The following is a 43,947-nucleotide window of genomic DNA, read 5'->3' as shown; positions in this document are numbered from 1 at the left end:
AAAGGGAGCAATTTCCTTTTAAGGATAATTACTCCCGGGGTTTTTTAAACTTCCACTTTTTTGGGGCTAGACCAATCATTCTCTGAGCGTTTTTGTTTATTGGTAAGCGATTTTTACTGTGAATTAAAGTGTTATTTGATATGTTTTTAAAGATTTTCACCACATTATCGGAACTACTAATTTTAAAAACTCATTTTCCTGTTCAAAAAATAATAAAAATTCAAAAGGATTATGTAAATAAATATTAAATATATTGTCGATAAAAGAAGAATGTTTCCAAGGCTGTTCGAGAAAACCCTCATTACTAATCAGTGTGGTGTAGAACATGAATACTTTAAAAGATTTTCCGTTCCCGTTTACGAAATCCTCCTATCAATACAGCAACAATTCAAAGCAAGTTTTCCCACCAAGGTGTCTAACGGTTACGGATAAGTATAAGGAAGAAATCGAGTTAAAAAGAAAGCTGTTAACTCAACATAATGAAAGGTGTTATCAATCATTGCCGCACTCCATAGAAGCTCAATGGGAAATTATGATGGTACTTATGGAGGAACTGGCAACATATGAGCCATCATGTTTTTCGTTTGAAAGGAAAGGGAACGAGTATCGTTTTGTCAATCATCTTTTAGAAGAAGAAACATTTATTTTTCGTGATATGAAGACCATCAGTCTTGAACCGCTTGACCTGATCGGACGTCATACCCAAGAAGATCTGATTCTGATGGGTGACCGTGATGCTGATCTGTATTTGGATGCCGGCCAGTTATGTTTCCCGTCTAATTGGTCATTATGTTTCACTTTAGGTATGGACTTTAAGTCGATTCATTTTCCTGTTCCTGGTATTTCCGAAAATAACTTTATCGATAAAGTACAGCGCTTTATTAAACATATTCGACCGGGTCATACATGGGAACGGAAAAATTGGTCCATCACCATCGGGTCTAAGCTTGATACTCCTTTAGAAACCTACTCGGAATGGGGAACTCGCCGGTTGGAAGTGACCGCTGAAAATGCGGGAGAGTTAGTCCATCTGAGAGTGGAGGTTCAACGACTTCACCGTCTTCCGATATCCAATGATGTGTTGTTTACGATACACACGCATTTGTTACCTGTTAAGGCATTACAGGCAAACCGCGAATGGCTGCAATTGTTCTATCAAAATATCAAATCCTTGCCGGCAGACATTTGTGAATATAAAGGAATTTACATGTTCCAACAACCGTTACTCGCTTATTTGGAAAATATGTTCATGAAGGAATGAATGATGATATGCGGGAGATTGAAAACTTTTTAATAGATAAAAAGCATGTACTACTGTTTGCAGATGACAAAGGGATTTCCTTTATTCAACCCATTACCGATCAAATCAAAGAAAAAAACCTATCTTTTGAAATTGTGTATTTACCATTCGAGCCAAGTGAGAAAAAGCTTACCGGATGGTTATCGAACCAACAAATCGGTACGGCTTTGTTTATTTTTGCCGCTTCCAATATAGCTCAAAAAGTTTATCAGCTTGCCCGACAAGCAGGGTATTTCAACGAGGATATTTATCTACAAAAAATAGGCAATGGTCACAAACGAGTATTTTGTTCCAAATGTCATTTTATCAATGAAGTCAAAAACGAGGAACCGTTACATTGTCAAAACTGCCAGCTAAGAATCAAGCCTTCTAATCATTATTCGTCCTATCATCATGCCTACCTAGGATACCCTGTGCTCTCAAGAACGGAGGAGTGTAATGGAACATTTAAGCAATCATAACCTGTTACTGACGGTCAAGAAAATCATACCGGAAACGCGTGATGTGAAAAGATTTATTTTAGCTCCTAAGAATCAACCTCTTCCTTCCTTCGGCGCAGGTGCGCATATTACGTTACATTTGCCGTTGGAACATTCAATCGTATCAAGACAATATTCCATCATCAGTAACCCGCTTAGTTTCAATCATGAGTATGAAATTGCGGTGAAAAAAATAAGCGTCGAAAAAGGCGGCTCATGGTATTTGCATCATAAGGTTAAAGAAGGAGATACGCTTTTAGCGTCACCTCCAGATAACTTTTTTCCACTACGGTTTGAAGCTCGCCATCACGTACTGTACGCGGCAGGGATAGGAATAACGCCGATCTTATCCATGATGGCACATCTAACTTCTCTCAATTCTTCATTTGAATTACATTATGCAGCTAAATCGATCGAAACTTGTCCGTTTTATCAAATGATTAAATCCGATTATGAAGACAAAGCCACCTTTTATTTTATGGAACGGACGAAAAAAAGGGCTTTATTAAAAGAATCGTTAAAAAACCAACCGATCGGTACACATGTTTATATTTGCGGTCCGGAATCTTTTATAGAAGATATGAAAGTTTTTGCTAGAAAAGCTGGTTTTAAAGAGCAAAATATCCATGTTGAACGGTTTCGAGCTCATATACAGCCTGAACTTACCCGTCCCTTTTCTGTTTACTTACAAAAGTCAAAAAAAATGGTCGAGGTTCCTAAAAATCGTTCCTTACTAGAGGTTCTTAGAGAAAATGAGATCCCCATTCCCTATTCTTGTAAAATGGGGATTTGTGGGACATGTGAAGTAGATGTGATTGATGGGAACGTACTGCATTTTGATTCTTTCTTAACCGACGAAGAAAAAAAATCTAAACTATTGGCATGTGTTTCAAGAGGAGTCTCTCAATTAACACTTGATTTGTAGCTTTGGAAAGGGAGAAGGGTAAGTCTGCAATTTATAGCATTAATGGATGTAAGATTTATCATCCATTAATGCTTATTTCATTTTCTTCTAAAATGAAATCCCCACTCTTTATCGCTGATCTGAAATGGAACAGTAGAATTAGTATCATTCTGAATTTGAACAACAAGACTCAAAACGGCACGGTCTATTACAACCGGTCCTGTAGTAAATGTATCCATTTTCTTCCTCCTTTTTTAAAATGAAGAGCGAGTTGCAAAACTAAAAAACATTCTAGAGTATTTATAAGAATACGAATAAGATAACGATGAATCCGAAGAGGGGTATTAAACTTACTTCCAGCGACTTTCCTAGACTGTGTATGTTTTTTCGTTTTTGCAACATGTTCCTATTTTATTAAATGCAAAAGTAGTATTTTTGAAACGGACAAGCGTATAAGGATATTTCATCAAATTTTATAGATTTATGAGGTTTGTAAGGTTGTATACGAGTTTGTGAACGTCAAGCCCTAATATGGTTCGTTAATCGCTGGCTATAAATATATAGATGAAATAAAAAGATGTAGATAGCGTGATTCTATCACTCTTTAAAAAGGAAAATCCTCCCTAAAGAAACGTTTGTGTTTCATTTTTAACATAATTGTACGTTCTAGCCGAATAAGATGAATAAATAATTTTTTCGGTTGTTTGAAGAGTACTTATAGGGGAGGAAAATATGTCAAGTTATGTATTTCCTAAATTGTCATATGAACAAATGATTTCAATCATTAGAAATGGGCTCCCGAAAACTAAAAATCCTAAGAAGATCATTGTTGTAGGGGCAGGTATGGCAGGACTAGTCGCAGCCTCTTTGTTGAAGGAAGCTGGACACAACGTGACAATCATTGAAGCTTCTCAGAGGGTAGGAGGACGAATCTATACACTTAGATCCGATTTTCGTGATGAACAGTATCTTGAAGCTGGTGCGATGCGAATCCCTCATACTCATTTGTTGACTTGGTAATATATTAGAAAATTTGCCCTTCCGGTAAATAGATTTTTCAATAGTACTCCTAACGACATTCTTTATGTTAGAAATATCAAAACCCGTTTGAAGTTTTATGAACGGAACCCTGACATTTTCGGTTTTCCAGTTGCCCCGCATGAAAGGGGTAAAACCGCTACGGAGTTGCTTCAATTCGCAATAAAACCGGTCACAGATTTTATTAACCATAACCCACGTAACAATTGGCCTTTGGTCATAAAAGAATTAGATAAATATTCGATGGATGCTTATTTAAGATACAATCCATTTGGAGTAAGGTTATCCACGGGTGCCATTGATTTAATTAAAGTTATTCTTTCACTAGGAGGGCTTCTTCATCTTTCTTTCCTGGAATTGTTAAGGGAATTAATGATTTTGTTTACCCCTAATATTCAATTCTATGAAATTACAGGAGGAAACGATAAACTCCCTAAAGCGTTTATGACTCAACTGAAAGAGAATATTATGTTCGGTCAAAAGGTAAGGAAAATTGTACAGCACGACAATGGAGTTACGATTCATTCTGTCCATACGAGAATCTTAGAGCCATTTCAAATCACCGGTGATCTTGCCATTGTGACCATACCATTTTCTATCTTACAATTTGTGGAGATTGAACCACGCAACTCTTTTTCCTACAACAAATGGAAGGCGATTCGTGAACTTCACTATGCTGGCTCAACGAAGACCGGTATCCAATTTAAAAGCAGGTTTTGGGAAAAAGAAGGGATGTATGGTGGGAGAACAGTTACTGATCTCCCAATCACGTATACTCAATACCCGAGTCATGATCTTGGTCAAGCAGGGCCGGGTGTTATATTAGCAAGTTATACATGGGAGAATGATACGATACCATGGGATAGTTTAGGCGATGAATTTCGTTTGGAATATGCATTAAAAAACTTAGCTACGATTCATGGTAAACAAGTATTTCTCGAATTTGAAACAGGAACGAGCTTCAGTTGGGTTCGTAATCCTTACTCTGGCGGAGCATTCACGATATTTAAACCTGGACAGGTAACTGAACTATCTCCTTATATTTCCACTCCAGAAGGAAGGGTTCATTTTGCTGGAGAACATGCCTCAACTAATCACGGTTGGATTCAAGGAGCAATCGAGTCCGGTATACGTGTAGCACATGAGGTAAATGATTTACCAAGAACTTTCTTCCAGACAACTGCCTAGCTAGCAAGAGAGCCATGCCCTGATAAGTTCCAGTGAAGTGCAAGCCGAAATAGGCTACATGTATAGGAAATTCCAAAATATGAATGATAAGAAATAGAAAAATTTAGGGGTAAAAAATATTTTTTTACTATCTGGCCGCACTTCTTAAGCAAGAAGGCGCATTTTTATTTAGATCAAATTACCAAATTGCACCAACAGTCGTCGGAAAGCAGAAACAAAAATCCACAGCGTACACCATCAATTTTTTCAAAATGATGATTGACCCTCACGTTGCGTGATACTTTAAAGTGAAAAGGGAAGGGAGGTCAAAGGGATGGCAATGAAGGTAAAAGAAGTGGCCGATTTAGTTGGGATTAGTGTGCGCACACTCCATTACTATGATGAAATCGGATTGTTAACTCCCGAAGAGACGACGGAAGCGGGGTACCGTCTCTATTCGGATCGAAATCTTGAGATGCTGCAGCAAATTTTATTTTTTAAAGAGCTTGGCTTCCCTTTAAAGAAAATTAAAGAAATTATCAGCGATCCGTCATTTGATCGAAAAAAGGCATTGGAGCTCCATCGAAAAAGATTGGTTGAAAAACGGCGGCAGTTGGATCAAATGATTGCGACGATTGATAAGACGATTCAACATATGGAAGGGGAAATTGAAATGGCGAAAAAGGAAATGTTTGAAGGATTTGATTTTAGCCAAAATCCGTATGAACAAGAAGCACGTGAACGTTGGGGCGATGACGCGGTCGACAAAGCGAACGCTAAAATTGGGAAGATGTCGAAAGAAGATCAGAAAAAATTAGCCGATGACATGAATGCGATTTATCAACATTTAGCTTCCCTTCGCCATGGTGCCCCAAACTCTGATGAAGCGCAAGCCGCGATTAAAGAATGGTACGATTTATTAAATCAAATTGGTCATTATTCCCTCGATGCGTTCAAAGGATTAGGCCAATTGTACGTAGATGATGAACGTTTTACAAAAAATATCGACCGATTCGGCGAAGGCTTAGCCCAATTCATGTGTGAAGCGATGGCCATTTTTGCGGATAAAAACAAACCATCTTGAGCAGGGGTGAACCCTGCTTTTTTTTGTTAAGAGGAAACTTGTGAATAATGTCGAACATGTTTAAATAAAAAGTATTCGAAATTAGGTGATCGACATGAACATTGTGATTGCTCCAGACTCATTTAAAGGAAGTTTATCCTCATTAGAAGCCGCAACGATGATGCAAAAAGCGTGTCTTCATGTTTTTCCAGAAGCCGATGTCATTTTAAAACCAATGGCTGACGGTGGGGAGGGGACGCTTGATACCTTGTTATTTGCAACTAAGGGGAACCGACGACTCGTAGCTTGTACCGGCCCAAGAGGAGAATCCATTCATGCACCGATAGGGGAATTACTAACACAACAAACAGCGATTATTGAAGTGGCTACAGTAGCTGGCCTTACGCAAATTCCAATAGACGAAAGAGACCCTTACAAGACAACGACATATGGGATTGGAGAATTAATTCGCTTTGCGGTAGACAACGGATGGAAAAAGATCATTGTGTGCTTAGGAGGAAGTGGGACGAACGACGGTGGATTAGGGATGCTGCAAGCACTTGGCGTAAAATTTTTTGACCAGACCGGAACAGAAATAGGAACGTACGGCGCTGATTTATTGAACGTTCATGATGTAGATGTGTCTGGCTTGCATCCTCAATTATCCAACGTCAACTTAGTAGTTGCATGTGATGTCGATAATCCGCTTTGCGGGCCAAACGGGGCAAGCGCTGTCTATGGTCCACAGAAAGGAGCGACGACAGAACAAATCGAGGCTTTAGATGAAGCCCTGCACCGATACGCTACCTTATTGGAAGATGCACTCGGCGTACAAGCGCAACATTTACCTGGAGCGGGTGCAGCGGGAGGTCTTGGGTTTGCCTTAATGATGTTAGGGGCGAACATGCAATCAGGAGCTCAACTTGTCGGAGAACATATTGGTTTAGAACAAGCCATTCAAACCGCCGACCTTGTCATAACAGGTGAAGGAAAAAGCGACAAGCAAACATTTTACGGAAAAGCACCAGGGTACGTGGCGATGCTGGCGCAAACATATAAAGTTCCAACCATATTAATTTCGGGAAGTCTAGATGATTCGATTACCGATTTACATTCCTTATTTGCGGGATGTTTTTCGATTGTAAAGAAACCGATGAGTTTAGTCGAATGTATCGTTAATGCAGACAACTTACTGTATGAACAAACAATCAATGTCATGCATTTTTGGAAATCGATGATAAATAGATGAACTACTTAATATCCATAAAAGTGAGGACTAATGTTTACAACAAAAAGGGAGATCAAATTTAAACAAAGGGGAGTTCTTGTATGGAAGGTTGGGGCTTACTATTCGTCATTTTGTTAGGTGTGTTGTTTATTATTTATGCTACAGCTAAATTAAAGCTTCATCCATTTTTATCTTTATTGGTTTCTGCTTTTGGAGTTGGTATTTTAGCTGGATTGCCATTAGCTGATGTTGTGAATGCGATCAATTCTGGCTTTGGTGGTTTAATGGGAGGAATTGGCCTTGTCATTATCTTTGGTACAATTATTGGGGTTTTTTTAGAAAAAACAGGAGCTGCCTTAAGAATGGCAGAGGTAGTCTTACGTTTGGTTGGTGAAAAACGTCCGCAATTGGCGATGAGTTTGATTGGAGGTATTGTCAGCATACCCGTTTTTTGTGACTCTGGTTATGTCATTTTGTCATCATTAAAGAAAGCGCTCGCTAAACATGCGAAAGTAACCGTAGCTTCCATGGCGATTGCACTTTCAACGGGGTTATTTGCTACACATACTTTGGTTCCTCCAACTCCTGGTCCAATTGCAGCTGCAGGTAATATTGGGGCTGAGAGCTATTTAGGAACAATTATTTTGATCGGTCTTATTGTGGCCATTCCTGCCATCATGGCGGGATACTTTTGGGCAATAAAGGTGGGAACAAAGATTCATGTCAAAGGTGAAGAGGAGTTAAAATATAATTATGAGGACGTTGTAAAAGAGTTTGGGAAACTTCCTTCGACATGGAAGTCTTTTGCTCCTATTATTGTTCCTGTTCTACTAATTGCTCTCGGTTCAATTGTTCAATTTGCTGGTTGGACGGGAGATGGAGCGAATGTCCTTCTCTTTCTCGGATCTCCAGTCGTCGCTTTATTTATAGGTGTATTATTTGCTTTCTTATTAGTTTCTACATTGAATGAAGAGACATTGACGAATTGGATTGGGATCGGAATTAAAGAAGCTGCACCTATATTGCTGATTACTGGAGCAGGGGGAGCATTTGGTTCCGTGATTAAATCAACGTCAGTTTCATCATTTATTGAAGGATTCGCTAGTAGTGACATAGCAACTGGTTCATTTTTTGTTCTGATACCATTTTTGATTGCAGCCGCATTAAAAACGGCACAAGGTTCTTCTACTGCTGCCCTTATTATCACTTCTTCACTCGTCGCTCCATTACTCGGCGAAATAGGCATTACATCACCAACAGCTTTAGCGCTTGTTGTGATGTCTGTTGGTGCAGGAGCGATGGTCGTTTCTCACGTGAACGATAGCTATTTCTGGGTCGTAAAAGAATTTAGTGGAATGTCTGTAACCGACGCCTATAAAGCACAAACGGCAGCTACTCTCATCCAAGGTATCGTTGCTATGATAGTTACGATGATTTTATGGGTCATTTTTGTATAGGTTCTTAAAAAAAATGAGGCTGGATCCTTCTATGGAATCAGCCTCTATTTCATAAAAACAGTTTCTATCATTAATCGGTAAATATCTCAACAATTAAAAGCACATAAATAAAATCCATTTTCAAGATCAGCAATATATATTGCCTTCACTCGCTTTTCAATTGCCTAAAAATCGATGAACATGCCTTAAAACCAATACGAATATTCTTGATTACCAAATACAAAAAAAAATTTCGCCGTAAATCACATATATTCCACCAGCTGTAGTGTAATCACTAATCCCCAATAGAAGCACAGTTAGTTGTAGAAGGGAAAAAGACAGCTACCACTTCGGGATATATATTTTATGAATTAGAAAATGAAGCCTTACCTCAAGTAGGAGAATACAGTATCGTCTTAAATTCAAAAGACGAACCAGTAGCAGTCATTCGTACTGAATCTGTTGAGGTGCTGCCAATGAATGAAGTGTCTGAAGAATTTGTATTAGCAGAAGGAGAAGGCGATGATAAAACTTGGTGGGATGCACACGAAAAGTTTTTTACTGAAATCTTAAAGGAATATAATAAAGAATTTTCTCCTGATATGTTAGTAGTGTGTGAACGATTTAAAACGGTTTATACCACAAATTAATAAACGGGGGACTTTAGCGTGAAGTCCCCCAATTAAGGTTATTTCCAAACACGTTTCAATTGAAAAAATTCTTGCACGTACCCCCAAACAGATACTGGAGACATGATCATTTGATAAATAAGGACATACAAAAGAAATCCCATTTTATTTTTACGCACACGTAAATGTAATGGTTTAAATACTTGATCTCTTTGGTAAACATAAAGGATTCCATAGCTGATTAACGTTAAGGGAAGAACGAATAAAGTCATTGGACCGACAATCCAATAATATCCGAAAAAGGCGAGCAGAAGTCCAGGGATCCAAAACAACGTATAGGAAACGTCTAAAAAAGGCATGATGAAATTGATGCCGGTTAAATATTTGGTATACAGCATTGGTTGTTGCCACGGTTTAATCTCTTTTAATCCTTCGATCATTCCTCGTGCCCAACGTGACCGCTGCTTTATAAAATGGGAAAAAGTAGTTGGCACTTCTGTAAAAGCCACCGCTAGCGGTTCAAAATACACTTTCCACCTTTTTTTCAAAAAGCGCCACGTTAACACAATATCTTCGCCAATCGCATTCGGCCAACCGTCAACCTCTTTTACACACTCGGTTTTATAAAGACTAAATGCCCCTTGTGCGACTAATGTTCCTTGATACAATCCTTGTAATCTTTTAATCGACGCAATCCCTAAAAAATAATCCCACTCTTGGATTTTCGTCCAAACGTTTTCACGACTATTTCTCACTAGAACCGATCCGGCTACCGCACACACTTCCCGTGGGCTACTTTTCATTCGAGCTACTAAATAGCGCACAGCGGAAGGATGAAGGAGCGTATCGGCATCTAGTGTAATGACATAAGGAGTCATTACATGTGCGAGCCCGTGATTTAGTGCATGAAATTTTCCTTTTTTATATTCATGGAAAATACGCACGTTCATCCTTAATTCCTGACTAGCGTTTTGGATTTCTGAAACAGTATTATCATTCGAACCGTTGTTGATGACAATCGTTTCAATCGTTCCAGAATAGTCTTGATTTTTAATGTATCTTAACGTCTTCGCAATCGTTTTTTCCTCATTATAAACAGCGATTAATATCGTTACAGGGTCTGTTGGATATTCGATTTTTAATTTTGGTTGTCGATCAAGAAGGAGACTTGAAACAAGAAAGGCATTTAAATAACCGGGGATATAGGCAATACCGGTTATTATGATTACTGCCATCGGAAATGAAACGATGTCTGCTAATTCTTTTACCCAAGGGATAGAGAGATAGATAGAAAAGACCATCCACGTAAAGGCCGCACAATGACCAAGAAAAAATTTCGTGAGAACGGGAAGGTACCATTTTCTCGTTTCTAGCTCGATAGGTGGTTTGGGTGAAGGAATATTTGGTTGCACGTTACCATCCACCTTTAAACTGAATGAAAATGTGAAGATATCCTTATTCTGAAATAGTGTACAAAACTCTTATTCTATTTTCTATAGAGGGAAAAAGTTAAAAACGCCACTATATTCCATTGAATATAAGAAAGAGGCTGACTTTGAGCCAGCCTCTCTTTTATTAAAAGAAATCATAGAAAAACGGCTTGATCGGTGGGATGATGTTGTTCAACCGTTCGATGTCCTCTTCGCTTCCAGTTAAAAGTCCTAGTTGGTCAAGTTCGTGTGGTCGTTTGTAACCGAATAACAGAGTGGAAAGGTTATTAATGGTTAAATGAACACCTTGACCTTGCACTTCGTCTTTTGGAATCGGGGTAATTTGCTCCTTCGTTAAGACATAGGATTGATCATTCCATGGGGCGAACGTGTCAGTGACATGAAGAACGACCTCTTCTTTCACGTCGCCCCATTGAAATGGATATTGATATAAAAAGGACTCCACATCGACAATGCGCACCATAAAATATGGGATCATTTCTTGTTTGATTCGTGGTTCGTCGAGGGAAAAGAACAATGGTTCCTGTTCCCATGTGATCATCGTGAGCTCTTCAATCATCGAATCGTGCTGACAAATAAAATTCCACAACGCTTTTCGGGCCTCTTTCGTTAAAGCGACAAATTCTTCGACTTTCATTTTTTTATTGTTGACTTCGTATAAAAGATATCCATTTGGATCTCCGTTTGGATCATAATAAACGGCAGCAAAAAGGTCACTGTATACTGATTGTAGCCACCATTCACGGGTACGAACGAGCATGCCGCTAAAATTTTGAGCGTACTGTTCATACACACGTTCAATGTCTGTGTGGTGCTTCTCTTTTTGAAATCGTTTGATTGTTCCTTCGACTTCACCTTGAGGGATTAAGTCAGACTTTGTAAGCGTACTTTTTAACTGATTGGCAAACAATTCCCATCCGAATTTTCGGTAAAAAGCGACGTGAAACGGATGAAGCATGGAGATCAAATATCCATTTTCTTTTAAAAATGTTAACGATTCTTGTAGCATCTTTCGGACATACCCTCTTCGGCGGTACTCCGGATAGGTGCCGACCCCTGCGATGCCGCCCATTGGGATTTTTTCTTTTCCAAGATACACGTCAAAAGGGATGATATGCAGTTTTGCAGCAAGGAACTCTTCGTCCAAAATTCCTAACAAGTGATGCTGGTGAAACCGTTGCATTCGTTCCTCTTTTTGTTCTGCAGGCACTTGGTATTGAAAGGCGTACTCTGACATTTTCAACACATCAAGGAAATGTCGTTCGTCTAGTTTTTGAATATTCATCATTTGTTCCTCCTTAAAGGCAAGTAAAGCGGTAAAGGTGGCATGTAAATTTACGAATCCGGCAAGTAACATTGTAGGTTTGGCAAGTAACCCACGATTTTCAGCAAGTTAAGTGACATAATCCACTCAAAAGTCCGCCTATTTAATAAAATTAAACCAGCTCCTTGTTTAAAAACACCCCATTATCAAAAAGTGGGATAAAAAATCACTTCTTCGACACTCCCATTCTGCTTAAAAATCTAGTAAATTAAAAAAGCGGTCCTATCAATCTTTTACTTTCCATATTCGAGCTAGCTGTATCAATTTCCTTTTATTAAAAGAGGAAAGCCTTTACAATTTTGCTAATGTGAATATAATGGGGGCGGAAAAGAACGAAGGAGTGAATAGTATGATGAAGCAAATCCACAAATACCTCGTATTTGTCATGCTTGTTTTCGTGGCTGTCATCACCGCTTGCTCAAATGTTGGGGAACAAGAACGCGTTGTCGTCCAATTGGAGCAGGTCCATGACGGCGATACTATTAGAGTGATTTACAACGGTAAAGCTGAGAATGTGCGTTTTTTACTTATTGATACGCCAGAGACGTCACATCCTACGAAAGGTGAACAGCCATATGGCCAGGAAGCCAAGCAATTAACAAAACAACTGGTTGAAAACGCCAAAAAAATAGAATTAGAGTTTGACCAAGGACCGAAGCGGGATAAATATGATCGGCTTCTTGCTTATGTCTATGCGGATGGGAAAATGGTTCAGAAAGAACTTTTAAAACAAGGATTGGCAAGGGTTGCGTACGTATACGAACCGAATACGAGATACGTAGACGAATTTCGAGCGATTGAACAGGAAAGTCGTAAACAAAAAATCGGCGTATGGGAAGTAGAAGGCTATGCACAAAACGATGGGTTTCACCCAGAAGTGATGAAAGAAGAAAAACAAACCTCTGCCAATGGATGTGATATAAAAGGAAACATTAATTCTAAAGGAGAAAAAATTTATCACACCCCTGATTCCCCTTGGTACGAGCAAACGAAACCGGAAGTTTGGTTCTGTTCTGAAAACGAAGCGATTTCCTCTGGCTTTCGAAAGGCGAAATACAATTAAGATGTTAAATACATATCTTTTGAACAAAACCACGTGCTTCACGAGTTGGAGCAGGTGGTTTTTAAATAAGTTAAAAAGGAATCGTCCATCATCTTGACGATTCCTTTTATTATTTACTCCTCGTTTGACCGTACAACAAGCACGTCACATTTCGCATATCGGGCAATATGTTTAGTCTTTGAATGTGCAAAAAAAATTAAAGGGAATGAGTTAGTCAGCACCCTATCAACTGCTTATCGTACAAAAAGTACCTCAAAAAGAGGCACCTTTGTCATGTACAATCTTCAGCTTTATTTTGGTGTAATGGTGGAGGAATTAACCAACCTTTTTCTTTATTAAGTCGAAGAATCTTTGCACCTAGAGTTGCTTTTTGAATGTGAAATTGCCCAAACATCATTGCAATGTCTTCTCGGATTGATTGACCTATAATCTGACTACATGAAACTAATCCTGCTGCAATGTCTTTAGACAATGAAGCTGCTATTTCAGGGTCTTGAAAACGTGCACCTACAGGAATGTCTTCTAAACATGCTTTAGGGCGTTCTGGAGGTGATGGTGGTAAACCAATTCCGTTATTTTTTAGTAAAGTTTCAATTTCTTTAATTTCTTGTTGTCCACCTTGAATAGCTTCTTCAAGTAATTTCCGTAAATCTTCATCACCTGCATGGTTAAGATAAGTTTGGTAACCTGCAACTAATCCTTTAGTTGTCAAAAGAAACGCCCACGTTCCAAAAACTTCGCCATAGTGCATTGGTTCATTAGTTGGATTTCCACTTAAAATCCCCATAAAAACCCTCCTTATCGTTTTTGTAAAATCCATAGACTTCCTCCTTGCAGAGGAGTTAATAGTGCCATAACCCCTATATCAAGGGAGTTACATGTAAATTATTTGTATGGGGATTTAATTTTATTCATCCTTTAAGAAAGACTTATGCTATTAGATGCGAACGAATTTTATATAAATTTTGTCTAACTGTGAGGATAGTCATAGGACTTTTGTCGATTTCTTGGGAAATGTTCTCGACAAAGTCTGCAATTGCGTTTATTTCCTTCTTAAATAAAAAATGAAACACCAATATGACATTTGTCATGTAAAAACCATGACACCCTTTACTAACAGCAAACGATTTGCTCGAGTAAAATGTTGGTAAAAGGAGGAGAAAACATGGAGACGGTCATTCAAATAAAAGAAGTGTCCAAAATGTTTCGTGATCTGAAAGCGGTTGACAGGGTAAGTTTAATGATCGATCGAGGAGAAACCGTGGCCATTTTAGGTCCGAATGGGGCGGGAAAAACGACTCTGATTTCGATTATGCTTGGCATATTAAATCCAACATCTGGAGAAGTTCAACTGTTTGGAAAAAAGCCGAACCAAGTCCGCAACCGAATCGGGGTGATGCTGCAACATTCAATTATTCCCGATGATGTAAAAGTAAAAGAACTCATTGATTTATTCCGCAGCTACTATCCGCATCCTTTTTCTCACCAAGAACTGCTTCAAATGGTCCTGTTAGAAAATCAGGCTAACACGATGGCTCAAAAATTATCAGGTGGTCAAAAACGGCGACTAGCTTTTGCGTTAGCGATGGCCGGAAATCCCGATTTGATTTTTTTAGACGAACCGACTGTCGGCATGGACGTTACTTCAAGAAAGCTGTTTTGGGAAAAAATTCAATCGATGAAGCGATCAGGTAAAACCATTTTATTTACGACGCATTATTTAGAAGAAGCAGAGGCAGTGGCCGATCGAATTGTCGTCATTCATAAAGGAAAAAAGGTGTCAGAAGGTCCGTTAACATACATTCAACAAACATTTATGAAAAGGGCGGTAACATTTACGTGGAAACAAGAAGAAGTAGCGATGTTTTCAGATTTTCCATATGTAGAGAACGTCATGAAAGATGGGGATCGTGTAACGCTTTATACAAATGATTCGGATGCCTTGTTACGGGAGTTATTTTTACGAGATTTGCCAATATCCGATGTTTTTGTGGATAAGGGAAGCTTAAACGATTTATTTGATGATTTAACGAAAGGGGAAATGGTGGATGCACGCGCTTTGGATGCAGTGCAAAGTGGAGTTTCTGAAAACGTTTCGTAATCGGATGTTTCTCTTTTTTTCATTGTTTATGCCAATCATGTTTTATTATATATTTACCAATTTAGTTAATCGTGATCTTCCATTTCGTGAAGAGTGGGAAGCCCACTATTTGATGTCAATGGCTTTATTTAGTCTTATTAGTTCATCGGTGTGCTCGTTAGGAATTACGTTTGTTTATGAGAATAAATTGGGTTGGTCAAAAATGATTCGGCTTACTCCATTAAAAGAAGCGTTTTATTTTTTGGCGAAAATGATGGCACAACTGCTTATTAATTTGGTGTCAGTGATTCTTATTTTTCTTTTCGGATATGTGGTTAATGATGTGCAATTATCTATAAGTCAATGGGTAATGTGTATGGTTTGGATTGTGTTAGCATCTATTCCATTTATGGCCTTAGGAGCGATTGTTGGCAGCTTAAACAAAGTGGAAACAGCAACAGCGTTGTCGAACATTCTTCTCTTTGGGCTGGCCATTGTCGGCGGGTTATGGATGCCGGTAAATCAGCTTCCAGAATTTTTACAACAAATTTCAAAATGGCTCCCCTCTTATCGTGCGGGAGAAGGGGCATGGAATTTGATTAATGGGCAATCGATATCTTGGGAAACCATTATGATTTTAATGGTATATTTTGTTGTTTTTATGATACTATCAGTATATATACGTAGAAAACGACAAGAGCCGGTGTAGAAAAAATCACTCTCCAAGATGTTAAGAAGGGAGAGCGAGAGGGGAACATGATTCGCATTGTGATTGCGGAAGATCAGCGGATGCTTCGCGGTGCTTTAGGGAATCTTTTGAACTTAGAAGAAGATATCACGGTCGTTGGGGAAGCAGCGAATGGGGAAGAAGCATTGTCACTCATTCGTCAACTTCAACCAGATGTTTGTTTACTCGACATTGAAATGCCGGTCAAGTCCGGTTTGGAAGTGGCCGAGACCATTAAGAACGAACGGCTCCCTTGTAAAGTCTTGATTTTAACGACGTTTGCTCGTCCAGGCTATTTTGAGCGAGCGGTCCGTGCGGGTGTCCACGGATATGTGTTAAAAGATAGTCCCGTCGAAAAATTAGCTGATGCCATTCGTAACATTATGACCGGAAAAAAAGAAGTATCCCCAGAACTTGCCTTTGGATTTGTTCAAACGGAAAACCCATTAACCAATCGGGAACAGGATGTGCTTCGACTCGTGAAAGAAGGAAAAACTACGAAAGAAATCGCCGCCACTTTGTATTTGTCTCCAGGAACGGTACGCAATTATATGTCAGAAATTTTGGCAAAACTTGAGGTAAAAAACCGGATTGAAGCTATAACGGTGGCTGAAAAGAACGGATGGATTTAGTGGAACTCCAAATGATTATGAGCTAGAAGGATCAAACGCTTGGTTTATTGCCAAACGTTTGATCCTTATTCTTTATGATGGATCCCTCACTTTCGGTGTGTATCTTTTGGCCAACGAAATAATTGGTTCTTGTTCCACTATCCTTTTTTAAGGGAATAATTTAATTAATTTGAGCAAAACACATTAAATATGAGAAAAAATCCAAAATTTATGAGAAAAAATTGAACTTTTATGGGAAAAATCCTAACTTTTATGAGAAAATATCTAAATCTTATAGGAAAAAACCCACGTTTATGAGAAAAAATCCCCTTTGTGTCAAAAATAATGATTGTATGACCTCAAGATTTCGAACTGTTGAATTGTAATTCTCAATATTGGGTTTGAATAACGATATTACGGCATGTACGGTATGAGTACTTTTTTCATTTGAATCTCCCAAAAGAATAATACTTATTGTTAAATATGTTCTAAAGGGCTGTGAAGTTTCATAATATATTGTGTTCTTAGTTGATGTTTGACTCTGTGGGGGAAAGTTGGTCCTTTGGAAATAGGATTTGGCACATAAAGCATACAAAAAGGCCCATAGAGTACAGAAAATAAAACATAGAAGACATAATCTGGCTCATAGGTTAAAACACGTGAAAAGGAGCACGAACTATAGTTCTACAAACCAACTACGCCAATTGAGCATGTATAATCACTGCTAAAAAGATAACTGCTGGTAAACTAGAGATTACGTAGGTCACTGGATGGTCTTTTAATTTTCTTCCGAAGTAATAAGCCAATGCTCCAACGAAGATAGCCGAGAGGAAATAGAAGTTGCTGAAAGAAGGAGTAGTAATTAGAAACATGACCACGACAACTGAAATCCAAGTAGCATCGACTCCATCATATTTCCATTCCACATATTGAATGAGTAGTTCAAGAATGAAACAAGTAAGGTAAATGATCCATATAAGAAACGGAATGACGGCCACGGTATCACTACTTAAGTCAAACAGAAGGAGATAAACAGTTAAAAAACTAATAAAGGCAATAGCTGCTCCTTTGAATATTTTTTTCATAATAAAATCATCCTTTCCAAAGAGTAGTGATTATTATATTATTTTATTATTTAATGATCAGAATATTATTTAAAATTTAGGCTCTTCCCTAAAATAACTGTGGATAACTTTTACTGTTATTTCATTCATCGATGTGCCAATGGCAATTGGCATGAATGTCTGTTAAACATTTCGCTTGTGGCGGACGCTTTCCACGGGCAAGCCGCTTCCTTCGCTACGCTCGATTCCAGGGGCTTGCTTCGGTTCTTGTTCCCGCTGAAGTCGCCGCCGTGTGAATAACTTGCTAAACATAAACAATGACAGCCAAATTTTAAAATCAACAGGAAAAAGCGTGACCATAAAGGCCACGCTTTTGTTATGCAAATGAAGTGTTTAAATTTTCCACAATTTGTGACAACGATTGTGGATAAAAACACTGTAATTATCAAATAATTCGCAATGTTATTAACATTATCCACATAATTGTGGATAATTTATTCACAATTTAGAAGATATTACCTATTTTGCTTATTTAGTTGAACACGTTGATTAGCCGCATTCGCCCGTGCTTGTGCTTCTAAATCTTCTTGGTCGGCTAATTCTTGTGAAAATTCGACATCATATCCGTCTGATTTTTGATTTTTCGGAACTTGTGAAAGGGAATTTTTACTACGACCTCGTCCCATGACATGGCTCTCCTTTCAAAGTGAAAATGAAAAAAGTACGGAAGCGGATTTCCGTACTTATAGGATGAGCGAATTTTGACGACTTATGTTGGAAAATTTTACGGTAAGGTAGGCCGCTTATATCCACCCGCCCGGTCTGCCATTTTGAATTCATGGCGATAGGTTACTTCTTGTGCACTGGATAATTCTCGTCTCTTTTTGTCCCGTTTTTTCTTTTCCACCATTCACCCACATCCTTTCCACAAAGTTATTCTTATTTTTCCCTGTATAGGAGGAATTATGCAGAAAGAGGGAAAATAGTGGATAGCTAGTCCCCTTTTTCTTCTTTTAAAGCCGGCAATCACTTCTCTTGTCCTTGATGGGTGTTAAAATTAATCCCAACCTTCAGCGCCATAATGATTCAGCAGTTCTTTCATTTTCGTGTATTTTTCTGCCCAAAAGCCTTCTGTCGGAATCGTAATCGTTTTATATTCCCTTTGTTCGTCCACCTGTTTCTAACTGACGGACTGTGCCGATTTTTTCTCATGATAAATGTCTTCTAATGCTTCTTTTAGGGAAGGGTACTTAAACGTAAATCCATGCGAAACTAACGTGTTCGGTATTACTTTTTGTCCAGTAAGGACGAGGTCGCTCATTTCACCGAGAACGAGTTTTAAGGCGAAAGCTGGTGCTGGTAACCAATGAGGTCGTTTTAAAACAGTGGCTAACGTCCGACCAAATTCGTCCATGCGAACAGGATGCGGGGCGGTGAAATTCACAGGTCCTTGGATGTCTTCGTGTTGAAGGACGAACGCAATCGCTCGAGCGGCGTCTTCAATGTGAATCCATGACATCCATTGCGTTCCTGAACCAACTTTTCCACCGATAAACATTTTGTAAGGGAGGGCTATTCGAGGAAGCGCTCCTTCATTTTTTCCAAGTAAAACACCAAAACGGGCAAAGACGGTGCGTATGTTCAAGTCAGCTATTTTTCGTCCTTCTTGTTCCCATAGTTGAACGGTTTTGGCTAAAAAGTGATTCCCAGGCTCAGCGTGTGTTTCCGTATACGTCTTGGAATCAGAGGGTGGGTAAAAACCGATGGCACTCGCTTGGATGACGCCCCAAGGTTTTTTCGGCATCGACTCAATGATGCGACGAACTTCTTGCGTGGAATGAATACGACTATTCAAAATTCGCTTTTTTTGTTCATCCGTCCAACGACCGCTATTGATCGATTCACCTGCTAAATGGATAAACGCATCAATCACAGGAAGTTCGTTTTCAGGATGGCTTCCTTCGCGTAACCATTCAACGTAAGTTGCATTTTTCACAGGTAGTTGGGTTGGTATGTGCCGCGTTAAAATATATACATGATGCCCTGCACTTAATAAAAGTTTAGCGACTGCTTTCCCGATAAATCCGGTTCCTCCTGTAATGGCAATGTTCACTGTCAACGACCTCCTCCTTTTTTCTTTTCGGGCTGAACGTGTCTTTTCCCTTTTCTTATCAAATAAAACATTCTACAATTTTTATACAAAAGGAGGACGGATGATGCCTGTTATTACGAAAATTTCCGTACAGCAACAAAATAAGGAAAGGTACAACATTTATTTAGATGGACAATACGCCTTTAGTGTGGATGAAGAGGTACTTGCACGCTATGGATTGAAAAAGGGAAAAGAGTTAAATGAGCTCGACCTGACCGAAATTCGCTATCATGATGAGATCCGTAAAGGGGTAAATGCGGCGGTTCAATTTTTAGCTCATCGCATGCGATCGGAAAAAGAAGTCATGGACCACTTAAAGAAAAAAGAGTGGGACGACACGATTATTCAAGAAGTGATGCACAAACTTCGGGAATATCAATATGTCAATGATGAACAATTTGCTCAAGCATTCGTTCAAACGCAATGGAATACAACGGATAAAGGAACAGAGCGGATTCAACGAGAGCTGCGGGAAAAAGGAATCGCTGAAAGCATCATTGAACGAACAATGGCTACCATTGATTCTGCAGAAGAATGGGAGCGTGCGATGAAATTAGCGGAAAAATGGGCTCAAAAACATGCCTCTTTATCGGAACTGATGATTCATCGGAAGGTAGAAGAAGCGCTGCTTCGAAAAGGATATCCAAGTTCGATTGTGCGTGATGTCTTATCCGAACTGGTCATTGAAAAAAGCGAGGAAGAAGAGTGGGAAGCGGTAAAAAAAGAAGGGGACAAAGCCCACCGAAGGTATTCCAAATACGATGGATACGTGTACGAGCAAAAAATGAAACAAGCCCTGTATCGAAAAGGATTCTCCATGGAATGGATCGAGCGGTATTTATCTTATCGTCAGGAAGAGGAATGATTGGAAAAGCTTAGGATGAGTAAAACACTCTTATAATCGTCCGTTAAATAACAAGAACAAAAAAGGGGCTGTCCACTCAGCCCCTTACTGCTTTTACTTTTTGGATTCAATAACAATTTCAGACTCGGTTTCAAACCGTTGGACGATGAACTCAGCTACTTCTTTAGGCGAACGTAACCGGCTTTTATCAGAAATATGATCAGAATCGTCCCAGAATGGAGTGTTCATGCCACCCATATACGCTGCCACAAAGCGGATGCCTGTTCCTTCATATTCTTTTTGTAAGCTTTCGGTAAACCCACGTAAGGCGAATTTACTCGCCACGTATAAGGCTTCATTTTTCTTTCCGCGTAAGCCAGCTGTGGAAATAATGTTAAGAACAACACCATTGTTCCGTTCACGCATCGATGGTAACACAGCTTTTGTTAAAAAGATTGGTCCATACACATTGGTCGTAAACATTTGGTTCATTTCATCGTAGGTGCTTTGTAAAAATGGGCCGAAGAAGCCGACACCAGCATTATTGACCAATAGATCGATTGGACGTGAAAGTCCTGCAATCTTTGAAGACACATCTTCGAACGAACGAACGTCCAATGTGAGCGCTTCTCCTTGACCGCCATGTTCTGTGATTTCACGAATCGTTTCATTTAATGTTTCTTTGTTACGACCACAAGCATAAATAAAATATCCTTTTTCACTTAACAATAAAGCGAGTTCTTTCCCTAAACCAGTGCCTGCTCCCGTAATCAATGCCGTTTTCATACAAGTCATCCTTTCCGTTGTATCCTTTTCCAAACAAAAGTTCTTTTCTGAAGATACATTTTTTTCTATACTGTACATGATAAGGTGGTGGGAACAATGATACAAGAAAAAAGATACAGTGAAATGACTGAATACGAATTAAAACAAGAAATTGCTCGATTGAAAGAAAAAGCTCGCAAAGCAGAACAACTGGGAATGGTAAATGAATTTGCCGTTTTAGAAAGAAAAGCGGCAATGGCTCAAGCGTATTTGTTAGATCCAAATGATTTTCAACCAGGCGAAATTTATGCCATTGAAGGTGACCCTGGAAGTTACTTTAAAGTCGAATATTTAAATGGTGTTTTTGCATGGGGCTATCGATTAAACGGAGATGGACAAGAAGAGGGGCTTCCAATTTCTCTTTTGAAAAAATTAAATAAATAAAGAAAAAAGGGCTGACATGACGTCAGGCCCTTTCCTTCTTATGAGCGTTTCCGAGTTTCATTTTCTAAAATAATTAAGGATTGTGTCAAACTCGTTTCCCCATTAACTTGGTGATGGGCGTGTTTTGTGTTATACCAGCCACGGTTGAACGGACTGATGTAATGATCGGGAGAAAATTGTCCGGTTCTTTTTGCCATGTGAATGTCTCCTTTATCCTTCTTCAGGATACGGTTCTTCTGCACGTTGTCCAGATGCGTGCATACGCTCCTGAGGATGGGTATTAATCGTGCCATTCGCCCGTCTTGAAGCAAAGGCTTCTTTTGCTTGTGGTTCGCCTTCAAAGCGATTTACATCTTTGTTAGGAAACTTTTTTGCTTTGTTTCGCATAAGCCCCTCCATGGTTAAAAGGATGACAAAACCGTGAAAAGACCACCAATGAATCAATCATCTTTTCACGTATTAATAGTATGAACGGAACCATAACACCTATGAGCAATATTTATTGGAAAGGAGCGAACACAGATGATGATGGAAGAATATTATGAGCGTTTAACAGCAATTTTACTTGAAAAAAATCAACAACTTACGTATGAAAAAGCTCGCACGCTTGTTGAACTGCTTTGGGAAGATTTTGAAACAACGTACGCGAAAGCTGGTCGTTCGTATAAAGGAAGCGAAATGACGGAAAAAGTAGTTAGACAATGGATTGAAAACTATGGTCCACGACTCCATGAATTTGTGGCAACCAATCCAAAATATGCTCATCTTCTTCGTGATCCACACGTGCATTAACAAGAGCCGGCTTACAAAGAGTCGGCTCTTGTTTACGAATAATTTTCAATTGTGTCCAATTTTCTCTGTAAGCGATCTTCACTAAACACCCAGCCGGTATAAGAACGTATAATTTTCAAGTTGTCATCCAAATGAACAATGGCGACAAATGGATAATGTCCGTTGCTTCGGTAACGGAGATCGATAAATCGTACTTCTACGTAATCATCTGTTTCTTTTACTTCCCACCGATGCATCGGAGAAAACGATAGGAAAGCGGATATGTTTTTATCTTTTTTCGCTGCTTCCATTACCGGGGAGTCCGGTACGGCTTTTCGTCTAAATTCATCTAAAATGGTTACTGACCGTTTATGAGCTCTGCCGACATAAAATTTCGATGGTGTCATCACAGCTATGCGCCATTGGAAAAAGCGCATCGTCGGAATGATGATGATCTGTTTAGCATCGGGAATTTGCTGTTGGATGATATGCCGCAACATTCGTTGATAAAAATATCGGATGCCGTAGTAGCCGACGATTAAATGAAAAATCGACAAAAAGGTCCAACCCGGGTCACCGCCAATCCCCCAAATGATGAGTCCACCGACAAATGCTGTAAAAATGAACGGATCAAATGTGTTAATCCACCCTAAAGCGACCCATTTCGACGAAAACGGACGTAACGCTTGTGTGCCATAGGCGTTGAAGATGTCGACAAATACATGGAGGAAAACGGCAAGAAACGTCCAAATCCATAAGTGAAACATGTTGGCCTCAGGAAAAAAGATGATCAAACCAACCATAATCACAAGAGGCCAAATAATAACAGCTGGAATTGAATGAGTAACTCCGCGGTGATGTCGAATATATACGGCATTATTTTTTAGCTTCAATACGGTATCAATATCTGGAATTTGGGATCCAATAATCGTTCCAATTAATACACTTTGGGCGGTAATTGGATCGTTAGCAATAACCGGGTCTAATGTGGCTAGGCCGCCTAAAGCAACCCCCATCACGATGTGTGTACCAGTATCCACTAAGTCCCCTCCTTTAATTGATGTACATGGGAGTGGATTAAAAGGGAAGGAAACGCTCCCCTCTTTGGCTTTTTATGAAAAAATGGTAAGGTAAAAAGGAGTTTTTCAATATGAAACCATTCGTCCAAATGTTTCTTCAATATGAAGTTCATGAATCGTTTATTCCTCAGTATGAGCAACTGATGTACGACGTCGCTCATCATTTGGAAAATTACGAAGCAGCAAACATTCGGTGGGAATGGACATCGGATCACTTGAAGCAAATGACCGAATGGTTTATCGTACCGACCGAGTCGCATTACTTTGCTTTAAAAAAATTACGTACTTCGCGCCACCATGCTGTATTTGGTTTACTTGACCGATATGTGCATGGAGGGGTAAGGTGTATTCAGTGCTATGGTGTGAAACGATTCCGTACATAATATATTCCCAATTTGAAGAAATGGTAACATCATGGAGGTATACATGCAACCATTAAAGCAACTAGAAAATTTTCCAATCAAACAATTTCAACGCGATTTAATCCAATGGTTTGAACGAGAGCAGCGAGATTTACCATGGCGAAAAGATAAAGACCCATATAAAATTTGGGTATCTGAAGTTATGCTTCAACAAACACGGGTCGATACGGTTATCCCTTATTTTAACCGTTTTATCGAAAAATTTCCGACAATTGATGCATTAGCCGAGGCTGATGAAGAAGAAGTGTTAAAAGCTTGGGAAGGACTTGGCTATTATTCTCGCGTTCGTAATTTACAAACGGCAGTACGCGAAGTGAAAGAAAAATATGGTGGGGTCGTACCAAAAACAAGAAAAGAAATCTCGAAATTGAAAGGAGTGGGCCCTTATACGGCAGGAGCGATTTTAAGCATTGCCTATGATGTGCCTGAACATGCAGTAGATGGAAATGTTATGCGGGTACTTTCCCGGATTTTGACCATTTGGGACGACATTGCCAAAGCATCATCTCGGAAAGTGTTCGAACAAGCGGTAACGGCTCTTATTTCTCATGAAAATCCATCCTATTTTAACCAAGCATTGATGGAATTAGGAGCGCTCATTTGTACCCCAACTTCTCCATCTTGTTTATTATGTCCCGTACGCGAACATTGTCTTGGATTTCAAGAAGGCGTCCATGAACAGCTCCCAGTAAAAACGAAAAAACAAAAAGTAAAACGTGTTCAATTGCTAGTGGCAGTTCTTCGGGATGAGAAGGGACGTTTGGCGATTCATAAACGGCCGAAAGAAGGACTGTTAGCGAACCTTTGGGAATTCCCAACGGTAGAAACCGATCCCTTCCAAGCGCCGAACGATCGATTGACGTTTGAACTTAAAGAACGATACGGTCTTCATGTCAATCTTGAAGCAAAACCGTTTACCAAAATTGAGCACGTTTTTTCCCATCTCATTTGGAACATGGACGTATATGAAGGCACTGTTCAAGGAAACATAGATGAGGCTAAATGCGACCTGAAACTTGTAACAGAAGACGAACTAACCGAATATGCTTTCCCAGTTTCGCACCAACGAATATGGAAAGCCTACCAAGACCACAGAACGTAAAGTAAAAAGGTTCAAACAGAAAGTATTAAGCGCAGAACGTAAAGTAAAAAGGTCCAAACAGAAAGTATTAAGCGCAGAACGTAAAGTAAAAAGGTCCAAACAGAAAGTATTTAGCACAGAACGTAAAGTAAAAAGGTCCAAACAGAAAGTGTTTAGCACAGAACGTAAAGTAAAAAGGTCCAAACAGAAAGTATCGCACAGAACGTAAAGTAAAAAGGTCCAAACAGAAAGTATCGCGCAGAACGTAAAGTAAAAAGGTCCAAACAGAAAGTATCGCACAGAACGTAAAGTAAAAAGGTCCAAACAGAAAGTATTTAGCACAGACGTAAAGTAAAAAGGTCCAAACAGAAAGTATTCGCATAGAACGTAAAGTGAAAAGGTCCAAACAGAAAGTATTTAGCACAGAACGTAAAGTAAAAAGGTCCAAACAGAAAGTATTCAGCATAGAACGTAAAGTGAAAAAGTACTTAAAGCATAAGAAAAGGAGGGCAACAGCCACTCCTTTTTCATTTTAATCGTAACTAATTCTTGTTCCGTGCGTATAATCCGCTTCATTTCGTTTTAACCCGCCTCGTCTTTCAATTTCCTTCACAATATTCTTATGAATTTGCTGTCCTTCTTGATTTAAATACGGCACCATTTGTTGTAGTGAATGATGGAAAAAGACCAGTTCACTCTCTTTCCATTCGGAATATGGTGTCATAGACAATTCGGCCATATCTCGACCAACATACATCTTTCGTCACTCCCTTTCGTTATCATCGATATTTTTTGAGGAAACGTTGTTCGTTATTCGTGGAATCGGTACAATGAAATGGACGAAATGGAAAGGAAGGATTTGCATGAGTAATCAAGTTGCATTAGTCACAGGGAGTAGTCGTGGAGTAGGAAGAGCTATTGCATTGGCGTTAGCGGAAAAAGGATACGATATTGTCATTAACTATGCGCGTAGTAAGACGAAAGCATTGGAAGTCGCTTCTGAGGTGGAGGCGCTTGGAAGAAAAGCGTTAGTCGTGAAAGCCAATGTCGGTGATGTGGAAAAAATTAAAGCGATGTTTATCCAAATTGAAGAAACGTTCGGTCGGCTCGACGTGTTTGTAAATAACGCTGCATCAGGTGTGCTTCGTCCGGCGATGGAATTGGAAGAGTCTCATTGGGATTGGACGATGAACATAAACAGTAAAGCGTTGCTATTCTGTGCCCAAGAGGCAGCCAAACTCATGGAAAAAGTCGGCGGTGGAAAAATTGTCAGCATTAGTTCGTTAGGCTCGATTCGCTATTTAGATAACTATACGACAGTTGGTGTATCGAAAGCGGCATTAGAAGCGTTAACTCGTTATTTAGCCGTCGAGCTTGCTCCGAAAAACATTGTCGTTAACGCTATTTCAGGTGGTGCGATCGATACGGATGCGCTGACGCATTTTCCGAACCGGGAAGAGTTATTAGCCGACGCAAGGGAAAAAACACCTGCCGGCCGCATGGTGGAAATTGAAGACATCGTCAAAGCGGTATTATTTTTAGTTTCTGACGATGCGTTTATGATTCGCGGACAAACAATTATTGTCGATGGTGGACGCTCATTGTTAGTATAATTTTCCAAAAAATTTTTCGGATAGACACCCCACGTGTTGGTTACATTATAAACCGTGGAGGTGATAACAATGGCAAAACAGCAACGCCAACAACAAGCTCAACAGCAAGCTCAACAGCAAGCTCAACAACAATACGCGACTGAGTTTGGAAGTGAAACAAACGTACAACACGTAAAACAACAAAACCAACAGGCGGAAGCTCGTAAAAACCAAACGTCTGGTCAATACAGTCCGCAAAATCAACAACAAAACCAATAACCATTTGATAAAGAGGCTTCTTCCACCTGGAAGAGGTCTTTTTTTCGAACTCAAATATTCGACAAAAGAAATGGCGTTCAGACAGAAGTAGTCAAAGGAAAATCATCGCTTCATCAAGAACTTATATAGCGAAACGCAATCATGAGGGGTGTTTTTTTTAATGGCGCTATTTAATGAGCTTGTTCAAAAGCAAATGAAAACGATGGATAAACTACTCTATTTGCAGGCTGAAATTGAAAGATGTCAAAAATTAAAAGAAGAATTAACCGCCTTACAGGATGAGGCGAAAGTCGAAAGCATTAAACAAGAAATTGTTAAAATGAAAGAAGAATTGTATCAAATTCAAAAACAGTTTGAAGCCCAAACCGACGAAGTCATTCAATCCTATCGAGATTTCAATGCGATCGTGTAAGAGCCATTGTGAAAAACAAGGCTCTTTTGTTTTAAAATTTGTGTTGAACCGTTATAATAATAAAACATAGGTGTATTCTTGGACGTTTTTTTTCATTTATACAAAATTTTCTTGATACATATGGAAATCGGATTATAGAAAGAAAGTAGGGAGATTTAATGGGGGTTCCCGTTGAAGGCGAAGCGATTCAAATCCAAAGCTATAAACATAACGGTACCATCCATCGAATTTGGCAAGAAACGGTGGTGTTGAAAGGTTCGCGGCATATGGTGATCGGCGGAAATGATCGTACTATGGTCACCGAAGCTGATGGACGGACATGGATTACCCGCGAACCTGCTATTTGTTACTTCCATTCCCAACATTGGTTTAACATTATCGGGATGCTCCGGGAAGACGGAATTTATTATTATTGTAATTTAAGTTCACCTTTCGTATACGATCACGAGGCGTTAAAATACATAGATTATGATTTGGATATTAAAGTGTATCCCGATATGACGTTTACATTGTTGGATGAAGATGAATACGAAACGCACCGTAAGTCAATGGGGTATCCCGATGTGATCGACCAAATATTAAAAAGAAATGTCGATAAATTAATTCGATGGATTCGACAACGGAAAGGACCATTTGCCCCTGATTTTATCGATACGTGGTATGAGCGATATTTAATGTATCGTAAATAATTACATTTCAATGCCTGTTGGTTTTTCAACAGGTTTTTTCATGAGGACAACGCGGAAAGTGAGGTGAGGGCGTTGGGCAGCATCAAACGATATATGCAATTTGTCAAACCTTATAAATTGCAAATTGCTGCTACGATTGTGATTGGGATCGTTAAATTTGCGATCCCCCTCTTAATTCCTATATTAATTAAATACGTCATCGACGATATCGTTGGTAATGAATTTTTAACGGCAGACGAGAAAACAACCCGTCTGTTTTGGACGATGGCGGCGATGCTGTTCTTATTTATTGTGATTCGGCCGCCAATTGAGTATTACCGACAATATTTTGCGCAATGGACAGGAAATAAAGTATTGTATGACATACGCGACCGCCTGTTTACGCATATTCAAAAGCTTTCGTTTAAATATTACGCCAACACAAAAGCCGGTGAAGTGATCTCTCGTGTCATCAACGATGTTGAGCAAACGAAAAGCTTTGTGATTACGGGGCTGATGAACCTATGGCTCGATATGGCGACCATTTTTATCGCGATTGGCATTATGTTTACGATGGATTTGAAATTGACGCTCGTTTCGATCGTGGTCCTTCCGTTATATGCCGTATCCGTGAAGTACTTTTTTGGGAACTTACGAAAATTGACTCGAAAACGTTCTCAAGCGTTAGCGGAAGTTCAAAGCTATTTGCATGAGCGGGTTCAAGGAATGTCGGTTATTAAAAGCTTGGCGATTGAAGATTACGAGCAAAAAAACTTCCGTGAACATAACGGTCGATTTTTAGAGAAAGCGCTGGAACATACGAGCTGGAACGCTAAAGCATTTGCGGTGGTAAACACGATTACGGATGTCGCTCCGCTTCTCGTCATTTTGTATTCTGGCTATCATGTCATTCAAGGGAATTTGACGCTAGGGACGATGGTTGCCTTTATTGCTTACATTGATCGGTTGTACAATCCGCTTCGTCGTCTTGTCAACTCTTCGACGACGTTAACACAGTCGATTGCCTCTATGGATCGGGTGTTTGAATTTTTAGATGAAAAATATGATGTTGTCGACCATGAAAATGCGGTGGAGTGTACGAACGTAAAAGGGCGCATTACGTTTGAAAATGTTTCGTTTGCATACGATGATAAAGAACTCCCCGTTTTGAAAAACATTCATCTTGACGTTAAACCTGGAGAGACCGTTGCGCTTGTTGGGATGAGTGGGGGAGGAAAATCGTCATTAGTCAGCTTAATTCCGCGGTTTTACGATGTGACAGAAGGACGAATTTTGCTCGATGGAACGGATATTCGGGATATAAAAATTCGCAGTTTACGCGACCAAATTGGAATAGTGTTGCAAGATACTATTTTATTTAGCGAATCTGTCAAAACAAACATTTTATTAGGAAAACCAGATGCGACAGACGAAGAAGTAATTGCCGCTGCTAAAGCAGCGAATGCCCACGAATTTATTATGAACTTGCCGAACGGTTACGATACAAAAGTCGGTGAACGTGGCGTTAAACTATCCGGCGGACAAAAGCAGCGCATTGCGATTGCGCGTATTTTCTTAAAAAATCCGCCAATTCTTATTTTAGATGAAGCGACCTCTGCTCTTGACTTAGAAAGCGAACAATATATTCAAAAGGCACTAGATGAGCTGGCAAAAGATCGAACCACATTTATTGTGGCCCATCGATTGTCTACCATTACTCATGCGGATCGTATTGTGGTTATGGAACACGGTCTAATTGTGGAAATGGGAACGCATGAAGAATTGATGGCTAAACGCGGCTCATACTACGATTTATTTACGATTCAACAATTACATCATGAAGAAGTATCACAAACGTAAAGCCAGATGGAAATGTATCCGTCTGGCTTTGTTATATTATTACAATTTTTTTGAGTCTATTTTATACGAAATAATTTTTCCAAAATAGTAAATATATTCTATTTACAATTTAACAACCTAAAACATGGATAAAATTACTATTTTAAAATAATATTCAGAAAATTTAGTATTGAAAAATTTTTTAGGTCGAGTATAATGTTCATATAAAGTTACCAAATATTCTAAAAAATGAATCTTCAAGGAATTTTTCACCGAGAGGAGGACAGGCTGGATGGGAGAACGACTATTGTCCGTTGAAGGATTGCGAACCTCATTTTTTACCGATGATGGGGAGATTCCAGCAGTAGACAATGTAGATTTTTACGTCAACGAAGGGGAGATTCTCGGAATCGTTGGGGAATCTGGATGTGGAAAAAGCGTAACGTCCCTTTCCATTATGGGGTTAGTTCCGCATCCACCCGGGAAAGTGGTCGGAGGAAAAATTTTATTTAAAGGAGAGGATTTAACGAAGGCCTCGGAACGAAGGATGCGGCAAATTCGCGGAAATGAAATCGCGATGATTTTCCAAGAGCCAATGACATCGTTAAATCCATTATTTACGATTGGTGACCAATTAGTCGAGGCTATTCGCATACATAAAAAATGGAGTAAACAAAAAGCGCGAGAACGTGCGATAGAAATGATGAAACACGTGGGTCTTCCACGGGCGGAAGAGTTGATGAACGAATATCCCCACCAATTATCAGGGGGAATGAGGCAACGCGTCATGATTGCGATGGCGATGGTGTGTGAGCCAAAGTTACTCATTGCCGATGAGCCAACCACCGCCCTTGACGTCACGATTCAAGCACAAATTTTACAGTTAATGAAAAAGCTGAACGAAGAATCGAATACCGCGGTCATTATGATTACGCATGACTTAGGCGTCGTTGCGGAAATTTGTGATCGTGTCGTCGTCATGTATTCCGGAAAAGTAGTCGAAGAAGGCGATGTGAAAACGATTTTTAAAAATCCACAACACCCGTACACAAAAGGGTTAATTCAATCGGTTCCGGATATGCGTTTTAAACAACAACGATTATATTCGATTCCTGGAAATGTACCGAAACCTGGTTCCATTAAAAACGGCTGTCGTTTTGCTCCCCGTTGTGAGCAAGCGTTTGATCGCTGTTTTGAGGAAAATCCTGAACTATATACAACCGAGTCGGGACACCGTACTCGTTGTTTTCTCCATGATAAGGCAGGTGTCACCGTATGACCGAAACATTGCTTGAAATAAAAGATTTAAAGAAACACTTTCCGATTACTGGAGGCATTTTTGGAAAAACAATCGGACACGTAAAAGCGGTTGATGGTGTTTCGTTTTCCGTCAAAAAAGGGGAAACACTTGGAATTGTCGGAGAAAGTGGGTGTGGGAAATCAACGACCGGGCGCATGCTGATGCGCTTAATTGAACCGACAGCCGGTGAGATTATTTTTGACGGAAAAGATTTAATGAAGCTATCCAAAAAAGACATGCGAGCAACCCGTCGCGATTTGCAAATGGTGTTTCAAGACCCGTTTGCCTCATTAAATCCGCGGCATACGGTGGAAAAAATTTTAGAAGAACCGCTCATCGTTCACGGAATAGGGGACGAAAAGGAGCGGAAGAAAAAAGTTCGAGAGCTACTCGAAGTTGTTGGATTAAGTAGTTACCATGCCAAGCGTTATCCGCATCAATTCAGTGGTGGACAAAGACAACGGATTGGGATTGCGCGAGCGTTGATGACAAGACCGAAGCTGATCATTGCCGACGAGCCCGTATCAGCACTGGATGTATCCATTCAGTCGCAAGTGCTGAACTTAATGCAAGATTTACAAAAAGAGTTTGGCTTAACGTACATTTTTATTGCCCATGATTTAGGGGTTGTAAGACATATTAGCGATCGGGTTGGCGTCATGTATTTAGGGAAAATGGTCGAGCTTGCCGATAGTGAGAAGTTATATGAAAAACCGTTACATCCTTATACGCAAGCTCTTTTATCCGCTGTGCCAATCCCAGATCCAGAACATAAACGCGAAACGATTGTGTTAAAAGGGGACATTCCGAGTCCGGCGAACCCGCCTAAAGGATGTGCCTTCCATGCGCGCTGTCCGTTTAAAACGGAAAAGTGTGAGGAGGTCGTTCCAACTTTTAAAGAAGTAGAACCAGGGCATTCTGTTGCTTGCCATCTCTTTTAGATGGGCAACTGAAGCTATAAATCTTAGAATTTTGAGGAGGGTCAATATGAAACGAAAGCATTCTTTATTTGCTATTCTACTAATCTTCATTTTAAGTATCGGATTAGTAGGATGTAATTCTGACTCAGCTTCCAATGACAGCAACGACTCTACTAGCAACAACGATGGAGACAAGCAAGAAAAGCAAGTGTTAGTATTCGGTCGCGGTGGTGACTCTGTCGGTTTAGACCCAATCACAGTAACAGATGGTGAGTCTTTCAAAGTAACAAAAAACATTTTTGAAACGTTAGTAGAATTTGGACCACAAGACACAGAAGTTAACCCAGGTCTTGCGGAAGACTGGGAAATTTCTGATGATGGTTTAACGTATACGTTCTTCCTTCGTCAAGGCGTCAAGTTCCATGACGGAACAGACTTTAACGCCGATGCGGTAGTGTATAACTTTGAACGTTGGATGAACGGTACGAAAGACAAATTCTATTATTATGCTTCCATGTTTGGTGGCTTTAAAGGCGATGAAGGCCACGTCATCGAAGAAGTAAAAGCGGTGGATGAATACACGGTTGAATTTAAATTAAAACGTCCTCAAGCACCGTTTTTGAAAAACTTAGCGATGAGCCCATTTGGAATCGCCAGCCCAGCTGCACTTGAAGAGTATGGTGAGAAATTTACGGAAAATCCTGTAGGTACAGGTCCATTCAAATTTGTCGAGTGGAAACGTAACGACAAAATCGTATTAGAGAAAAACGAAAACTATTGGAAAGAAGGATATCCGAAGCTAGACGGTATTATCTTCAAGTCAATTCCTGAAAACTCTGCACGCTTAAATGCGTTAATGACTGGTGAAATCGATTTAGCGGACGGAATTAACCCAACAGACGTACCGCAAATCGAATCAAATCCAAATTTACAATTATTTAAGCGTCCTTCGATGAACGTTGGTTACTTAGGATTTACAGCAACTCGTAAGCCATTCGATAATCCTTTAGTTCGTCAAGCATTAAACCATGCGATTGACCGTCAAGCGATTATTGACGCGTTCTATGCAGGCATGGCAGAGCCAGCGAAAAACCCTATGCCGCCAGTTATTCCTGGATACAACGACGAGATCGAACCATATGAGTACGACTTAGAAAAAGCGAAGAAGTTACTTGAAGAAGCTGGTTATCCAGATGGCTTTGAAATGGAATTATGGGCAATGCCAGTTCCTCGTCCATACATGCCAGACGGCCAAAAAGTTGCTGAAGTGATTCAAGCAAGCTTTGAAAAAATCGGCGTAAAAGCGAAAATCGTGTCATTTGAGTGGGCTACTTACTTAGAAAAAGCACGTAACGGAGAAGCGGATGCGTTCTTACTAGGTTGGACAGGTGACAACGGAGACGCTGACAACTTCTTATACGTGCTATTAGACAAAGATAACATCGGAAGCAACAACTACACTTATTACAGCAATGATGAATTACATGACATTTTAATCCAAGCTCAAACAGAAGTAGATGAGGAAAAACGTAACGAGCTATACAAAAAAGCGCAAGAAATCATCCGTGAAGATGCACCTTGGGCACCGCTTGTACACTCAACACCTGTTCTTGCTGGTAAAGCGAACGTAAAAGGCTTTAAACCACATCCAACAGGTTCAGACGAGTTATCTGAAGTGTACTTTGAATAAGGCAAAATAAAGGGGGGAGGGGCATACCTTCCCTCTTGTACATATGGCAGAAGAGGTGGGAAACATGCTCCAATATACAATTCGTCGATTACTTCAATTAATTCCTGTACTTCTCGGGATGACGTTTATTGTCTTTATGATTATCCGAGCCATTCCAGGAAACCCAGCTCAAGTCATTTTAGGTCAACAAGCAACGAAAGAAGCCATCGAAGCGTTGACGAAAGAACTGGGGTTGGACAAGCCATGGTATACCCAATACTTTAATTATTTAGCTGGACTGTTCCAAGGAGATTTAGGGACGTCCATTCGAACGTCAACACCGGTAACAGAGGAAATTTGGCCTTACTTAGCGGCAACGATTGAACTTTCGTTAGCAGCGATGATCATTGCCGTGTTTATCGGGGTGAATGCAGGAATTATTAGCGCGTGGTTCCAAAATTCATGGTTTGATTACGTAGCAATGGTGTTAGCGTTAGTCGGAGTATCCATGCCAATCTTTTGGCTTGGTCTAATGGAACAATGGATATTTGGGATTGAATTAAACTTACTTCCGACATTCGGGCGTGAAGATGTGTTAAATCCAGTAACAGCCGTCACCCACTTATATGTGTTAGATACAATGATTAACGGACAATACGATCAGTTAGTAGGAGTGTTAAAACATTTAGTTCTTCCAAGTGTGGCCCTTGCTACAATCCCAATGGCGATCATTGCCCGAATGACTCGTTCGAGCATGCTCGAAGTGATGCGCTCGGATTACATTCGCACTGCACGTGCGAAAGGAATGAGAATGTTCTGGGTTGTGTACAAACATTCGTTAAAAAATGCAGTCATTCCGATTTTAACGGTCATCGGTTTGCAAATGGGCTTACTTCTTGGCGGGGCGATATTAACGGAAACCATCTTCGGTTGGCCGGGAATTGGACGTTATATTTATGACGCCATTAGTTTTCGTGATTATCCAGTCATTCAGTCTGGCATTTTAGTCGTTGCCACGATTTTCGTGTTTATTAACTTAATTGTTGACCTCCTTTATGCAGCCATTGACCCACGAATTAAATATAACTAATCACTTAATCTAAGGGGGACTCACTATGGCAGAATTAGCACCAAATGAACATGTTAATGTCGTCGTCCAAGAAGAAGAAGTTTCTTCTCCTTGGAAAGAAGCGTGGAAAACCTTTCGTAAAAATAAAATCGCCCTCGTCGGAGCTGCCATTGTTCTCTTTTTTATCGTTATTGCGATTGCTGCTCCGTTAATTGCACCAGAAGGAATCAATGAACAGAAACTAGGGATAGAGGAACGGTTACAGCCGCCTTCTTCTGAGCATTGGTTTGGCACCGACGATTTTGGCAGGGATATTTTCTCACGGGTTATTTACGGCGCCCGTATTTCGTTATGGGTCGGCTTTTTCTCTGTAGTCGGATCGGTTATTATCGGGAGCTTACTTGGAATTTTAGCTGGGTATTACGGACGTTGGGTCGATACGATTATCTCGCGATTATTTGATATTATGCTCGCGTTTCCTAGTATTTTATTAGCCATTGCCGTTGTAGCTGTATTAGGTCCGAGCTTACAAAACGCATTAATTGCCATTGCCATCATCAATGTACCAAACTTCGGACGACTCATTCGTTCAAAAGTATTAAGTGTCAAACAAGAAGAATACGTTATGGCCGCGAAAGCGATTGGGATGAGCGACGCTCGAATATTGTTCCATCATATTTTACCGAACAGTATGGCGCCCATTATCGTTCAAGGAACATTAGCAATCGCTACGGCCATTATTGAAGCAGCTGCTCTTGGCTTTTTAGGACTTGGAGCAGAAGCCCCAACACCGGAATGGGGAAAAATGCTTGCCGATTCCCGTGCATATTTAATACAAGCTCCGTGGACGATGATCTTCCCAGGTCTTGCCATCATGCTTACCGTTCTTGGTTTTAACTTAATGGGCGATGGCTTACGCGATGCGCTCGATCCGCGGATGAAAAACTAAGCTAGTTATAGAAAAAATAAGGGACGCGTACTATACGCGTCCCTTTATTATTCCTCTTCTTCATTAATTGTGATTTCGTTGTCTTTTTTATGATAGGAATGAAAACTGCAAATGAGTGTATCTAAATGCTCTAAGTGTTCGTTGTATTCGAGTATCGCTGAGACTAAGCTCAGTAAATGATATGGCTGGAAGTCACCGTCGAGTCGATGGGTCTCAATTTCGCGTAGAAACATTTCCATTAGTTCTTTTCGGGTAAAGCAGAGCATGTTGGTTTGATCCACGTCACGGGCATGCTTTACTTTCCCAATGAACTGAAGCAGTAATTGTTCATGGTATGTTAATAAACAATCTAATGTTTCTTGAATCGTTTTTTGAATCGGTTCTGGTAGTTGATAAAATTCATTTTCAAAACGGTTCAACCTTTTTAAAACTTCAAAGCTTCGGCGAGTGCTGGAGATCATTTGCCGAAAGACGACGAGCTTACGAATTTTTGCCCGTTCATTTTGTTTAAAATAGTTGCGCTCTTCTTTATACAACAAGTACACCTGATCGACTTTCATCAGCTTTTCTTTTAGTTTTTCAATATCTTTTTTCAATAAGTTGTGTTCTGATGCATGACGCGTACTAAGTCGTATCCATTTTAAAATTTCTTCCGTCACATGTATGATGCGATGATACAATTTCGTTTCGTATTTCGGTGGTAAAAAAATCAAGTTTACGAGAAATGATGAAAAAACACCGAGCATAATGGTTGAAAAACGGATCAGAGCAAATTGTATAAAGTCTTCATTCGGTGCTTCCATAATGGCGATTAATGTGACTAAGGCTAAGCCAATCGTGTTTTCAATTTTAAGTTTTAAAATAATTGTAATCGCAATGATGGCTCCGAGTCCGACAAAAAAGACATGGTTCCCGAAAAATAAGACGAACAATACCGCAATGATAGCTCCGATGATATTCGCTTGAATTTGTTCAATGATTGATAAATACGAGCGGTAAATTGTTGGTTGAACCGCAAACACCGCCGCGATCCCTGCAAAGACAGGGGATGGAAGCTCAAGCCATTCGGCTACAAATAAAGCTAAAATGATGGCAATTCCCGTTTTAATAATGCGGGCACCGAGTTTCATGATTCTGTTTAATTCCTTTCTATTTTCTCATAGTGCTATTGGTATTCCTGAAATAATAATGTACTATACAACGGGTATGTAAGATTTTCAAGAGATAAAACGGTGAATTTTTTAAGACAAATGTAAAATTTTTTTAACAAGTCACGATCGACGCAGATAGTTGGAACTTGTAGATACATTGATGCGGATTGTGACAAATTATCGGACACATTTTTAGAATTTGCGGACAGAGTTTCGGAAAATAGGGATAGTAAATATTCCAAGAGTAGAAACTAGACGAGGCGAAAGGTGATCTTAATAGGCAAAGCAGCGGCTATATTGACAGGACCAAGTAAGGGAAAAATCTATGCCAGCTGGACACTCATATGATAGAAAAAACCAAGGAGAATCCTCTTCTCCTTGGTTTTCTGTCTTTTATGCATGTTGTAATTGTTGGAAAGCATGTTCAACCGCACGAATGGTTTCTTGAATGTCATCTTCTGTATGAGCAATGGTAATAAACCAAGCTTCATATTTGGAAGGAGCTAAGTTAATGCCTTGGTGCAGCATCAGTTTAAAGAATTTCGCGAACATCTCACCGTCGGTCGCTTCTGCTTGAGCGTAGTTGTATACTTTTTCGTTTGTAAAGTAAACGGTAAGTGCCCCTTTTAATCGGTTAATGGTAATCGGAATGCTGTATTTTTGAGCAGCGCGTAAAATGCCTTCTTCAAGCATCTCGCCGAGGCGATCTAAATATTCGTATACCCCATCTTGTTTTAGCACTTCTAAGCAGGCAATGCCGGCTTGGATGGATGCAGGGTTTCCGGCCATGGTTCCGGCTTGGTAAGCAGGACCGAGCGGAGCAACTTTTTCCATAATGTCTTGACGTCCACCGTACGCCCCGATTGGTAAGCCACCGCCGATGATCTTTCCTAATGCCGTTAAGTCTGGTTTCACTCCAAGTAAATCTTGTGCTCCTCCGTACATGAAACGGAAGGCGGTAATGACTTCATCGTAGATAACAAGAGCTCCAGCTTGATGGGTCAGTTCGTTGACCTTTTCTAAAAAGCCAGGTTTCGGTTCAACGATTCCAAAGTTTCCGACAATCGGCTCTACAAGCACAGCCGCTACTTGGTCACCCCATTTTTCTAACGCTTCTTGGAACGGTTCAATTTCGTTAAAAGGAACGGTAATGACTTCTTGCGCAATACTTTGTGGTACCCCGGCAGAATCCGGTGTTCCTAATGTAGAAGGTCCGGAACCTGCTGCGACAAGGACAAGGTCAGAGTGTCCGTGATAGCATCCGGCAAACTTAATAATTTTGTCGCGACCGGTGTAAGCACGAGCAACTCGAATGGTTGTCATCACCGCTTCTGTTCCGGAATTCACAAAGCGAACTTTTTCTAAAGAAGGAATCGCTTCTTTTAACATTTTGGCAAATGTTATTTCATGACGAGTTGGAGTTCCGTATAACACCCCATTTTCCGCCGCTTTTTTAATCGCTTCCGTAATGTGCGGATGGGCATGACCTGTAATAATAGGTCCATAAGCTGCTAAGTAATCGATATAGCGGTTGCCGTCAACATCCCAGAAATACGCACCTTGTGCACGCTCCATCGTAACAGGAGCGCCGCCACCGACAGCTTTATACGAACGGGACGGGCTGTTTACGCCACCCACGATATGTTGTAATGCTTCTTGATGCAATTGTTCGGACTTCGTAAATTGCATGGTTTGTTCCTCCTAAAGGTAAAAAAATTCATTACTATTGTAGTATTGTTGTGAAATTCCTGCAAATAGCGGAAACGCTTAGATAAAAATCATAATCAAATCCTTTGAAGCGTAAAATGAAGCAAGGACAAGTCAGGCTGTTGGTAAAGAAGGGATTGGTGTGTTTGGTCTTTTTCTTGGGATCATTTTAGTCTGTATGTGGATGAGTTTCCGTACGTTATTTTTGCCGACAACGTTTCGAGGAAAAATTTTATCCTTTGAGAATTTACTCGTGCTGGCGTTTTTATATGGAACCATCATGATGGGATTTGGACTGCTTTATTTAGTCATTGAATTAGAAGTAGGTGTGATTTTATTAGAAAACGGCTCTCCAATTTCCGGGTCATTAGTGGAGCGTTTAGCGACCAATTTTTATTTTAGTGCGGTTACTTTATTTTCGGTCGGTTATGGAGACATTGTTCCGATTGGAATTGGACGGGCTTTGGCGCTCATCGAAGCATTTATTGGTTATACGATTCCCGCTGCTTTTGTCGTCCGTTCCGTGATTGATCGGGAAAGCTCATAGGTAGCGTTGGAAAATTTGTCTTTTTTGCCCTCATCCGTTACTCTTATGGAAAAGAGTATTTTTAAGGAGGGACATGGGAATGAGTGTAGCTGTTGGGCAAATGGCTCCAGATTTTGAACTGCTCGCAAGCAATGGAGAAAAGGTCAAATTATCCGATTATCGTGGAAAAAAACATGTTGTTCTATACTTTTATCCGAAAGATATGACACCAGGATGTACGACAGAAGCGTGTGATTTTCGTGATTTTCACTACCAATTTAGCGAACTTGATACGGTCATTTTAGGAGTAAGTCCGGACCCATTACAACGTCATGAAAAATTCGTTGAAAAACATGGATTACCATTTTTACTTCTCGTTGATGAAGATCACCAAGTAGCCGAAGCTTACGGTGTGTGGAAATTAAAGAAAAACTTTGGTAAAGAATACATGGGAATTGAGCGTTCAACGTTCATTATTGATAAAGAAGGAAAAATCGTTAAAGAGTGGCGTAAAGTAAAAGTAAAGGGACACGTGGAAGAAGCTCTTCAATATATTAAAGACCATTTAAGCGAATAAGCAGCCTATTTTTCAAAGTAAAGGCGTTAAACTATTCACTCTGCGACCGGTGTGAATAATGTAAAAGTAGGGCATACCTCCTCAGACTAACTCATTGTAGGGATCAAGCAACTTCTTGATCCTTTTTTTTTATTAAGTGTTTTAATTTTCTAACTGTTAAGAAAATGGTACAATAAAGCTAATACATACAATGATTATAAGTGAGGAGAAGCCACATGGACATCATGTTTACTCACTCTTGCCCACAAAACCTGAAGGAAGAAATTCAACGCGATTTTCCACACATCACGTTCTATTTTGTCAAACCGATTACCGATGGTTGGGATATTTTACCGAAAATCGAAGTGTTGGTAACCTATGGGGAAGATATAACAAAAGAAATCATTCACCAGGCATCTTCTCTTCAATGGATCATGGTTATGTCGGCTGGAGTCGAAAAACTACCATTCGATTTGATTGCTGAAAAAAAGATTCTCGTTACCAATGCCCGAGGCATTCATGCTATTCCAATGGCCGAGTACGCATTAGGGATGATGTTAAATTATGTGAAACAATTCACCGTCATGCATCATCAGCAGCGAGAACAGACATGGAATCGTCGCCTACCGTTTGGCGAGCTGGCTGATCAAACGCTTTTAGTCATAGGAACGGGAGCCATTGGTCAAGAAATCGCCCGCTTAGCGAAAGCATTTCGAATGAATGTTCTTGGGGTGAATCGCTCCGGGCAAGCGGTTCCTCATGTAGATGAATGTTATCCGATTGATTATTTACTTCATGTGTTGCCAACAGCTGATTTTATCGTCTCCGTATTACCGAGTACAAATGAAACAAAATATTTATTGAAGAGGGAACATTTTCAAGCGATGAAATCGAGTGCGTGTTTTATGAATATTGGTCGTGGCGATCTTATCGCAAGCCATGTCTTATATGAAGCTTTAACAACAGGGGAAATTGCGCATGCCGTGTTAGATGTGTTTGAAGAGGAGCCTCTTTTAGAAGATCATCCGTTTTGGAGGATGGAAAATGTGACAATAACGCCGCATATTTCAAGTATTTCTCAACGTTATTTACCGCGAGCGTTTGAAATTTTTAAACATAACTTACACTCCTATATAAATAATAGGGAAAATTATTTAAATGTGATTGATGTGATGAGGGGGTATTAATCATGCGAATCTATACACGATCGGGTGATAAAGGGACAACATCGTTAATTTATGGAACACGTGTGCCAAAAAGTGATTTACGTGTAGAAGCGTATGGAACATGTGATGAAGCGAATTCGATGATTGGCTTGGCGTTAAGCTATTTAAAAAATGAATTTTTTAAGGAAAAAGAGCAAATTGAACAGATATTCCATAAGATCCAGACGACGCTTTTTCATGTCGGAGCCGAATTGGCCACACCAAGTGGGAAAGAAGTGAAATGGAAACTGCATCAAGACGATATTGAAGAACTTGAAGGGATTATTGATGAATGGAGTGCCCATTTACCACCGTTAACGAACTTTATTTTGCCAGGTGGACATCCGGCTGGAGCGGCTCTACATACAGCACGTACGGTCGTTCGGCGGGCGGAACGTCATGCGGTCGCAATTGGGGAAGGGGTGAATCCATTGGTGCTTTCTTATTTAAATCGTTTATCTGACTTATTATTCATAGCTGCGCGTTTGATTAACTTACGTTTAGGAGCGGAAGAAAAGACGCTTCATAAGTCGTAAGAATGGGGACAATATTGACAAAATCCTGTTTACATGAGTACACTATTTATAAAGATTATAAAGTAAGAATTCTTCCTAGAAACGGGGTGCATGGCGGTGTCACAAGATCTTTTAAAAGAAGCCATGGAAACGTTAAAGCAGTCAGGAGTCCGTATTACTCCACAACGTCATGCGATACTTGAATATTTAATTGAATCCATGTCACATCCAACAGCGGATGATATATATAAAGCGCTAGAAGGAAAATTTCCAAATATGAGTGTAGCTACTGTCTACAATAATTTGCGTGTGTTCCGGGAAGTAGGGCTTGTGAAGGAACTGACGTACGGGGATTCTTCTAGTCGCTTTGATTTCGTTACAACGGACCATTATCACATCATCTGCGAGGAATGTGGGAAAATTGTTGACTTTCACTACCCTGGTCTTGATGAAGTTGAGCAACTTGCATCGCATGTAACGGGATTCAAAGTATCCCATCATCGGATGGAGATTTACGGAACGTGCTCTGAATGTCAAAAGAAAGATGCGCATTAAAAAAGAATTGTTCGGTGGACGAACAATTCTTTTTCTATTCTTACTTACATTATTTATTTCTTTTTTTTCGGTTGTACTTTTCATCAAATTCTTTTCCTTCTAATTCCTTGTCTAATGTCAAAGGTTCATTACAATACATACACATATCTACGCGTCCAAGCATCTTTGTTGTTTTCCCACACGAAGGACAAATGACTTTAACAGCTTTTGTTGAAAGCATCCCGATCCAAAAGTATACGACCGTACTACCAATAATGGCTAACACACCTAGTAACATAAAGAGTGTCATTAATAATGGTGTGCTTTTAAAAAAGATTCCTACGTACATAATAATAAATCCAATGAATATAAGGCTTAACGCAAATGTGCGAATTTTATTGATTTTACTCGAATATTTCGCCACAAAATCACCCTCCTAAACATATTAACTATACCATATTTTTGTTGGAAAAGAGAAAAAAATGGTTGCGAATTTTGTCGAATTTAGGCTTATGATATAGAAGGAATATTAAAATATGTGTCGAAATAATAACCTTATAATCTGTATATGGAGGAATTAATATGGAAGATATCCTTCGCCCGATTTATCAAGAACGGGCGAGTCAGTCGGAAACGCTTGGTGTGTTAATGGTTGAAAAACGACAAAAGGCAAGACCGATTACGGATTTGTTTGACATTGTATTATTGACCATCGTTAAAGATGCGGAACAGCCAGTGTTTGTCAAACATTATCAATATAATCATCAAAAAGCTGCGTTATTTGTTGTGACGGAACAACAAATCAATGAATGGATCCTGTTAGGTTCAAACCGTCGTTTGATTGATTGGTTATTGAACGGAAAAGTGCTTTTTGACCGAAACGAATACGTATCCCAATTACGGACCGAGCTTCGTGAATTTCCATTTCAAGGCCGTAAGCTGAAAATGGCCATCGAATTTGCCAAATTAATTCGTCGGTACATGGATGGAAAAACATTTTATGATAACAACCACTATTTAGACGCTTTTAATCATGTCGTTCATTCATTACATCATTTAGCCCGATTAGAAGTGATTGAACAAGGCTTTCACCCAGAAGTAACGGTATGGAATCAAGTAAGACAAATTGGACCGGAAATATTTAAACTGTATGATGAGTTAGTGAATAGTGACGAACCGCTTCCAAAGCGGTTGGAACTCCTATTTTTAGCAAGTGAATTTTTAATTCATTCTCGCACAAAAATTGGGGCAGCCCATTTATTAGATCTACTCAAACAAAAAGAATATTGGACCATTAATGATTTATTAACCCATGAAGAAGTGAAAAACTATGCGGTTGATTTACCGGTGTTAATTGAATATTTGATTGACAAGCATTTTGTTGAAGTTCTCCAAGTAGAAACGAAAGGACAAGGACTTTATCACCGCTACTATCGAGTGGTTGAATAAACCAAAAGGAGGTGTTCTTTTGGAACATCTCCTTTTTTATTCGATTGGTTGTTGGGTGCAAGAGAAAAGGTTATATAGTCCCAAAAATAATATTCATATACATTACTAGTGTAATTTTAGGCGGTAGAGCACTTTTACATTCATTAAGGATTCAAAAAATAAGGATTCAAAAAAATCAAGCTTTTGATGCTGGTTAGAATCATTTTAAAGAGGGTTAAAAAGTTTTTTTGATAAAATTTTTTAAAAAGGTGTTGACGTATTATTGTCGTCCTGGTATATTAGTAGACGTCGCTGATGAACGACAAAGAAACATCGAGAAAAAAACGGTTGACATCAAGTTGACCGAATGATAAGATGAAAAAGTCGCTGTTGAGAGCGATTGATCCTTGAAAACTAAACAAAACGAAGCGTCAATGAATTTGAGTCTTATTCAAACTTTTTCGGAGAGTTTGATCCTGGCTCAGGACGAACGCTGGCGGCGTGCC

Annotated in this window: 50 protein-coding genes, 1 rRNA gene and 1 pseudogene; 34 read left to right on the top strand and 18 right to left on the bottom strand. The window is 39.7% G+C overall.

Features of this window, described 5'->3' with window-relative positions; translation table 11 throughout:
* Positions 1-325 precede the first annotated feature (325 nt).
* Genes H0Z31_14590 through H0Z31_14580 form a run of 3 tightly spaced genes read left to right on the top strand, consistent with a single transcriptional unit; the run spans position 326 to position 2,704 of the window.
* Entirely contained in the window at positions 326-1,261 is a 936-nt protein-coding gene (locus H0Z31_14590) for a DUF3445 domain-containing protein (protein ID MBO8178656.1), read from the top strand.
* Between the two features lie 8 nt (positions 1,262-1,269).
* A complete protein-coding gene (locus H0Z31_14585; protein MBO8178655.1) occupies positions 1,270-1,761 on the top strand; it encodes a hypothetical protein in 492 nt (163 codons plus the stop codon).
* Positions 1,739-2,704: an oxidoreductase gene (locus H0Z31_14580; protein MBO8178654.1), complete on the top strand. Its 966-nt coding sequence runs from the start codon at positions 1,739-1,741 to the stop codon at positions 2,702-2,704. Before H0Z31_14585 ends, H0Z31_14580 begins: the two co-directional genes overlap by 23 nt.
* Positions 2,705-2,781: 77 nt before the next feature.
* On the opposite strand, the gene H0Z31_14575 is transcribed toward H0Z31_14580, so the two are convergent.
* Positions 2,782-2,922 (bottom strand): hypothetical protein, encoded by a 141-nt coding sequence (locus H0Z31_14575; protein ID MBO8178653.1) that lies wholly within the window; start codon positions 2,920-2,922, stop codon positions 2,782-2,784.
* Positions 2,923-3,415: 493 nt separating this feature from the next.
* On the opposite strand from H0Z31_14575, the pseudogene H0Z31_14570 reads away from it, so the two are divergent.
* The 5 genes and pseudogenes from H0Z31_14570 (at position 3,416) to H0Z31_14550 (ending at position 9,265) form a co-directional block, all read left to right on the top strand.
* A pseudogene (locus tag H0Z31_14570) lies at positions 3,416-4,909 on the top strand (flavin monoamine oxidase family protein).
* Between the two features lie 313 nt (positions 4,910-5,222).
* Positions 5,223-5,972 carry a MerR family transcriptional regulator gene (locus tag H0Z31_14565; GenBank protein ID MBO8178652.1) on the top strand — a complete coding sequence of 250 codons (750 nt, stop codon included), beginning with the start codon at positions 5,223-5,225 and terminating at the stop codon, positions 5,970-5,972.
* A 94-nt stretch (positions 5,973-6,066) separates the two neighbouring features.
* On the top strand, positions 6,067-7,200 hold the full coding sequence (locus tag H0Z31_14560) for a glycerate kinase (protein MBO8178651.1): 1,134 nt from the start codon (positions 6,067-6,069) through the stop codon (positions 7,198-7,200).
* 80 nt (positions 7,201-7,280) lie between these two features.
* Entirely contained in the window at positions 7,281-8,636 is a 1,356-nt protein-coding gene (locus H0Z31_14555) for a GntP family permease (protein ID MBO8178650.1), read from the top strand.
* A gap of 284 nt (positions 8,637-8,920) precedes the next feature.
* On the top strand, positions 8,921-9,265 hold the full coding sequence (locus H0Z31_14550) for an ASCH domain-containing protein (GenBank protein ID MBO8178649.1): 345 nt from the start codon (positions 8,921-8,923) through the stop codon (positions 9,263-9,265).
* A 38-nt stretch (positions 9,266-9,303) separates the two neighbouring features.
* On the opposite strand, the gene H0Z31_14545 is transcribed toward H0Z31_14550, so the two are convergent.
* Positions 9,304-10,545 carry a glycosyltransferase family 2 protein gene (locus H0Z31_14545; GenBank protein MBO8178648.1) on the bottom strand — a complete coding sequence of 414 codons (1,242 nt, stop codon included), beginning with the start codon at positions 10,543-10,545 and terminating at the stop codon, positions 9,304-9,306.
* 274 nt (positions 10,546-10,819) lie between these two features.
* Positions 10,820-11,980 (bottom strand): GNAT family N-acetyltransferase, encoded by a 1,161-nt coding sequence (locus tag H0Z31_14540; GenBank protein MBO8178647.1) that lies wholly within the window; start codon positions 11,978-11,980, stop codon positions 10,820-10,822.
* Between the two features lie 391 nt (positions 11,981-12,371).
* On the opposite strand from H0Z31_14540, the gene H0Z31_14535 reads away from it, so the two are divergent.
* The gene (locus tag H0Z31_14535; protein ID MBO8178646.1) at positions 12,372-13,082 is read left to right on the top strand and encodes a thermonuclease family protein; all 711 of its coding nucleotides are present in this window, start codon (positions 12,372-12,374) and stop codon (positions 13,080-13,082) included.
* Positions 13,083-13,353: 271 nt separating this feature from the next.
* On the opposite strand, the gene H0Z31_14530 is transcribed toward H0Z31_14535, so the two are convergent.
* Positions 13,354-13,869, bottom strand: a complete 516-nt coding sequence (locus H0Z31_14530; protein ID MBO8178645.1) for a DUF3231 family protein — start codon at positions 13,867-13,869, stop codon at positions 13,354-13,356.
* A gap of 378 nt (positions 13,870-14,247) precedes the next feature.
* Between H0Z31_14530 and H0Z31_14525 the strand changes: the two genes are divergently transcribed.
* The 3 genes from H0Z31_14525 to H0Z31_14515 are packed head-to-tail and all read left to right on the top strand — an operon-like array spanning position 14,248 to position 16,521.
* Entirely contained in the window at positions 14,248-15,183 is a 936-nt protein-coding gene (locus H0Z31_14525) for an ABC transporter ATP-binding protein (GenBank protein MBO8178644.1), read from the top strand.
* Positions 15,131-15,871, top strand: coding sequence for an ABC transporter permease (locus H0Z31_14520; protein ID MBO8178643.1), 741 nt, complete (start codon positions 15,131-15,133; stop codon positions 15,869-15,871). The genes H0Z31_14525 and H0Z31_14520 overlap by 53 nt, the downstream gene beginning before the upstream one ends.
* A 47-nt stretch (positions 15,872-15,918) precedes the next feature.
* Positions 15,919-16,521: a response regulator transcription factor gene (locus tag H0Z31_14515; protein MBO8178642.1), complete on the top strand. Its 603-nt coding sequence runs from the start codon at positions 15,919-15,921 to the stop codon at positions 16,519-16,521.
* A 674-nt stretch (positions 16,522-17,195) separates the two neighbouring features.
* Here H0Z31_14515 and H0Z31_14510 read toward each other — a convergent pair.
* From H0Z31_14510 to H0Z31_14485, 6 genes are all read right to left on the bottom strand, one after another.
* Entirely contained in the window at positions 17,196-17,585 is a 390-nt protein-coding gene (locus H0Z31_14510) for a hypothetical protein (GenBank protein MBO8178641.1), read from the bottom strand.
* 162 nt (positions 17,586-17,747) lie between these two features.
* On the bottom strand, positions 17,748-17,924 hold the full coding sequence (locus tag H0Z31_14505) for a hypothetical protein (GenBank protein ID MBO8178640.1): 177 nt from the start codon (positions 17,922-17,924) through the stop codon (positions 17,748-17,750).
* A gap of 155 nt (positions 17,925-18,079) precedes the next feature.
* Positions 18,080-18,250 (bottom strand): YfhD family protein, encoded by a 171-nt coding sequence (locus H0Z31_14500; protein MBO8178639.1) that lies wholly within the window; start codon positions 18,248-18,250, stop codon positions 18,080-18,082.
* 98 nt (positions 18,251-18,348) lie between these two features.
* Positions 18,349-18,474, bottom strand: a complete 126-nt coding sequence (locus H0Z31_14495; GenBank protein ID MBO8178638.1) for a YfhE family protein — start codon at positions 18,472-18,474, stop codon at positions 18,349-18,351.
* A 147-nt stretch (positions 18,475-18,621) separates the two neighbouring features.
* Positions 18,622-18,738 carry a DUF4177 domain-containing protein gene (locus H0Z31_14490; GenBank protein ID MBO8178637.1) on the bottom strand — a complete coding sequence of 39 codons (117 nt, stop codon included), beginning with the start codon at positions 18,736-18,738 and terminating at the stop codon, positions 18,622-18,624.
* Between the two features lie 6 nt (positions 18,739-18,744).
* Positions 18,745-19,677, bottom strand: a complete 933-nt coding sequence (locus H0Z31_14485) for a TIGR01777 family protein (protein ID MBO8178636.1) — start codon at positions 19,675-19,677, stop codon at positions 18,745-18,747.
* Between the two features lie 103 nt (positions 19,678-19,780).
* Between H0Z31_14485 and recX the strand changes: the two genes are divergently transcribed.
* Positions 19,781-20,581 carry a recombination regulator RecX gene (recX, locus tag H0Z31_14480; protein MBO8178635.1) on the top strand — a complete coding sequence of 267 codons (801 nt, stop codon included), beginning with the start codon at positions 19,781-19,783 and terminating at the stop codon, positions 20,579-20,581.
* Between the two features lie 93 nt (positions 20,582-20,674).
* Here the strand turns inward: recX and H0Z31_14475 are convergent, their stop codons facing one another.
* Positions 20,675-21,346: an SDR family oxidoreductase gene (locus H0Z31_14475; protein ID MBO8178634.1), complete on the bottom strand. Its 672-nt coding sequence runs from the start codon at positions 21,344-21,346 to the stop codon at positions 20,675-20,677.
* 96 nt (positions 21,347-21,442) lie between these two features.
* Between H0Z31_14475 and H0Z31_14470 the strand changes: the two genes are divergently transcribed.
* Positions 21,443-21,769, top strand: coding sequence for a YfhH family protein (locus H0Z31_14470; GenBank protein ID MBO8178633.1), 327 nt, complete (start codon positions 21,443-21,445; stop codon positions 21,767-21,769).
* 38 nt (positions 21,770-21,807) lie between these two features.
* Here the strand turns inward: H0Z31_14470 and H0Z31_14465 are convergent, their stop codons facing one another.
* Together H0Z31_14465 and H0Z31_14460 are read right to left on the bottom strand one after the other, a co-directional pair.
* Positions 21,808-21,966: a YpzG family protein gene (locus H0Z31_14465; protein MBO8178632.1), complete on the bottom strand. Its 159-nt coding sequence runs from the start codon at positions 21,964-21,966 to the stop codon at positions 21,808-21,810.
* Positions 21,967-21,979: 13 nt separating this feature from the next.
* Positions 21,980-22,156: a small, acid-soluble spore protein K gene (locus H0Z31_14460; GenBank protein MBO8178631.1), complete on the bottom strand. Its 177-nt coding sequence runs from the start codon at positions 22,154-22,156 to the stop codon at positions 21,980-21,982.
* A 141-nt stretch (positions 22,157-22,297) separates the two neighbouring features.
* Between H0Z31_14460 and H0Z31_14455 the strand changes: the two genes are divergently transcribed.
* On the top strand, positions 22,298-22,561 hold the full coding sequence (locus tag H0Z31_14455) for a YfhJ family protein (protein ID MBO8178630.1): 264 nt from the start codon (positions 22,298-22,300) through the stop codon (positions 22,559-22,561).
* A 32-nt stretch (positions 22,562-22,593) separates the two neighbouring features.
* Here the strand turns inward: H0Z31_14455 and H0Z31_14450 are convergent, their stop codons facing one another.
* Positions 22,594-23,580, bottom strand: a complete 987-nt coding sequence (locus tag H0Z31_14450; protein ID MBO8178629.1) for a metal-dependent hydrolase — start codon at positions 23,578-23,580, stop codon at positions 22,594-22,596.
* 110 nt (positions 23,581-23,690) lie between these two features.
* On the opposite strand from H0Z31_14450, the gene H0Z31_14445 reads away from it, so the two are divergent.
* Together H0Z31_14445 and mutY are read left to right on the top strand one after the other, a co-directional pair.
* Positions 23,691-24,002 (top strand): hypothetical protein, encoded by a 312-nt coding sequence (locus H0Z31_14445; protein ID MBO8178628.1) that lies wholly within the window; start codon positions 23,691-23,693, stop codon positions 24,000-24,002.
* A 43-nt stretch (positions 24,003-24,045) separates the two neighbouring features.
* Positions 24,046-25,143, top strand: coding sequence for an A/G-specific adenine glycosylase (gene mutY, locus H0Z31_14440; protein MBO8178627.1), 1,098 nt, complete (start codon positions 24,046-24,048; stop codon positions 25,141-25,143).
* A gap of 511 nt (positions 25,144-25,654) precedes the next feature.
* On the opposite strand, the gene H0Z31_14435 is transcribed toward mutY, so the two are convergent.
* Complete coding sequence (locus tag H0Z31_14435) at positions 25,655-25,879, bottom strand: hypothetical protein (protein MBO8178626.1); 225 nt, start codon at positions 25,877-25,879, stop codon at positions 25,655-25,657.
* A 106-nt stretch (positions 25,880-25,985) separates the two neighbouring features.
* On the opposite strand from H0Z31_14435, the gene fabL reads away from it, so the two are divergent.
* From fabL to H0Z31_14385, 10 genes are all read left to right on the top strand, one after another.
* A complete protein-coding gene (gene fabL / locus H0Z31_14430) occupies positions 25,986-26,735 on the top strand; it encodes an enoyl-[acyl-carrier-protein] reductase FabL (protein MBO8178625.1) in 750 nt (249 codons plus the stop codon).
* A gap of 69 nt (positions 26,736-26,804) precedes the next feature.
* Positions 26,805-26,993, top strand: a complete 189-nt coding sequence (locus H0Z31_14425) for a gamma-type small acid-soluble spore protein (GenBank protein MBO8178624.1) — start codon at positions 26,805-26,807, stop codon at positions 26,991-26,993.
* Positions 26,994-27,153: 160 nt separating this feature from the next.
* Complete coding sequence (locus H0Z31_14420; protein MBO8178623.1) at positions 27,154-27,405, top strand: hypothetical protein; 252 nt, start codon at positions 27,154-27,156, stop codon at positions 27,403-27,405.
* Positions 27,406-27,563: 158 nt separating this feature from the next.
* Positions 27,564-28,094, top strand: a complete 531-nt coding sequence (locus H0Z31_14415) for a DUF402 domain-containing protein (GenBank protein ID MBO8178622.1) — start codon at positions 27,564-27,566, stop codon at positions 28,092-28,094.
* A gap of 93 nt (positions 28,095-28,187) precedes the next feature.
* A complete protein-coding gene (locus H0Z31_14410) occupies positions 28,188-29,933 on the top strand; it encodes an ABC transporter ATP-binding protein (GenBank protein ID MBO8178621.1) in 1,746 nt (581 codons plus the stop codon).
* Positions 29,934-30,204: 271 nt separating this feature from the next.
* On the top strand, positions 30,205-31,191 hold the full coding sequence (locus H0Z31_14405; GenBank protein MBO8178620.1) for an ABC transporter ATP-binding protein: 987 nt from the start codon (positions 30,205-30,207) through the stop codon (positions 31,189-31,191).
* Positions 31,188-32,153, top strand: a complete 966-nt coding sequence (locus tag H0Z31_14400) for a dipeptide ABC transporter ATP-binding protein (GenBank protein ID MBO8178619.1) — start codon at positions 31,188-31,190, stop codon at positions 32,151-32,153. Before H0Z31_14405 ends, H0Z31_14400 begins: the two co-directional genes overlap by 4 nt.
* A 46-nt stretch (positions 32,154-32,199) precedes the next feature.
* Positions 32,200-33,822 (top strand): ABC transporter substrate-binding protein, encoded by a 1,623-nt coding sequence (locus tag H0Z31_14395; GenBank protein MBO8178618.1) that lies wholly within the window; start codon positions 32,200-32,202, stop codon positions 33,820-33,822.
* Between the two features lie 64 nt (positions 33,823-33,886).
* Positions 33,887-34,891 carry an ABC transporter permease gene (locus H0Z31_14390; protein ID MBO8178617.1) on the top strand — a complete coding sequence of 335 codons (1,005 nt, stop codon included), beginning with the start codon at positions 33,887-33,889 and terminating at the stop codon, positions 34,889-34,891.
* Between the two features lie 25 nt (positions 34,892-34,916).
* Positions 34,917-35,819 (top strand): ABC transporter permease, encoded by a 903-nt coding sequence (locus H0Z31_14385; protein ID MBO8178616.1) that lies wholly within the window; start codon positions 34,917-34,919, stop codon positions 35,817-35,819.
* 47 nt (positions 35,820-35,866) lie between these two features.
* On the opposite strand, the gene H0Z31_14380 is transcribed toward H0Z31_14385, so the two are convergent.
* Both H0Z31_14380 and H0Z31_14375 read right to left on the bottom strand, forming a co-directional pair.
* Entirely contained in the window at positions 35,867-36,949 is a 1,083-nt protein-coding gene (locus H0Z31_14380) for an aromatic acid exporter family protein (GenBank protein ID MBO8178615.1), read from the bottom strand.
* 414 nt (positions 36,950-37,363) lie between these two features.
* On the bottom strand, positions 37,364-38,659 hold the full coding sequence (locus tag H0Z31_14375; GenBank protein ID MBO8178614.1) for a glutamate-1-semialdehyde 2,1-aminomutase: 1,296 nt from the start codon (positions 38,657-38,659) through the stop codon (positions 37,364-37,366).
* A 196-nt stretch (positions 38,660-38,855) separates the two neighbouring features.
* Here H0Z31_14375 and H0Z31_14370 point away from each other — a divergent pair, with 196 nt between their 5' ends.
* From H0Z31_14370 to perR, 5 genes are all read left to right on the top strand, one after another.
* Positions 38,856-39,224: a two pore domain potassium channel family protein gene (locus H0Z31_14370; protein ID MBO8178613.1), complete on the top strand. Its 369-nt coding sequence runs from the start codon at positions 38,856-38,858 to the stop codon at positions 39,222-39,224.
* Between the two features lie 79 nt (positions 39,225-39,303).
* The gene (gene bcp, locus H0Z31_14365) at positions 39,304-39,780 is read left to right on the top strand and encodes a thioredoxin-dependent thiol peroxidase (GenBank protein MBO8178612.1); all 477 of its coding nucleotides are present in this window, start codon (positions 39,304-39,306) and stop codon (positions 39,778-39,780) included.
* 215 nt (positions 39,781-39,995) lie between these two features.
* Positions 39,996-40,946, top strand: coding sequence for a D-2-hydroxyacid dehydrogenase (locus H0Z31_14360; GenBank protein MBO8178611.1), 951 nt, complete (start codon positions 39,996-39,998; stop codon positions 40,944-40,946).
* 2 nt (positions 40,947-40,948) lie between these two features.
* A complete protein-coding gene (locus tag H0Z31_14355) occupies positions 40,949-41,500 on the top strand; it encodes a cob(I)yrinic acid a,c-diamide adenosyltransferase (protein ID MBO8178610.1) in 552 nt (183 codons plus the stop codon).
* A gap of 90 nt (positions 41,501-41,590) precedes the next feature.
* The gene (gene perR / locus H0Z31_14350) at positions 41,591-42,034 is read left to right on the top strand and encodes a peroxide-responsive transcriptional repressor PerR (GenBank protein ID MBO8178609.1); all 444 of its coding nucleotides are present in this window, start codon (positions 41,591-41,593) and stop codon (positions 42,032-42,034) included.
* A gap of 49 nt (positions 42,035-42,083) precedes the next feature.
* Here the strand turns inward: perR and H0Z31_14345 are convergent, their stop codons facing one another.
* Positions 42,084-42,437, bottom strand: a complete 354-nt coding sequence (locus H0Z31_14345; protein MBO8178608.1) for a YgzB family protein — start codon at positions 42,435-42,437, stop codon at positions 42,084-42,086.
* 158 nt (positions 42,438-42,595) lie between these two features.
* On the opposite strand from H0Z31_14345, the gene H0Z31_14340 reads away from it, so the two are divergent.
* The gene (locus tag H0Z31_14340) at positions 42,596-43,462 is read left to right on the top strand and encodes a hypothetical protein (protein MBO8178607.1); all 867 of its coding nucleotides are present in this window, start codon (positions 42,596-42,598) and stop codon (positions 43,460-43,462) included.
* A 419-nt stretch (positions 43,463-43,881) separates the two neighbouring features.
* A 16S ribosomal RNA gene (locus tag H0Z31_14335) occupies positions 43,882-43,947 on the top strand; the annotation flags it as partial.

The organism is Bacillus sp. (in: firmicutes) (assembly GCA_017656295.1).
GTDB lineage: Bacteria > Bacillota > Bacilli > Bacillales > JACDOC01 > JACDOC01.
The sequence above is the reverse complement of the archived record's forward strand: the minus strand, read 5'-3'. Positions and strand labels throughout refer to the sequence as shown.

Bases quoted from the DNA above. Each gene is read 5' to 3' on its own strand.
- H0Z31_14590 (MBO8178656.1), top strand. From the start codon at position 326: ATGAATACTTTAAAAGATTTTCCGTTCCCGTTTACGAAATCCTCCTAT.
- H0Z31_14410 (MBO8178621.1), top strand. From the start codon at position 28,188: ATGCAATTTGTCAAACCTTATAAATTGCAAATTGCTGCTACGATTGTG.
- H0Z31_14545 (MBO8178648.1), bottom strand. From the start codon at position 10,545: ATGGTCTTTTCTATCTATCTCTCTATCCCTTGGGTAAAAGAATTAGCA.
- recX (MBO8178635.1), top strand. From the start codon at position 19,781: ATGCCTGTTATTACGAAAATTTCCGTACAGCAACAAAATAAGGAAAGG.
- H0Z31_14340 (MBO8178607.1), top strand. From the start codon at position 42,596: ATGGAAGATATCCTTCGCCCGATTTATCAAGAACGGGCGAGTCAGTCG.
- H0Z31_14510 (MBO8178641.1), bottom strand. From the start codon at position 17,585: ATGAAAAAAATATTCAAAGGAGCAGCTATTGCCTTTATTAGTTTTTTA.
- H0Z31_14465 (MBO8178632.1), bottom strand. From the start codon at position 21,966: ATGGCAAAAAGAACCGGACAATTTTCTCCCGATCATTACATCAGTCCG.
- H0Z31_14515 (MBO8178642.1), top strand. From the start codon at position 15,919: ATGATTCGCATTGTGATTGCGGAAGATCAGCGGATGCTTCGCGGTGCT.
- H0Z31_14375 (MBO8178614.1), bottom strand. From the start codon at position 38,659: ATGCAATTTACGAAGTCCGAACAATTGCATCAAGAAGCATTACAACAT.
- H0Z31_14425 (MBO8178624.1), top strand. From the start codon at position 26,805: ATGGCAAAACAGCAACGCCAACAACAAGCTCAACAGCAAGCTCAACAG.
- H0Z31_14415 (MBO8178622.1), top strand. From the start codon at position 27,564: ATGGGGGTTCCCGTTGAAGGCGAAGCGATTCAAATCCAAAGCTATAAA.
- H0Z31_14540 (MBO8178647.1), bottom strand. From the start codon at position 11,980: ATGAATATTCAAAAACTAGACGAACGACATTTCCTTGATGTGTTGAAA.
- H0Z31_14500 (MBO8178639.1), bottom strand. From the start codon at position 18,250: ATGGGACGAGGTCGTAGTAAAAATTCCCTTTCACAAGTTCCGAAAAAT.
- H0Z31_14530 (MBO8178645.1), bottom strand. From the start codon at position 13,869: ATGGGGATTTTAAGTGGAAATCCAACTAATGAACCAATGCACTATGGC.
- bcp (MBO8178612.1), top strand. From the start codon at position 39,304: ATGAGTGTAGCTGTTGGGCAAATGGCTCCAGATTTTGAACTGCTCGCA.
- H0Z31_14385 (MBO8178616.1), top strand. From the start codon at position 34,917: ATGGCAGAATTAGCACCAAATGAACATGTTAATGTCGTCGTCCAAGAA.
- H0Z31_14560 (MBO8178651.1), top strand. From the start codon at position 6,067: ATGAACATTGTGATTGCTCCAGACTCATTTAAAGGAAGTTTATCCTCA.
- H0Z31_14555 (MBO8178650.1), top strand. From the start codon at position 7,281: ATGGAAGGTTGGGGCTTACTATTCGTCATTTTGTTAGGTGTGTTGTTT.
- H0Z31_14470 (MBO8178633.1), top strand. From the start codon at position 21,443: ATGATACAAGAAAAAAGATACAGTGAAATGACTGAATACGAATTAAAA.
- H0Z31_14445 (MBO8178628.1), top strand. From the start codon at position 23,691: ATGAAACCATTCGTCCAAATGTTTCTTCAATATGAAGTTCATGAATCG.
- H0Z31_14395 (MBO8178618.1), top strand. From the start codon at position 32,200: ATGAAACGAAAGCATTCTTTATTTGCTATTCTACTAATCTTCATTTTA.
- perR (MBO8178609.1), top strand. From the start codon at position 41,591: ATGGCGGTGTCACAAGATCTTTTAAAAGAAGCCATGGAAACGTTAAAG.
- H0Z31_14475 (MBO8178634.1), bottom strand. From the start codon at position 21,346: ATGAAAACGGCATTGATTACGGGAGCAGGCACTGGTTTAGGGAAAGAA.
- H0Z31_14460 (MBO8178631.1), bottom strand. From the start codon at position 22,156: ATGCGAAACAAAGCAAAAAAGTTTCCTAACAAAGATGTAAATCGCTTT.
- H0Z31_14520 (MBO8178643.1), top strand. From the start codon at position 15,131: ATGCACGCGCTTTGGATGCAGTGCAAAGTGGAGTTTCTGAAAACGTTT.
- H0Z31_14405 (MBO8178620.1), top strand. From the start codon at position 30,205: ATGGGAGAACGACTATTGTCCGTTGAAGGATTGCGAACCTCATTTTTT.
- H0Z31_14380 (MBO8178615.1), bottom strand. From the start codon at position 36,949: ATGAAACTCGGTGCCCGCATTATTAAAACGGGAATTGCCATCATTTTA.
- H0Z31_14585 (MBO8178655.1), top strand. From the start codon at position 1,270: ATGCGGGAGATTGAAAACTTTTTAATAGATAAAAAGCATGTACTACTG.
- mutY (MBO8178627.1), top strand. From the start codon at position 24,046: ATGCAACCATTAAAGCAACTAGAAAATTTTCCAATCAAACAATTTCAA.
- H0Z31_14390 (MBO8178617.1), top strand. From the start codon at position 33,887: ATGCTCCAATATACAATTCGTCGATTACTTCAATTAATTCCTGTACTT.
- H0Z31_14360 (MBO8178611.1), top strand. From the start codon at position 39,996: ATGGACATCATGTTTACTCACTCTTGCCCACAAAACCTGAAGGAAGAA.
- H0Z31_14420 (MBO8178623.1), top strand. From the start codon at position 27,154: ATGGCGCTATTTAATGAGCTTGTTCAAAAGCAAATGAAAACGATGGAT.
- H0Z31_14525 (MBO8178644.1), top strand. From the start codon at position 14,248: ATGGAGACGGTCATTCAAATAAAAGAAGTGTCCAAAATGTTTCGTGAT.
- H0Z31_14370 (MBO8178613.1), top strand. From the start codon at position 38,856: ATGTGGATGAGTTTCCGTACGTTATTTTTGCCGACAACGTTTCGAGGA.
- H0Z31_14495 (MBO8178638.1), bottom strand. From the start codon at position 18,474: ATGGTGGAAAAGAAAAAACGGGACAAAAAGAGACGAGAATTATCCAGT.
- H0Z31_14455 (MBO8178630.1), top strand. From the start codon at position 22,298: ATGGAAGAATATTATGAGCGTTTAACAGCAATTTTACTTGAAAAAAAT.
- fabL (MBO8178625.1), top strand. From the start codon at position 25,986: ATGAGTAATCAAGTTGCATTAGTCACAGGGAGTAGTCGTGGAGTAGGA.
- H0Z31_14565 (MBO8178652.1), top strand. From the start codon at position 5,223: ATGGCAATGAAGGTAAAAGAAGTGGCCGATTTAGTTGGGATTAGTGTG.
- H0Z31_14535 (MBO8178646.1), top strand. From the start codon at position 12,372: ATGAAGCAAATCCACAAATACCTCGTATTTGTCATGCTTGTTTTCGTG.
- H0Z31_14355 (MBO8178610.1), top strand. From the start codon at position 40,949: ATGCGAATCTATACACGATCGGGTGATAAAGGGACAACATCGTTAATT.
- H0Z31_14575 (MBO8178653.1), bottom strand. From the start codon at position 2,922: ATGGATACATTTACTACAGGACCGGTTGTAATAGACCGTGCCGTTTTG.
- H0Z31_14505 (MBO8178640.1), bottom strand. From the start codon at position 17,924: ATGGTCACGCTTTTTCCTGTTGATTTTAAAATTTGGCTGTCATTGTTT.
- H0Z31_14580 (MBO8178654.1), top strand. From the start codon at position 1,739: ATGGAACATTTAAGCAATCATAACCTGTTACTGACGGTCAAGAAAATC.
- H0Z31_14400 (MBO8178619.1), top strand. From the start codon at position 31,188: ATGACCGAAACATTGCTTGAAATAAAAGATTTAAAGAAACACTTTCCG.
- H0Z31_14435 (MBO8178626.1), bottom strand. From the start codon at position 25,879: ATGTATGTTGGTCGAGATATGGCCGAATTGTCTATGACACCATATTCC.